Genomic DNA, 57671 nt, shown 5'->3' on the forward strand with positions numbered 1-57671 from the left:
CCAGGTTGATAGGTGAGGGGTGTAAGCATGGTAACATGTTCAGCTGACTCATACTAATAAGTCGAGGGCTTGACCTAAAAATAATCACTGTGCAATTTTCAGAGAACAAACTCTTAAAAAGTAAATGTATAAAGTTATTAAAACTAAGTGATTTGGTTATAATAAGTTTAATCTGGTGATGATGGTTCTAAGGGTAACACTCCTTTCCATACCGAACAGGCAAGTTAAGCCTTAGGACGCCGATAGTACTGCATGGGAAGCTGTGTGGGAGGGTAGGTTGTCGCCAGGTAAATGTGGCTCGATAGCTCAGTCGGTAGAGCAGAGGACTGAAAATCCTCGTGTCGCTGGTTCGATTCCTGCTCGAGCCACCAGTTATGGCGCTATGGCCAAGTGGTAAGGCAGAGGCCTGCAAAGCCTTTACCCCCAGTTCAAATCTGGGTGGCGCCTCCAAGAAAAACTAGTAATTTTATTACTAGTTTTTTTGTTTATATGGAATTTTATATTTTTTATAAGAGCATGCAATTATATGCTCTTTATTTGTATTTAGAGTTAAAAAATTGTAATAATATCTATAAAGTTAATTACTTTAAAGATTAACACTTTATTCTAAATTTGTATTTTAATTAAAGAACATTAGAGTTACATTTAATATATAAATAAATTTGATTTTTATTAACAACATAATTAAAAAGAATTTATGCTATGTAAAATATAAGTGGTAGTATAGTTCTAGAAAAATAGTATATAAATTATATTAATTTCAATTAGAAAATAAGCTTATAAAACATAATAAAATAGTTATTGTGTTTTATATATTATTTTGATTAATAAAAAATAATTTCTTAAGAATTATCTAAATTGATAAAAATGATTTATAAAGTTAAAATAAAATATAAAATAGTATCAAAATTTATTTTATTCCATAAAATGATTATGATGATATGGGTATGAAACTATAGCAATTAGGAGATATATTGGGATATAGAACGGTAAATTCAATTAAATTAATAATTTTACATTAAAACAACTTTAAATGCCTTTAAATTGGTTAGCTTATTTATAAAAAGCCTAGTATAATACTTAAGGCGATGAGAAATAAATTAAGGGATATATTTAGGAGGATTTTTGGGATGGGTACTATGTATAAGGAAATTATATGTAGAAAGAAACTTCCAGCGATGCTACTTATTTTTTGCATAATGTTAATTTTTATACTGTTATCAGATTTCATAAATAATTCAATTTCAGGAATTAATGTAATTTGTAACATGTTTTTTCTTGCATTAACAATAATTTGTTGCATAGTGGAAGTGTATAAATGTGGGATAAGATATAAATATTCAATTATAGCTGATCAATTAATAATTCATAAGTTGGTTGGGAAAGCACAAGTTTTAGTTGAAGATATTAGAATAGTTGATATTCATAATATAGGAATATCAGACAAGCAAAATAAGAGTATTAAAATTTTTAATACAAAAAAGTACATTTGTTCAGTACTTGGTTTAACAAATAAGTATTGTTGTGTATATAAAAACAATGGTAAATATTATAGATTCTATTTTGAACCAAGCAAAGAAATGGTAGAAAGAATAAATTCTATTAGACAAAAGAAAGAAGAATTTAATAGTGAGATTTCTAATAAATTTGTGGACAAATTAATTAAGGTAAATTAAAGATTATAGTGAATATAGAAAAGTGCTATAAAAACTTATTTAAATAATAAGTTTTTATAGCACTTTTTATTTATTATAAAAATCTTTTTTTATTTCCATTAGCAAATTTTCTTTTTGTATAATATCTAATGATGTAATGCTTAAAGCTAAAATGGAATTTATAATTGATTTATTAGAAAAATTAGTTTGAGTTATTTTTGAAAAATTTGCTGATGGAAATTTTACTGAATTATCTTCACTTATTGAAATAAATGGAGCAATTGTAGGAATTGTTTCGCTAATATTTCCAGAACATATTAATTGATTAACATATACATTATTAGAAATGTGTATTATTCCACATTCCTTTAAATTGTGAGCAAGCAATCTACAGAGAGTTTTATTAGAAGTAAGCTCATGCAATGGAGTATCTAATATAAATATATCATAATCTTTATTTAATAATTTAATTAATGAATCTTTAATTTTACTTAATAAGGCTATATTTATAGATTTAATCTGGAACTCTACACAGAGATTATTAATAGTGCTTATAGATAAATTACTTGAATAAGTATCACATAATACATCTAGTTTATTTAAAATTGAATTCCAAGCATCTATTGTATGATTAATTGATTTAGAGATTATTCTTAAGGACATAGATGCAAGAGAGGTATAGTCAAGAATAGTATCATTATAAACTTGAGGTACAAATAAAAAATCTATATCTTCTAGTATTGAATTATTACTTAATCGATATTCTAAAGAAGCATCTTCAAAGCCAGGACAACCTAATAATACAATCTCACCATTTAACTTTGATACAACATTAGTTAAGGCTATAGCAGTTCCTATGGCTATAGCAGCATTAGAATTATTACCATATATATGTTGTAGGCTGTTAGATGAGCTGTATTTGCATAATAAGGCTATTTTAGGATATGTAGTTCCATAGTGAGCACAAAAGGCTGTAGGAGTGTCTAAAAAGTTATTATCAACAGTAAAGTTATATTTACGTAATATTTTAGTTATATAATTGAAAGCAATATACTCCTCAAAAGGTCTTTCAGGATTTTCATATAAAAATTTATTAATTGATAATATTTCATCTTGTATTGTTGATATAAAGCTTATTAAAGAATTTTTCACATTAGTCACTCCTTAAAAGATACTTATTAATAGTATTTCCATTATGATAATAAATATAAATAAATCTTAAAATTAAGCTATAAAAGTATAAATCAAAAAAATAGGTTAATAATTATAATGAATTAATATATAATTATTTAGATAGTGTTTAAAATTTATATGTCAATAAATTTTGAACCGTAGGAGTTTATTATGAAATGTATCATATGTAAAAAACAAGTAATAGATAAAAGTATAAATATTTATGGAATAAAAATTTGTAAATGTTGTGAGGGAAGAATTATACATAGCAATATGCAAACTGATTTTTATGAAGTTTATAAAAATAGAATAAAAAAGAGTATTGTAAACACTTTATATAGAGGAGTGAAATTTAGTGACGAATAAGTTGCCATTAATTAATGGAATAAAAAATTACATTGATGAAAATAATATTCCATTTTCTATGCCAGGACATAAATGTGGAAGAGGATTTGAACAAACAGAAGAAGGAAGAAAATTTTTAGAGGATATTATAGATTATGATATTACAGAAGTAGATGGAGTAGATAATTTACATAGTCCAGAAGGAATTATAAAAGAATCATTAGATTTACTAAAAGAATTTTATGGTAGTAAGAAATCATATTATTTAGTAAATGGAAGTACTAGTGGAAACTTAGCAATGATATTTTCTGTATTTAATGAAGGAGATAAGATTATTGTTGAAAGAAATTGTCATAGATCAATTTACAATGCGATAATACTTAGAAAGCTGAAACCAATTTATATAAGCAGCAAAATTAATGATAAATATCAATTACCTATATCAATAGATAATGATATGTTTGATTCTATTTTAGAAGAAAATAAAGATGCAAAAGGTATAGTTATAACATATCCAAATTATTATGGTATATGCTGTGATTTAGAACACATAGTTAAAAGAGCAAGAAAATATAAAATGAAGGTATTGGTAGATTCAGCACATGGGGCCCACTTTAAATGCAATGATAAATTGCCTAAGGATGCTTTAGAAGCAGGTGCAGATATAGTAGTTCAAAGTTCACATAAAACGTTATCTAGCTTTACTCAGACAGCATATTTACATGTTAATCATAATATTAATATAGATAAAGTGGATTTCTATGTTTCAACATTTTTAAGTACAAGCCCATCATATTTACTTATGGCATCAATGGAGTATGGAAGATTTTTAATGGAGGAACAAGGACAAAGAAATTATGATGAATTAATTAGACTATGTAAAGTATATAGAGAGAGAATTAATGAGCTTAGTATATTTCATATAATAGACAAAGAAGATTTGCCCAATAATATAGATTTAGATGAAAGTAGATACATTATAAATGTAAATAAAGGATATAGTGGACACAAGTTATTAGATTACTTAAGAGAAAATAATATACAGTGTGAGATGAGTGATAATAGAAATGTGCTTGCAATATTTTCTGCGTTTAATAAAGAAAAAGATGTGTTAAAATTATATGAAGTATTAAGTAAGTGTAATATAAAATTATTGGAAGATAATATTGATATAAAAATTTTAGAGAATGTAAATCCAACTATGAAGTTATTGCCATATGAAGTAATAAATATGGAATATAAAAGTATTAATTTTAAAAAGGCATTAGGAATGGTATGTTATAAATCAATAGTACCATATCCACCAGGAATTCCGTTATTAATGCCTGGTGAAGTTATAGATGAGAATATAATTAAAAGTCTAGAGTATTATATTGATAATAATGTGACTATATTAGGATTAGAAAATGAAAATATTTATGTTGTTGAACAGTAGGTGGAGGGAATTATGAAAAAGGGAATATTAATAGCTTTAGAAGGTCCAGATGGAAGTGGAAAAAGCACACAAATAAAAATGTTAGCTAAGTATTTAGAGGAGAAAGGCCACAAAGTATTGGTAACAAGAGAGCCAGGTGGTACAAAAATAAGTGAAAAAATAAGAAAGATTATATTAGATAATGATAATAAGGAGATGTGTAGTATATCAGAAGCGCTTTTATATGCAGCATCTAGGGCACAACTTGTTGAGGAAGTATTAAAACCAGCACTTGATAATGGAGAAATAATACTTTGTGATAGATTTGTATATTCTTCAATAGTTTATCAAGGTATAGCTAGGGGGATTGGGGAAGATAAAGTAAAGTATATTAACGATATTGCATTAAATGGAATGAAGCCGGACTTGACAATAATGATTAATATATCTTATGAAGAAGGTTTAAGTAGAAAGATGAATCAAAAGAAACTTGATAGGTTAGAAAATTGCGGGGACGATTTTCATAAAAAAGTATATGATGGTTATCAACACTTAAGTAGAAATACTGAGAATATTGTTATAGTGGATGGAAATCGTGAATTAGAAGTTGTTCATAATGAAATTGTTAATGAAATAGAAAAATTTATTTAACAATATACAAATATATTCTAAATTATTAGACAAATGTGGTAAAATAGAATATAAATATATTATATTAATAAAATTAGTATAAAAAAGAAGGGGAGATTGTTATGAAATTGATAATTGCCATAGTTCAGGATGATGATGCACCGGATTTAATTGATGTTATGAATGAAAAAGGAATAAGAGTAACAAAATTAGCTACAACTGGTGGATTTTTAAAAGCTGGAAACACAACGTTGATGATTGGTATAGAAGATCATAAAGTAGACTTTGTATTATCAATGATAGAAGATGTTTGTAAAGTAAGAAAGCAAATAGTATCTTCACCTTCACCAGTAGCTGGATCAACAGGTGTTTATGTGCCATACCCAATCGAAGTAGATATTGGAGGTGCTACAGTATTTGTAGTAAATGTAGACCAGTTTTTAAGGATATAGAGAATTTAGAAAAATTATTTTTATATTAAATATAACAATTGTTATTATTTGTGCAGTAAATTATTTTACTGCACATTTGATATTTTAGGAGGAACGTGAATTTTGAAAGCTATAATAGGTCATAGTGATATAATAAACAGCTTTTATAAAATAATAGAAGGTGAAAGATTTTCACATGCACATATATTTTATGGTGAGGATGGCATAGGGAAAGGTATAGTTGCAAGAAAGCTTGCAATAAAAATTATAGGTAAGAGTGAATTTAAGGATTATGTGGATATAGTACAATTTAAAATAAAGGAAAGTAAAAATTCAATAGGAGTAAATGATATAAGGGGATTAATAGATGAGATAAATAAAAAGCCATATGAAGCAATGAAAAAGGTTGTTATAATACATAATGGGGATAAAATGACAACACAAGCCCAAAATGCATTATTGAAAACTATAGAAGAGCCGCCAAAGGATATATTTATATTTGTTTTATGCGAAAATATATTAAAAATATTAGATACAATAAAATCAAGATGCCAAATACATAAGTTAAAATCACTTAGTGATGAGGAAATAGTGGAGTATTTTCAGGATAGATATCCTGAAATAGATGATGATTACTTAGAAATTATCACTAAATTCAGTAGAGGCATTCCAGGTGTTGGAGAAAAGCTTATAAATGATGAAACTTTTAAGGAAATAAGAGATAAGAGCATAGAATTATTAGTCACTATAAAAAACATGAATGTTAATGAAATTTTAAAGAAGGATGAGGAATTTTCAAAATACATAAAAGACTTTGATGTGATGATTGATATTATAATTTCTTTTGTAAGAGATACTATTTTATATAAAGAAACAGGTAATATAGGTCTTGTGATAAATAAGGATAGGGTTTCTGATATAAAAGAATGTGCTAATATATTCTCATTCAAACAATTAAATGATATTATTAGTATAATAAATGATGCAAGAGATAACATAACACTTAATGCAAATAGTTCATTAACGTTCAGTGTTATGCTACTAAAGATGCAGGAGGTGTAATAATGGTTACAGTTATAGGAGTTAGGTTTAAAAAAGCTGGGAAGATATATTATTTTAATCCTGGCGATTTAGATATAAAAAGTGATAATTACGTTGTTGTAGAAACAGCTAGAGGTATAGAGTTCGGAAGATGTGTTATAGGTAAAAGGGATATATCAGAAGAAGATATAATTTCGCCACTTAAAGATGTTATAAGAAAAGCAACAGAAGAAGATATCGAAAAGAATAGAGAAAATAAGGCTAAAGAAGAAGAGGCTTTTTCCATATGTCTTGAAAAAATACAAAAACATAATCTAGATATGAAGCTTATAGATGTTGAATATACATTTGATAATAATAAAGTTATTTTTTATTTTACAGCTGATGGAAGAGTAGATTTTAGAGAATTAGTAAAAGATTTAGCATCTGTTTTTAGAACTAGAATAGAATTAAGACAAATAGGAGTTAGGGATGAAGCGAAAATGAAAGGTGGATTAGGACCTTGTGGTAGACCTTTATGTTGTTCTTCATTCTTAGGTGAATTTGCACCAGTATCAATAAAAATGGCTAAAGAACAGAATTTATCATTAAATCCTACTAAAATATCAGGAATATGTGGAAGACTTATGTGTTGTTTAAATTACGAACAAGAAACATATGAGGAAACAAGAAAGAAACTTCCAAAGGTTGGTTCTATAGTAAAAACTGTAGATGGTGAAGGCGAAGTAATATCTAATAGTGTTATAAAAGAAAGTGTAAAAGTTAAAATAAAAGTTAAAGACTCAGAAGATGAATTAAGAGATTATAAAATAGATACAATAACTTTAGTAAGTGGAAGTTATGAAGATATTATAAATGATGTTGACATAAGAGAACTTGAAGCAGAAATTGAAGATCCAGATATAATAAAGGAATTAATAAAGGAAGATTAAATTAGTAATATCATATTAAGAATATAGTTATTATTTAATAGAATTAAAAAACTAGGCATCTACACAAAATGTAGATGCCTAGTTTTATATATTAATTGAATGAAGTATAAAATATACTAAAAACAACAATGATACTAAATACATTGGAATAGATATTTCATTTCTTTTCTTTGAAAATAACTTTACTAAGGGATATGCTATAAATCCAAAAGCTATACCATCTACAATACTATAAGTTAGAGGAATTAAAGTTATGATTAAGAATGCAGGAAACCCTTCACTAAAATCATTAAAATTAATATGCTCTATATTTTTTATCATTAGGGCACCAAGTATTATAAGAATAGGTGCTATAGCAGCATTTGGAATTATCTTTATAAATGGTATAAATAGTAATGATAATAAAAATAGCAATCCTGTTATAAAAGATGAAAGACCTGTTTTACCACCAGCTGCAATACCAGCAATTCCTTCTACTGTAGAAACAGAAGGACTAGTACCTAAAAGACCACAAAATATTGTAGAAAGAGCTGTGGCTTTAAGTGCAGGTTTAAATTTTTCCTCTGCATTAAGCATTCCAACTTGACCATGTATTAGACCTATATTTTCAAATATAAGTACTAATGCTAATGAAAAAGTAGCAATCCAAAATGAAGATGTAGATATTTTGCTAAAACTAACATTTAAAAACAATTCTTTGTAACTTGATAAGTTAGCAGAACCAAATGAAAGTCCAGAAACATCTATAAGTCCAAATCCAAAGCATATAAGAGTACCTACAATGATACTTATAAGAAATGCACCTGGAACATCTTTTACAAAAAGATATAAAGTTATTATAAGTATTATAAAGAATGCTATTATACTTGGAGATGCTAAATTTCCAAGAGAAACTAAAGTTGTTTCACTTGCAACAACAAGTCCGCTTTTTTGAAGACCTATAAAAGTTATAAATAGACCAATTCCAACAGTAATAGCTTCCTTTAAAGATTGTGGTATTGCATCTGAAATTATAGTAGATAGCTTAGTGAAAGCTACTATTGAAAAAATAATACCAGCAATTACCACAGCAGCTAAACCTTCGCTAAAAGATAAGCCCATAGATTTAATTATTGTGTATGTGAATAATGCGTTTATTCCCATACCAGGCATAATTACAAGCGGAGTATTACTCATAAAAGATAAAAGCCATGTACCAATTAAGGAAGATAAAACAGTAGCAACTATTAGTCCTTCCATAGGCATACCAGCATCGCTAAGTATACTTGAGTTAACTATTATTATGTACACAGCAGCAAAGAATGATGTAAGTCCGGCTGTAAGTTCACTTTTAAAAGTGACATTATGCTCTTTCAGTTTAAAGAGTTTATTCATTTGTTACCTCGTATTTTAATATCCCTCTCCCGCCCACATCAAAAGATGCAATAAAATTATACCACAAATAAAAAGAATAGTAACAGTATAAAAGAGGGATAATATAATTTTAAAAATTAGTATATACCAATAAGTAAAAAAATATTACTTGAATATATAAAAGTAAAGTAGAGAATAATAGAAAATATAAATAATATATAAATACATATAGGAGGCAAATCACTTATGAAAAAAGTTGCTGTAGAAAAAGGGTTAAACCCAGTCAAAAGTTTTTTGAATCAACAAGGATATCAAGTTAGAGAATTTGATTGCAATAAAAAATCCAACTCAAATTATTTAAATAATTTTGATGCAATTGTAGTAACAGGTCAAAGTGAAAATATGTTAGGTATGCAAGATGCAACAATTAGTTCATCAATAATAAATGCAGATGGAATGACACCACAAGAAGTGATGCAACAATTAGAACAAAATTAACAAGAGCAAAAAGTAATAGATTTTTTAATCTATTACTTTTTTTTATAAAAAAATAAAAAAAGTGAATAAAATTCTTAAAAATGTTAAGTATTTAAATAGAATTTATAACTTAGAGAGGTGTAAGAAATGAAATTTAAAAAGGAAATCATCGCTATGGCAACTTGTGTAGTTGTTTTAGTAGCTGTTTTATTAACTGTTAATTTTATAGGAAAGAGAAACTCAAATGTTGCAGTTGATAAAAAGAATAATAACATTGTAGAAAATAAACAAGACAAAAAATCTACAAAATCAGAAACTAAGGAAGAAACTAAAAATAAACAAGATGAAAAGAAAACTAGTGCTGACACAGAAAAAAAACAAGATCAAAATAAAGTAACTGATGAAAAAACTAAAAGTGAAGCAAAAGATGTAACAGAAGGAATATACACTGTAAAGAAAAATGATACATTATATAGTATTGCAATGGCATATATGCCAAATATAAATCATGAACAAGTTATAAATAAAATTATAACAAGAAATAATTTAAAAGATGAAAAAAGCATTGTAGAAGGACAAAAGTTAATAATTCCATATGAAGTAGCATTAGAAAATAAAACTAATAAAAATGAAGCAAAAAATGGCAATGGAAAAAATATTGCAGGTAAATATGAAATAAAAACTGGAGATAGTCTATTTAGTATTGCAAAATCAAAAATGCCAAATGTTGCAGTTAATGAAGCTGTTGAAAAAATAAAATCAGCTAACAACATAAAAAATGAAAATTTAATAAAAGTTGGAGATATTATAAACATACCTTCTAAATAAAAAAAATCCTTGCTAGCATTTTACTAGTAAGGATTTTATATTTTTAGAACTTCAATATTACAGCTTTCAGCATATAAAAAATCACTATCTAAAGTTAGTAAATAATTCAAATTGTAACACTCACCAACAGCTAAAATAGTAGCATCATTTACTGAAATTAAATGTTTAATCATAAAGTCTTTTGTTCTTGATATACAATGTTCAGTCAAATCTAGGTAATTAAATTTAATTGTATGTTCTAACTGAGAATGCATGTTAACAGCAGTTTTATAGTACACAGATAATAAATCTTTTTTTAAAACATTTTTAGATAAGTTATCAAAATAACGTTTATAAGGAATTTCTCTAGCTTTATCTGCACGTTTTTCACGTAAAGTTTTTCGATCATATTTATTAAAACTACCAAGCAAAGATTTTATATTATTTCTACTGTTAAAAGGAGTATTTTTATTTATTCTATATTGCATATCTAATATAAATACTTTGTACATAATTTGATTAAGAACTTCACATGAAATAATTGAAGTAACATATAATTTGCATTTGTTTAACATAAGCTTACGAAGTACTTCTATACATTCAGAGTGCTTTATATCATCATCATAAACTAAACTTAATAAATATGATGCATCTAAAAGTATAGAAGTATTTTCAGTAAAGTCTATATTGTTAAATGGGTATAATATCATCTCCATAAAATATACCTTCCCAATACTATAGTATATTTTATTCATATTATAAGTTTTTATAAGTTATTACAGTAACATAGAAAAAAGTTTTACAACTAATGGACTTAATAAAACTGTTATAAGTCCAGCAACACCTATTGATAAGCTACTCATAGCCCCTTCAGTCTCACCAAGTTCTAAAGCTTTAGTAGTACCTAAAGCATGAGAAGAGGTTCCTATAGCAACACCTATAGCTATATTGTGTTCTATTTTGAAAAGCTTGCATATGATAGGAGAGAAGATAGCACCCATAATACCAGTTATAATAATAGCTGAAATAGTTATAGGAGGTAATCCACCTAATTGTTTTGCGACTTCAACACCAATAGGAGTTGTAACTGATTTAGGTATTAATGAAAGTGCTATATTAGAATCAACATTGAAAAGTTTGCATAAAATTAAAATAGAGCACATTCCAACAAAACTACCAACGGTAATACCAATTATTATAGGAATAGCATTTTTCTTTAATAGATCAAACTTTTTATAAAGAGGTAATGCAAGTATTACAGTTGATGGGGTAAGAAAGAACGAAATTAAATAAGTGCCATCATTATATTTATCAAGTGGAATATTAAGTATATTTAAAGATAAAATTATAAATATCATAGATAATAGTAGTGGATTTAACCATACTATTTTTGTTTTTTTATGTATATATTGAGAAAGTAGGTACATCCCTAAAGTTAACAATAAAACAAATAGTGGGGAAGAAAGTAAATCCTTCATACATATCACTCCTAGCTTTGTTTTTTATTCATAAGTTTTGATACAAATTGAACAGTATGTGCGGTAACAACTAAAACTATACAAGTTGAAATAAAGCATATAATAAGCAGTTTAGTTACATTACCTTTTAGAACATCAACACACCCCATTATTCCAATACTAGCAGGAACAAAGAAAAATGCTAAGTTATTAAGTAAATAATTTGAAACTTCTTCTATATGTTCAGGTTTAATTACACGAGTTAATAATGCAATTAAAAGCAATAACATTCCTAAAACGTTACCCGGTATAGGTAAAGATAAAGTTTTAGATATAAGTTCACCTAAAAAGGTGATTATAAGTATAATAAAAATCTGCTTTAATATTTTCAAAAAATAACCTCCCTTAAAAAATATAAAAAAGTATCTCATAAAAAATCAACAATATGTATATTTTATTATAGATTAGGGCAATATACTAATGTGATATTAGAAAAAAATCTGAAAGTATTACAAGTAAAGCTTTGAAATATTAATTTTATACATTAATTTTATGGATATTTAAGATATTTTGAAGCATTACTCCCCCCTACACGATTTTGAACCGAAAGGTTCATTTTTTTTGTATATAAATAAAAATAGTAGATTATTGTAGATTATATGGGTTCAATATATAATAAGTAATAGTTCAAACATTAAATGATAAGAGAGGAAAGTATGGATATTATAAAAGCAAATGAAACATTAGATGATTTACAGCTTAATGGAATACATGTAATTCAGAAAAAAGATGGATTTAGATTTGGTGTAGATGCAGTAATTTTAGCTAATTTTTCTAAGGTTAAAAGAAACTTTAGGGTAATAGATTTATGTAGTGGAACAGGAATAATTCCATTTATATTAGCAGGAAAAACAGAGTGTAAAAGCATTTTAGGTATAGAAATACAAGATGAATTTGTTGAAATGGCTAAACGTTCAGTTAAGTATAATAAACTAGAAAATAGAGTTGAATTTAAGCGTGGGGATTTGACAGATAAAAGCTTTTTAAAGAACATAGAAAGAGCAGATGTAATAACAGTAAATCCACCATATAAGTTATGTAACTCAGGAATAGTAAATCCAAGTGACAAAGTAGCTATAGCAAGACATGAAGTTTGTTGCAATTTAGAAGATGTAATAATAGCATCAAGAATGTTATTAAAGGATAATGGAAGAATGTTTATGGTTCATAGACCAGATAGATTAGTTGATATAATGACTCTTATGAGAAAACATAAAGTTGAGCCTAAAAGAATAAGATTAGTTCATCCTACGCCTAATAAAGCTCCTAACATAGTATTAATTGAAGGTCAAAGAGATGGGGGAAGATTTTTGAAGTGGGAAGATCCATTAGTTATACATAATGAAGATGGAAGTTATTCAAAAGAAATTATAGAAATGTACAATTCAAATGAAATAAAGTAGGAGGGTGATTAAGTGAGTGGAAAATTATATTTAGTTCCTACTCCAATAGGAAACTTAAAGGATATAACACTGAGAGCTTTAGAAGTATTAAAAAGTGTTGATATAATTGCATGTGAAGATACTAGACAAAGTTTAAAACTTTTAAATCATTTTGCAATAAGAAAAACATTGATAAGTTATCATAAGCATAATGAAAATGGTAAAAGTGAAGATATAATAAAGGAATTAAAAGAAGATAAAAATATAGCTATTATAAGTGATGCAGGAACTCCAGGTGTTTCAGACCCAGGAGCAGTTATAGTTAAAAAATGCATTGAAGAAGGTTTATCATTTGAAGTGTTGCCAGGTGCAACAGCAATAACGACTGCACTTGTATATTCTGGACTTGATACAACTAAATTTATATTTAGAGGTTTTTTACCAAGAGAAAACAAAGAAAGAAGACCAGTTATAGAGGAATTATTGGAGAGAAAAGAAAGTTTAATATTTTATGAGGCACCACATAGATTAAAAAATACATTAGAATTTTTATATGAATCGTTTGGAGAGAGAAATATAAGTATATGTAGAGAACTAACAAAATTGCATGAAGAAATAATAAGGTTAAAGTTAAGCGAAGCAATTGAATATTATTCTGAAAATAATCCAAGAGGTGAATATGTTTTAGTATTAGAAGGAAAAAGTGAGGCTGCTATAGAAGAAGAAGAAATGGAAAAGTGGTCTAACTTAACAATAGAAGAACATATAAAAAAATATATAACTGAAGGATTAACAAAAAAAGATGCTATAAAAAAAGTATCAAAGGATAGAAAAATGACAAAATCTGAAATATATAAATATTCAATAGATATATAAAGTAGTAAATAAAGTAAAACAATGTTCCAAAGAAATGTTTAAGAGGTTTATTATACCATATAATTAATGATTTTAGTAAAGTTTTTGTAACAAATTTTAATAAAGCTACTTAGAAATGTTGAGTTAATATATACTTTAGTGGTATAATTAAAAAGAAATTTCGATGGGGAGGGATTAAGTTTGAATAGAAAAATAGTAGCGATAGCTACAGCAATGGTTATTGCAACATCAAGCATGGGCTTTACAGTAAATGCGAGTCCTTATGATGAGCAAATAAATCAAAAGGCAAACGAATATAAAAGTGCTCAAGAAAAATTAGATGCAGTAAATGCTGAAATTCAAAAACTAGATAATGATATATCAACTTTAATGGTAGAAATAGAAGAAACTAATAATAAAATAACAAAAACAGAGGGAGAAATAAAAACTACATCTGAGAATGTTGTTAAAACAGAAAAAGACATGAAGGATGAAGAGGATTTATTTAGACAAAGAATGAGATCTATGTATATGAATGGTATGGACACATATGTAGAAGTTATTCTTAACTCAGATGGATTTTCAGAATTAGTTTCTAGACTTGAGAATATAAAACAAATCATAAGCTATGATAAACAACTTATGACAGAATTGACAACTAAAAAGACATCATTAGAAGAACAAAAGAACAAATTAGAATCTAAAAAGCAAGAGCTTCAAAGTTTAAAATCAGATAATGATTCAAGAATGGCTAAATTAGAAAGTGAAAAAGGAAACTATAAAGCTAAATCTGCAGCAGCAGATAAAGAAAAAGAAAAGTTATCAGCTGAATTAGATGGCTTAAAATCATCTAAGGCTTCATATGAAGCAGAACAAGCAGCAGCTGCAGCAGCACAAGAAAGACCATCAAGAGGCGATGATTATACTAGTGGTAGTGGATCATCTTCATCTAACGGTTCAAGCAATGGCGGTGGATCTAATAATACAATAACACCTCCAGCAGCAAGTGCAACAGGACAAGCAATTGTAGATTATGCTTATCAATTTATAGGAATTCCATATGTTTGGGGTGGAACTACTCCAGCAGGATTTGATTGTTCTGGATTTACACAATACGTTTATAGACAATTTGGATATGATATAACAAGAACAACATACACTCAAATAGGACAAGGTGTACCTGTAAGTAGAGGTCAATTAGCACCAGGAGATTTAGTATTCTTTGGTGGTGGACCTGATCATGTTGGTATATATGTTGGTGGTAACAGCTATATACACTCACCACAATCAGGTGAATCTATAAAAGTATCTCCATTAACTAGATCAGATTTTATAGGTGGAAGAAGAATAATATATTAATTTTTATATTAAATAAGTCATTGATTTCAATGGCTTATTTTATTTTTTAACTACATCTATAGTATATAGTTTACTACATAAAATATGTCAAGAAGGTTAAAAAATTATTACAAATCATGTAACAAAATTGTTAACAAAAAAAAAGCAAACAATTTAAAGATTGTTTGCTTTTTCTTTATATATATTATAATGTTTCCGCTTTTAATGTGTTTAAACAATTTTTACAGATATTTTTTGATTTATAGTTTATAACATCTCTAGCATCGCCACAGAATATGCAAGCAGGCTCATATTTTTTTAATATTATTTGCTCTCCGTCAACATATATTTCTAAAGCGTCTTTTTCACCTATATTTAAAGTTCTTCTTAACTCCACAGGTATAACTATTCTTCCTAATTCATCTACTCTTCTTACTACTCCAGTTGATTTCATATTATATATTCCTCCCACCATAAAATATTCGACAAAAAAACTGATTTTACTTTAATTTTATGTATATTTAGCAAAAATTTATCGACAATATATTATTATTAAGTTACAAAATTTCTACTAACTTCCATCTATAGTTAATATACTACCTTATTGAATAAATGTCAATATAATATTTGAAACTCTAATACATATATTTACAATACTGATAACCCTATATAAATAGCCAGTTATCAATAAAAAAACACTGTTTTACACATGAAATATAATAAAAAAATAGAAAAAAATATAAAAAAAAAATAATTGTAAGTACTTGTATATTATAAAACAAAATGTCGAAAAATAATTTAAAATGAAAATTAAGAAAAATTAGAAAAAAATAATATGGAATTTATTATAAAAAATATAAAGTAATATAATAGACTATGGATAAAATAATGTAATATTACAAAACTATAATAGTATTTAATATATATATGTAAAGAAATGATAAAAAAATATAACTTGAAAAAAATGTAATAAATTGAGATTAGAAAAAATATACAGAATTATTATATTTGACGTATAATCTTTTAATAGTATATATATCAACAAATTTATACAATAATAATTAAAATGAAATTCATTTATTTCCACAAATATATAACAAGTTATCAACAGGCAATATGTGAATAATGTGGATAAGTCTATTTAGTTATCAACATGCAAAATAGCAATATTTCATAAATGGCTTATATAAAAGGAAGTTTATCAACATATTTTGTTAGTAAATTGTTTATTAAAGTGGATAACTTAGTTAAAATAGAATTAGTGATACGTAAAAAAAATTAATATGAAATATTTTATTTCCTAAAATTCTTTTTGTAGTAAATTGTAACAATATAAATGTAAAAAAAGATATTATATTCCATTAAATACATATTATAATGGTTAAAAATAATTTGTAATAAGTTTAATTATAACTTATAATATGATTAATGTGAAAATTATGTACTTAAGAAAAAATAAACACATCCTAATTAAGATAATATGGATATATTCTATAATATAAATTCTAAATTAAGTCATTTTATTATAAGATATGAGGTGATAAATTGAATAAAGAACTAGATAATGAAAAAAGTAAAGCTGAAGTTGATATAAAAATTATAGATGAGGTTTTGAAAAAAATTTCAAAACTTGCAGAAGAAGTATCAGATAAAAATATAATATTATATGAAGAGTTACCACAGTATGATTTATTCTTGTCCCAAGTAAAAGATTATTTAAATGATAAATTTGATGATGACAACTTTACAAATAATATTTTACAAAATTATATTAAGAGTGAAGTAATATCAAAGCCGGAAGATGGAAAAAAAAGAGGCTATACTAAATTGCATATAGTTCAACTAGTTTTATTGAGCTATATGAGACCTATTTTAAGTACAGAAGAAATAAGAAAAGTATTTAGACTTGCATTTAACGAAATTAATAATAGAGAAGATGATATATTATCATGGGAAGATACTTATAAAGTGTTTTCTGATATGCAAAAGGACAGTTTAAGTAACTTATTAATCAATGAAAAAATTGATGATAAAATTAAAATATCATCATACTTTAAAGATCAGGAATTTAAAGAAGACGAATATGAAAGGATAATCATCTTTTTAGTTGTTATGACATTGGTTGCAGAAGCAAGCTCTATAAAAAAATTAATAAGAAGAATAGTAAATGAGTATACAGATTAAAAAGTAAATAAAATTTAGAAGTTAATAAAATTTAGAAGTTAATAAAAAATACACTCTAATTCTTAAATTAGAGTGTATTTGTCATTAACAACTTCCGGTAGGCAATGAGTTTGAGATAACATTAAATGTTTCACCAAAAAATGTTTTTTTATATACTATTTTACAATCATCAAATATATATGATTCATCTTTATTAACTATAAATTTAACACCATTAATATTTTCAGATATATCATCTTCATTTTGTTCATCCAGAACAGCACCAAGTGTAGGGCCGCCTCAACCAAAACCTTTAATCATTAGTCTAAAAGATTTATTATCTTCAATTTTGTTTAATAGAGCATTTTTAGTTTTTTCATCAAATGATATATTCATAAAAAACCTCCTATAAATTTATTCTTTAGTAATTATTTATTTCAATATTAATATATTTAAAATAAATAAAATTTGTATTAATATTATTTCATATAAATTAAAAATAATATTATAAAGTTCTTGGAAATTTGTTTTTTAAAATTATACCATATTATAATCTATATATCCATATATATTAATATAATAATTAACATGAATTTTATGGAAAAAATCTGAAAATGTATTGACAATAAAGGAGACTTTATATAATATAAATATAAGATAAAATTTGATATGTTTTAATTATCCTTTTAAGGTTGATCCAGAGAGGTCAGAAAGGGAAGAATATTAGTATAGGTATATAAGTGTAGCTATAAGTATAGCTATAGTTATATGGTTGTAATTAAAAATGCTTTCCTTTAAGGAAAGCATTTTTTTTATTATCAAATAACCTTTAAATTAACCCCGTGAGGTAAAAAGGAGATGTCGTTTATGTTAAAAGGAAGAAATTTAATAGAACCAATGGATTTTACATTAGAAGAATTAGAAGAAATATTTTTACTAGCAGATAAAATTATAGAAGAACCTTCAAAATACTCAAAAATCTGTGATGGAAAGCTACTAGCAACATTATTTTATGAACCTAGCACAAGAACAAGGTTTAGTTTTGAGGCAGCTATGTTAAGACTTGGTGGAAATATAATAGGATTTTCAGAAGCCAACTCAAGTTCAGTTGCAAAAGGTGAAAGTCTATCAGATACAATAAGAACAGTTTCATGTTATGCAGATATAGCTGTAATTAGACATCCTAAAGAAGGATCAGCATTAGTTGCTAAAGAAAGTACAGATATGCCTATCGTAAATGCAGGTGACGGAGGTCATCAGCATCCAACACAAACACTTACAGATCTTTTAACTATAAGAAGAACAAAGGAGAAATTATCTAACATGACAATAGGTTGTTGTGGAGATTTAAAGTTTGGAAGAACTGTACACTCACTTATAAAAGCATTATCAAGATATGAAGGAAATAAATTCATATTAATATCACCAGAAGAATTAAAGGTACCAGAATATATTATAAGAATGTTAAAAGAAAAGAACATAGAGTTTAAACAAGTAGAAAGAATGGAAGAAGTTATAGGAGAGTTAGATATTCTTTATATGACAAGAGTTCAAAAAGAAAGATTCTTTAATGAAGAAGATTATATAAGATTAAAAGACTCTTATATATTAGATAACGAAAAAATGAGCAAAGGTAGAAAAGATATGATTGTTCTTCACCCACTACCAAGAGTTAATGAAATTGCATATGAAGTAGATAGTGATGAAAGAGCTATATATTTTAAACAAGCTAAGTATGGCATGTTTGTTAGAATGGCTCTTATATGTAAACTTTTAGGATTAGCTTAGTTAAAGGAGTGGTTTAAATGTTAACTATAAATAGTATAAAAGAAGGATTAGTTATAGATCATATCAAAGCAGGAAAAGGAATAAAAATATTTAATTATCTAGGTCTTGATAAAGCAGAGTATAGAGTTGCATTAATAATGAATGCTGATAGTAAAAAACTTGGGAAGAAAGATATTATAAAAATAGAAAATGTAATAGAACTTGATTATGCAGTTTTAGGTCTTATAGATAGGGATATTACAATAGATATAATTAAGGAAGAAAAAATATCAGAGAAGATAGATTTACAGTTGCCTGAAAAGGTTGAAAATGTTATTAAGTGCAAAAATCCAAGGTGTATAACATCTGTAGAAAAGGATTTAAAACATGTCCACTATTTAGTTGATGAAAAAACAGAAGAATATAGATGTAAATACTGTGACGAAATAGTAGAAGTTAAGGATATAACTTCACTATAGAGGGGGTGTAAGTTTATGGAATTATTAATAAAGAGTGCAAATGTAGTGGATTGGTGTGGAAGTTACTTTGGAGATGTTTATATAAATGATGGGATTATATCAGAAGTTGGAAAAAATCTAAACAAAGATTGCAAAACAATAGATGCTAAGGGGTTAACCCTTATGCCATCTTTTGTAGATTTACATGTTCATTTTAGAGATCCTGGATTCACCTATAAAGAAGATATAGAATCAGGTTCTAAGGCAGCCGTAAGGGGTGGATTCACAATGGTAAACCTTATGGCTAATACAAATCCTGTATGTAGCTCAATGGATGTTGTAAATTATGTAAGAGAAAAGGCTAGTAAAGTGGGATTAGTAGATGTTCATCAGGTTTTATCTATAACAAGAAATTTTGATGGAAAAGAGATAAGTCATTTAGAGGATATAGATAATTCCATAAAAATTATATCAGAAGACGGAAAAGATGTAATGGATGGAAATGCAATGTTAGAGGCAATGAAATTATCAAAACAGAAAGATTTAATTGTTATGTGTCACTGTGAGGAACATAGTTTATCTAAATATGATATGAGAATAGCAGAAAATATAATGACACTTAGGAATCTAGAATTTGCTAAGATCACAGGTTGTAAAATTCATATAGCACATGTAAGTACAATTGAAGCTATGAGATATATAATTAGATATAAAAATGAGGGTGTTAAGGTTACCTGTGAAGTTGCACCACATCATTTATTTTTAAATGATAGTGTAAAATACAGAGTTAATCCACCTATAAGAAAAGAAGAAGATGTACTATTTTTAATAGAAGCAATAAAAAAAGGATATGTTGATGTAATTGCTACAGATCATGCTCCCCACACAGAAGAGGATAAAGAAAATGGTGCACCAGGAATATCAGGAATAGAAACTGCATTTAGTCTTTGTTACACCAAATTAGTAAAGGAAAATGGACTAAGTTTAAGTAAACTTAGTGAAATTATGAGTAAAAATCCTAGTGAAATATTAGATGTAAAAAAAGGAACTATAGAAATTGGATATGATGGAGATTTAGTATTAGTAGATTTAAATAAAAAGTATGAAATAAATGTAGATGAATTTAAATCTAAAGGTAAAAATACACCTTTAAATGGACAACATGTTTATGGAAAGGTTGTAAAAACTATAAAGGGTGGAAAAGAAGTATATTCAAGTTCAAAATATAATATTTAATGCAAATGAGAGGGAAAAATTATGATTATAGATAAATTATTTAAAATTGTAGAAGAAAAAGGACATGTATGTGTAGGATTAGATACAGATTTAAGATATATACCACAAAGTTTTTTAAATAAATATTCATCACTTTCAGAGGGAATATTTGAATTTAATAAGGAAATAATAGATGCTACTTTTGATGTAGCAGCATGTTATAAACCACAGATAGCATATTATGAAGCTTTTGGTGTAATAGGACTTATTGCATACAAAAACACTATAGAATACATAAGAAAAAAAGGCGGTATAGTTATAGGGGATATAAAAAGAGGAGATATTTCAAAAACAGCAGAAATGTATGCAATGGCACATTTAGAAGGTGAATTTGAAGTAGACTTTGTAACACTTAACCCATATATGGGACTTGATAGTATAAAGCCATATCTACCATATATAAAAAATAAAGAAAAGGGAGCTTTTGTACTTGTAAGAACATCTAATGAAGGGGCAAAAGACATACAGTATATAGAAACTAATGAAAATGAAAAAGTTTATATGAAGGTAGGAAAAATGATTCAAGAGTTGGGAGAAGAATGCATTGGTGCATGTGGATATAGTTCTATAGGTGGAGTTGTTGGATGCACTCACGTAGAAGAAGGAATTGAACTTAGAAAAAGCTTAAATAAAACATTCTTTTTAATACCAGGATATGGCGCACAAGGGGGTACTGCAAAGGATGTTGCATTATATTTAACTAATGGAAATGGCGGAGTGGTAAATTCATCTAGGGGAATAATGCTTGCATATAAAAAGTTTGAAGATGGAGAAGAAAACTTTAGTAAATATGCTAGACAGGAAACTATAAGAATGAGGGATGAAATATTAAATGCTATTAAAGAATTAGAAAAGTAATTAAAAAGGCAAATATTCTAGCATAGAAAAGGGTTGGTAAAGATGAGTACTAAAAAGGAATACACTATAAATAAAGTTTTAAGCAACAAAAAGATTTGTGAGGGAATATATAAGTTAGAAGTAGAAGGAAATTTTAGCGCAAATCCAGGACAATTTTATATGTTAAGGTCCTGGACAAATGAACCAATACTAGGTAGACCCATAAGTATACACAATATTAATGAAGAAGGAACAATAATAGAATTTTTATATGCAGTAGTAGGACAAGGAACAGAGCTATTAAAAAATATTAAAGAAAATGATGAGATAAATCTTATGGGACCATTAGGAAATGGATTTGATATAAGCGAAGCAAATAAAGGAAAAGTTGCAATATTAGCTGGTGGTATAGGAATTGCACCAATGAATTACCTAGCAAAATCTTTAGATAATGAAAATATAGATATATTTGTAGGATTTAGAGACGAAATTTATGGATTAAAAGATTTAGATAAAGAAGTAAAAAGTATTAATATAGCCACAGAAAGTGGAAGTGTAGGACATAAAGGATATATTACTGATATATTTAATCCTAAAGATTATGACTTAGTTTTATGTTGTGGACCAGAAGTTATGATGCATAAAGCTATAAAAATGTGTAGAGATTCTAACACAAAAATTTATGTGTCTGAAGAGAAAAAAATGGCTTGTGGAATAGGAGCATGTTTAGTGTGTACATGTAAAACAAAAAAAGGTAATAAAAGAACATGTAAAGATGGGCCAGTATTTTTAGGTGATGACATAGAACTTTAGAAAAAGCACTTAAATTGATAATCAAGGAGTTGAAAATATGCTAGGTGTTAATATATGTGGAGTAGAACTTAAAAATCCAGTAATAGCAGCGTCAGGTACGTTTGGATTTGGACAAGAATATAGGGAATTATGGGATGTTTCCAAACTAGGAGGAATTAGTTCTAAGGGGCTAACTATAAATCCTAAGGATGGAAATGATGGAATTAGAATGATAGAAACAGCATCTGGAATGTTAAATAGTGTTGGTCTTCAAAATCCAGGTGTTGATAATTTTATAAATATAGAATTAAAAAAAATGAAGGAATTGAATACCACAATTATTGCAAACTTGGGTGGAGCAACTATAGAGGACTATATTAAAGGAATAGAGAAATTAAACAATACAGATGTTGATTTAATAGAACTTAACATATCTTGTCCTAATGTAAAACAAGGTGGAATGGCATTAGGAATAAAATCTGAGGTTGCCTATGATGCAGTTAGGAAGGTTAAGAGTGTATGCAAAAAACCACTTATAGTAAAGCTATCACCAAATGCAGAGGATATAAAAGATATGGCAATTAAGTGTGTAGAAGCAGGTGCAGATGCATTGTCACTTGTAAACACTTTTAAGGGAATGGCTATTGATATATATAATATGAAACCTGTGTTTAATAATGTATACGCAGGATTATCAGGACCAGCAATAAAACCTATAGCGTTAAGAATGGTTAATGAAGTTAGTAAAGTTACTGATGTACCAATAATAGGACTTGGTGGCATAAGAACTTGGCAAGATGCAATTGAATTTATAATGGCTGGTGCAACAGCAATTCAAATTGGAACAGCAAATTTTATAAAACCAGATATCTGTTTAGACATAATAAATGGAATAGAAAAATTTTTAGAAGATAGAAATATAAAAAATATAAAAGATATAACAGGAATCATATAGCATTTAAAAATAAATTATTATAAAAGTTTTAGTTAAAATTTAATAATAGAACGTAGGAAGGCGGAGAATTTAATATGGAAAACATGGTTATAAATACATTAAAAGAGGTAGGCGCACTTTTAGAAGGTCATTTTTTATTATCATCAGGAAGACATAGCAATAGATATTGTCAATGTGCAAGATTGCTTCAACATCCGGATAAAGCAGAAAAAGTTTTAAGTGTAGTAGTGGATAAAATAAAGGATTTAGATTTTGATATAGTAGTTGGACCTGCAATGGGAGGCGTTATTGTTGCATATGAGGTAGCAAGACAACTTGGAAAACCAGGAATATTTACAGAAAGAAAAGATGGAGAGATGACTTTATCTAGATTCGAAATAGAAAAAGGAACTAAGGTTATAATATCAGAAGATGTTGTAACTACAGGAAAATCAACAATGGAAGTTTGTAGATTGTTAGAGACATTAGGTGCAGAAGTTGTTGGGGTGTGCTGTATAGTAGATAGAAGAGGCGAAGTATCTGAATTAACATTGCCTTTATATAGTGCTATAAAATTAGAAGTAGAGAGCTATGATACAGAAGAATGTCCACTATGCAAAGAAAATATACCATATGTTAAGCCGGGAAGCAGAAATATAAAATAAGGTTAATAAGTTTAAAAATGGTAAACATAAAAAACAAGCTTTTAAACAAGGGCTTGTTTTTTTACTTTTAAATTTATATATCAAATTTAAGAAATATATTATAGACTAATAAAACAATTGTTATGAAATTATTGTTTAAAATAAAAATAATTATAATATTTTAAAAATATTATAATTATTTTTAACTTTATAACTTTTTAATTTAAAAAAATTTTTTATATGCTAAAATTATAATAAGAATAAAAAACTAAGTTATAAATGAAAATTAAATATTAATATGTATATTTATAATTATATTAAACGATTTTAAAAAGGAAAAATTATAGAGGGTGAAAGCAGAAGATGGAATTTTTAAGTGGAAGTGAAAAAATTGTTCAATTAAGAAAAAAGTATATGATTAGACAACAAAATTTAGCAACTAAAAATTTAACTAGAGGATATATAGGACTTTTAGAAAATGGTAAGAGACATATTACTGAAGAAGCAGCAAAAATTTTAACAGAACAGTTTAAAAATATTCTAAGTCAAAGAGGTTATGAATTAGAAATAGATGATGGATATTTTTTACGATCAAAAGAAGAGGAAGCTGAAAAGTACTGTAAAGCCAAATTAGAAGAAAGACTTAGCTATAAGGAGTTAGAACAATTATTAGAAATATCCAACCAATATAGGTTGAATAATATAAAATTAAATGTATATATGAGAATAGGAGATAAAAATTATGAAGAAAGTGATTATATAGGTGCTTTTGAAAATTACTTTTATTCATTTGATATTTTAAGAAATTTTGTTTTTAAAAAAGATAATCTTTATATTTATAAAAAACTAGGGTTATGTAAGTATAATTTATTTAATTATAGTGAGGCAATAGTATATTTTAATAAGGCAAAGATTGCAGCAGAAGAATTTAATGATAAGAATGAAGTAAAGGAAAATATATTAAATTTGGCTTTATGCTATGAAAAAAATTCAAATATGGAAAAAGCTTTAGAATTAATCAAAAAATTTGGGGATATGGCTTTTGAGGAAGAAAAGAGAGAAGAATATGTTTATGCTAAACAATTTGAGGCTAAATGTTATAAAAAGATAGGAAAAGTATGTGAAGCAGTAGAAATATACAATTCTATGGAATCCTTAGAAATGAGTTATGAGGTAAGAGCGGAAATATATAATGATTTAGCTGATATATATATTGTCAGTGGGGATATTAAAGAAGCATTAGATTTTTATAATAAATCACAGCATATAAGAATGAGTCATGATAGAAAAAACTTATCGCATACACTAATTGAAAAAGCTTCAATATATGTGCTTAAAGAACTTTATGATGAAGCATTAATGATTATAGAACTAGGAATTGAAAAAGCAAAAGAAAATAATGATTATAGCTTTATATTAAAAGGATATAAAAGAGAAAAAGAAATTTATGAAAAAATGAAAATGCCTGAAAAAGTAGAAAAGAAATTAATTGAAATAATTAAATTAACAAACAGTAATGAATATAAGGATGAACAAATTAAAGCATATATAGAATTGGCTGATTTATATTTAAAAGAAAAGAGATATACTGAATTAGTGCATTGTCATGAAAATATTAAAAATATATTATAAGAATTAAAGGGAAATTTAATACATAAATAATCATAAACTTAGTTAAAACTTAATATTATATATCATCTACAAGGATAAAAGAATTTTAAGCGTAAAGGGAGAGAAGACGATGTTAAATACAGATATTCCAAAGGTGATATATGATAATCAAGGTAATGAATTAAAAGTTGCAAAGTATTCAAAAATATTTTTTAAAAATAAAAATGAATATGGATATGTTTTTCACGTAGAAAAAGCAGAAAAAATAACTACAGTAAGTGAATTTGAGCTTAAATTTAAAAATGGAAAATACTTTATCAATAGAGATATTTTTTTAGAAGTAACCGTTGTTTTATAAAATTTTCACTCTTACTTTTTAACTGGGTTCAACATGATAATAGAATAAAATATGAGTTTAATAATATCACTTGATAAAAATGCTATTTAAGCTTTGAACTTGTATTCCTATAGTAAAGGCAAATTAGAAGATACTAGTATTATTCTAATTTGCTATTTTTTATGTTAAATAAAATTAGAAAAAGTGTATAGACTATATGATAGTACAGAAATTAAGGAGGTTTTAAATATGAAAAGAAAAAGCCAAAAATTTTTAGCAGGAATATTAGCAGCAACATTATTAACAATGCCATTAGTTGGTTGTGGAGGTAACAATACAAACGATAATACAAAAAACAACACAACAAACAATACAACAAATAATAGTAAAAACAATGCAAATAATAGTGCAACAAACAATACACCAGGTGAAGCTCAAAAAGGTGATGAATTAGAAAGATCTAAATCATTAGCAGATAAATTAGCTAAAGTAGATGGTATAAAAGAAGTTTCAGTAGTAGTTCATGATAATACTGCAGTAGTTGGGGTTAAATACAATGATGGTGCAGATAAAGCAAAAGTAAAATCTGATATAGATAAAATGGTAAAGGATACAGATAGTAAAGTAACTACAGTTAAGATATCAGATGATGAAACCATAACAGGAAAAATTAAAAAAATGTATGATGATTTAGTAAGTGGAGAAACCTGGGAAAATTTAAAAGAAGGATATGATAATTTCTTAAATGATATAAAAATGTAATACATATAAAAACTCTACAATTTTTTTATTGTAGAGTTTTTTATTTTTAAATTAATATAGTTGTATAAATTTAACTTATTAAAGCAGTTCCAATAAATAATAAAGAGGAATATATAGATAGTAAGTAGTATTTTAAGGAGGAAAATGTATGGATGCTTTAATAAGGACTATAATAATATTAGCTATTGTTGTTGCATTGGGAATAATATTAGCTATTTTAGAGAAAAAGAAAATTACTAGTAGTGACAAAGTATTAAGTTATAGCTATAAAATATTGGAGATGCTAGAAAACTCAGGAGTAGCAGATGAAAAAACAAAAGAAATATTAAGAATGATTATGAATTGTGTTAAATATGTAGAAGATAATTTTAAAGCAATTCCTAACACAGTAAAAGAAGATACTGCATTAAATTTAGTAAATGAAAAAATGGAAAATATGAATTTGAGGGAAAAGCTAACTGACGAGGAAATTAGAACATTAGTTAGATTATCTGCAGTAATGCTTGGAAACACAGAAAGAAAAGAAGAAATTAATGAAGAAAAACAACAATGAAAATAGCAAAAGAACACTTTTAAAGTGTTCTTTTATTATTTTAGTATTATTTTTTTGAAACAAGAAGACAAATGCTTTGAGATGAAATGCCTTCACCGTTTCCAGTAAATCCAAGACCTTCTTCAGTAGTTGCCTTAATATTTATTTGGCTTTTATTAATATTAAGTGCTTTGCATATATTTGTTATCATGTCATTAATATAAGGTGCCATTTTAGGTTTTTGAGCTATTATTGTAGCATCTATATTACCAATAGCATAATTATTTAAATCTAATAAAGTCTTAACATGTTCTAATAGTTTTATGCTAGAAATACCTTTGTATTTATCATCTGTATCAGGAAAATGCTTTCCTATATCACCTAATGCAGCAGCTCCAATTAAACTATCCATTATAGCATGAATAAGGACATCAGCATCAGAATGACCTAAAAGCCCTCTTTCATAAGGAATATGTACTCCTCCTAAAATTAAATCTCTATTTTCAACTAATTTATGGACATCATAACCTAATCCAACTCTCATTTTTTCCTCCTAAAGTTAAATATTTTAATAATACATAATTACTTAGTATTTTAATATTAAGTAAATTTATACTTAACGTTTTTTATATAAATTTTTACTAAAAAAAAGTACACATAAGTGTACTATAAAGGATGTCTATAATTATATGCTTCAATTTTAACTTTTTCAACAATATCAGTGTCAGTACGTGTATTCTCTTTAAAAGATGATTTTATTTTATGGAAAAATACTATTAGTTTATTTCTTTTCTTTATTCTTTTTTTTGATTTAAAATTAACATAAATTACATTACTAGTCATAAAATCGCCCCCAATGCTTTTAGATTTATGTTAGCAAAGTACTGTAGCGTGTATACTTGTAAAGAAAGTATAGCATAAGAAAAATAAAAAGTGAATATTCAAAAAATTTAATTATTTATAAATATTATTATGTAATTGTTAAGTTTCTATACAATAAAATTAAAAAAGTTATCAACAATTTATCAACATAACTGTTAATAATGTTAATAACTCAATAAAAAACATTAAATAAATGTTTTTTTTAGCAAAATAATTAATAAATTCAGTAGATATAAACAAAATAACAACATATTCTATGTGTATAATGTTGATAATGGCTAATTTAAAATTTAAAAAATTATAAATTAATAGGAGAATATATAAGTATAAAATATGAATTATAAACAAAAAGTTAAAAAACAGAAAGATTAAAAAACAATCTCTCTGTTTTCAACATCAAATTAACAAGTTATAAACAAGCTATATGTTGATAATGTGGATAACTTTACTTTATTATAGAGGCCTCCTCTGTTTTTACTGAACTTTCTACTAAAGAGTTTATTTCATATATCTCTTTTTCAGTTAAATATCTCCATTTACCTAAAGGCAAATTCTCAAGTGTAACATTCATAATCCTTATTCGTTCTAACTTTTTAACTTCATAATCAAAAAATTGACACATACGTCTAATTTGTCTGTTTAAACCTTGGGTTAAAATTATTCTAAAAACAAACTTGCTTTCTTTTTTCACAAAACATTTTTTAGTTACTGTATCTAGAATTGGAACTCCATTTGACATTTTAGAGATAAATTCATTAGTTATTGGTTTATCAACAGTAACTAGATATTCTTTTTCATGATTATTTCCAGCCCTAAGAATTTTATTTACTATATCACCATCATTAGTTAGAAATATTAAACCCTGTGATGGTTTATCAAGTCTTCCGATATGAAAAATTCTTTCAGGATAATTTATAAAATCAACAATATTACCTTTTATACTTTGATCAGTAGTACAGGTTATTCCAACGGGTTTATTTAATGCGATATAAACTTTGTTAGATTTAGGTTTTACAATGTTATTTTTTACTTTTACGATATCATTTACTGCAACTTTTGATCCAACCTCAGCTTTAACCCCGTTTACAAAAACAAGTCCTTGGTCAATTAATCGATCAGCCTCTCTTCTTGAGCAAAATCCACTTTCACTTATATATTTGTTTAATCTTAATGTTTTAAATGAATTGTTTTCCATAAGCACCTTCCTTAAAATATTTTATTCACTGTCAATTTAAAAATCTATATTAAAACTTATCATGAAAGTTTTTCATTAAAACATGAATAACTTAAAATTTAGACATAAAATCCTATATATATTATATACAAAACATTACATTTAAAAATATAAAATGAAAATAATAAATTAATATATAAAATAATTATATATTAATGTATAATTTATAGATAAATAAGTATATGGATTTTGCTATTATATTCGATTATTTTAATGAAGGTAAAAATCATATAGAAATATTTTAAGAGTCAAAATAGGACAAGCACATTAAAATATAAAATAATAATAATTAGATTTATTTGGGAGGGGAAATATGAATAAACGTAAAAAGTCATATACACTACTTTTTTGCATGATAATTATGTTTACTGGATTTATATTCACATCAAGAGTTAGTGCTGCTACAGATCCAAAGGTATTTGAACATAAAGAAAATATACCATTAAATAAAGTTTGGAGCATATATCTTAATGATTCACTAAATCAAACAACAATAAATAACTTAAGCAACTATGTTAAAGTAACAAATGCTAGAGCGCAAGTTCAAGCAGTTAATGTTAATTATGATGCTACCAATAAAGTTATAAACGTGAATCCACCACAAGAAGGGTACAAGCCTAATACAATTTATAGTTTGGTTGTAAGTAAATCAATAAGTAATTCTATTCAAAGCAATCTTGACAATAATTATGTTATAGATTTTACTACAGCTAAAACAAGTACAAGTATTAATGTACCATCTGGAAGTAACGTAAAATATAGAGATTACAATTTTACATTAGAACAATTTGTACAAACACAAAGTGAAAGAAAGCCAATGTTTAATAGATTAAATCCATTTACATCAAGTGCAAGTCTTGCTAATGTTAAAGCCTTTGCCGATGCAGAGTCATTATCTTATGATAGCACTCAGATATATCAATTTTTAAGTTTAAAGTATATTGATGGAATTTCAGTTGATGCTTTAAATAGACATATAAATTACAAAGGAATTATAAAAGATAAAGGTAATGTGTTTATAGAAGCAGGTAAGAAATATAATATAAATCCAATATACTTAAATGCACATTGTGCATTAGAAACTGGATATGGAACATCTCAATTAGCCAATGGTGTAGATTATAAAACACCAGATGGAAAGATTGTTAAGGTGTACAATATGTATGGAATTGGTGCAATTGATAGTGATCCATTAAATGGAGGGGCAAAGTATGCCTATGAACAAGGATGGACAACTCCTGATAAAGCTATTATAGGTGGAGCTGAATGGATAGGAAAAGGATATATTCATGCATCTAAAGATGGTAAGTTTGAAGATAAAGATACACTATATAAAATGAGATGGGCAATTAATGAATACCCTAATGGATGGAAGCAATATGCAACAGATATAGCATGGGCATATAAACAAGCATTTAATTTTAAAACTATAATTGATGAATCACCAAATGCAAAATTAATTTTTGAGATTCCTAGATTCATAAAATAATAAAGAGAATGACAAATGTCATTCTCTTTATTATTTTAAAACTCACCCGTATTTTTATTTATTTGAACAATAAATTTATTTTTTTCACTATGTTCTATAAATTCATTAAGATTTACATCATCATTAAATTTATTATTTGATATGAATATATTTATTTGACCAAAATTATGTCCATCGGGAATAGATAATTTTTTTTCATATATTGCATTATCAAATAAAATTATAAGACCATCATTTAAATAATTTCCTACTACATTTGTTGTATCTATAATTTCAAGTCCAGTAGTATTTCTAGATGATACATTTATTATTTTATTATTCTTATTTATTTCAAATTTTATTTTTCCATTAAAATCTGTCATTTCTGCTATTATTGTTGCTTGAGGAGAAAAACTTTGAAAAAGTGTATATGCAGAGAATAATATTAAAATAGAAATAGCAAAAATAATATATTTAAGAGTAGAGGATACAGGATTTTTTGCTTGGCCGGTATAAATTTGACCAACTATAGGTTCAATTTTATTTTTTTTAACTGTCAGAAATTCTTTATCTTTTGTTACTATAAAAACTTTATTTTTATCTATATTTATAACTTTACCAGTATGTTTCACATTTAATCACTCATTTCTTAAAAAATAATTAAATATATAATATCATATAATTGAAAAAAAAGGAAAGGAAGAGTATAATTAAAATTAAATATACAGAATTTTAAGAAAATTATTAAATGATTAGTATTTTAAATTTAAATTACAAAAGATGCGATATAGAAGTTTTATATATACAGTGGGTTAACAATATATACAAAACTATTACTATTTTTATTAACAATAAGTTAAGAATAAAAATTATTTAAATCAGAAATATAAAAAAAATTGAAATTTAAATTGTGATATGAGAAAGATGGTGATTTATAAGTAATAATTAAATCAAGGGGGAAGAAAATGAAAAGTAAAAAATCAATATATATAAGTTTATTAGCGATAGTAGCAATCTTTTTATGCATAGTATGTTTTAACTATAAGCAAAACAAAAAGATATATAATCAACCACCGTCAAACAAGTGGAGTAAGGAGATTATTGTAGGAAATGGCAAAATAAATAATGCTCCTAAAGTTATAAAAGAAGAAAATAGAATTATCATAGGTTATGATAATGTAAATAAGTTTAAAATTTCGGTAACTGATAATTTAGGAAAAAAAATATTAGAAAAGGTTTATCAATTTAATGAAGAATTTATATTAAATACAGCGTTAACTAAGACATCTAATGGATATTTATTTTTATATAATTCCACCAAAAGCGGTCAACCATATATGGGAAAGATATACTTAGATAAAAATTTTGAAAAAATAGAAGAAAAAATTGAAGATGGTGTAACAAATATAGTTCAATTAGATGATAATCTAGTTATACTATCAAATGAAGACAAATTAACCATTAGAAATACGGAAAAAGAAAATGATATAAATGCAGAAAAAATGAATGCTAAAAATGCATCTAATATTGTTTCATGTAAACTAAAGGACAAATATATGATAGCATTCATTGAGAATAAGTGTAACTTTAAAAGTATCTTTGTTGAAAATGGAAAATTTAAAGACGGTAAGGATGTATTTAAGACATCTAATATATTAACAGTTAATTATGAAAATTTGGCATGTTCTAGTGATGGGGAATATGGATATGTTATGATTGAGGAAAACATTAAAGGGCAATATACAGGAACAAAGATGATAAAATTTAAATTAAATGGTAATGAAGAAACTAAAGTCTCTACGCTTCAGGTAAATGAATATAAAGAAGTGCATAATAATATTGGTGCATACTCTGAAGAGGGAGCAAGATTTATAGGAACGATACCTATAGAAAAGAAAGACGGATATAGACAGGAAACAATAGTTGATTATATCATTAAAAATGGTGAAGTTAAATCATTTGAGAATGTAAGTAGATTAAGAGAAATGTGTATTTTCCCATATATAAATGATGATACTATAGTGTATGCAAGTTTTGATAAAAACTATAATTATAATATAAATCTAGCACGTGACAATGATGAGTTTAAAGAGAAAAACAATCAACCAATGAAATTTGAGTCAAAGTTAGCATTCAATCATACTATAGAGCAGTTAGCATATTCACTATCATATATATTAATAATTGCTACAAAATGGGTTATACCTGCATTATTTCTAGGAGCAGTAATTTCCTTTTTTGATTATAAATTTAGATTAAAAGGGAAAATTATATTATTTATGGGATCTGGAGTTATTGCCGCTGTTCTAAAAACAATAGAAATATATAAGTTGATATATAAAAAAGGGATAATATTGCCTAACTTAATAGCAATACCTAGTTTAGGTATATTAGTATGTATAGTAATATCTCTAATAAGTTATTTAATAGGTATAAATAGATATAGATATGATGAGGATAGTTCGTTTATAGTGAATTTTGGTATTGGATTAATGATTGATACTATTCTTACACTTGTAATGTTCACTCCATATATATATGCATAATAGAAAGGACGCACTATATAGTGTGTCCTTTCTATTATAATACTGGTGATAACAACCGTGAAATAGCTTCTTTCATTTTTATAACAAATGGTCTTTGTTTACGATGTTCCTCTGTAAGGAAAGTGCTTTCTTTTATATCATCTAAAAAAATATTTTCCAATTTCTCAGTAGTTTCTTTATCGTAAATCATTGCATTAACTTCAAAGTTAAGTTTAAAACTTCTCATATCTAAGTTAGCAGTACCAACAGAACATACAGTTCCATCTATAGCAAGGATTTTGCTGTGTATAAAGCCATTATTGTAAGTATAACACTTCACGCCAGCCTCCATGAGTTCCCATGCATAAGATTTTGTAGCCCAATACACAAACATATGATCTGGCTTACAAGGTATGATTATTCTTACATCAATTCCTGATAAAGATGCAAGTTTAAGTGCAGTCATAATACTATCATCAGGGATCAAATAAGGGGTTTCAATATAAATACTTTTTTCAGCCTTATTAATCATTTTTAAATAACAGTTTCTAATAGCAGACCATTGCGAATCAGGACCGCTAGAAACTATTTGAATAGGTTTTTTACCTACATTATCTTTAGGGGGAAAGTATTTTGGAAGCATTCCTAAATCTTCTTTAGATGCAAATCTCCAATCTAATAAAAATCTAGTTTCTAAAGAATTAACAGCATCACCTAGCACTAGCAAATGTATATCACGCCAAAATCCAAAATTTTTATCTTTTCCTAAATATTCATCACCAATATTTAATCCACCAATAAAACCATAGATTCCATCAACAACACATATTTTCCTATGGTTTCTATAATTAACTCTAAGATTAATATAGGGTACAAAGGGTGGGAAAAAACACACTACTTTTCCACCAACATCTTGAAGTGGTTTAAAAAAGGTTTTAGGGAGTCTTAAACATCCCATTCCATCATATAGAAGTTTTACCTCTACACCAGATTTAGCTTTATCTATTAATATATTTAAAATTTCATTTCCAATGTCATCATCTCTAAAAATATAATATTGAATGTGAATAAATTTAGTAGCACTTTTTAATGTTTTAACAAGCTTTGGAAACTTTTGAGAACCATTATTGAGTATTTCTACATCATTATTATGTGTGAATAATGAATTAGCAGTTGCTAAGTTTAGGTGAATAAAATCTCTATACTCATATAAAAATTCATTATTTTGTACTAAGTACTCATTAGTTAAAATATTGTGCTGTGCTTGAACAGAAGATAAAAAGTCCTCTTCTTCTTCCTTTTTAAAGTAAAAAAACTTTTGTTTTCGTAAATCTTGACCAATAAATAAATATAGAATAAACCCTAAAATAGGAACAAAGAACATAATCATTAACCATGTCCAAGTACTGGTAGGATCCCTTTTTTCAAATAAAATTACAATTACTGCTAAAAATATATTAATTAAAAATATGAAAGTAATTATATTTTTAAAAATAGATATAAACTCCATAATAAACTCCTTAATTTAAATTTACTTATTATGTATACATTATAACGTTAATAAATAAAAAATAGTACTTTATAATAAAAAACTTACATAAATTTTCTATATAAAAATAATACATAATTTTATATTAAAAAACTAAGCAAATCAATAATTAATAAAAATAGCAAAATAGAGTTAAATGTTAAAAATATAAAAAAATATGGGATAACAATAAAAAATAAATTTATGTAATTAATAATGAACTATCCTTCATTATAGAGTGAAAATTTTTAGAAAAACCTCATTGAATTTAGTAGAATAAGAGGGAACAGGCAAGATATATGAATAATATTGAGTATTAAATGAAATATTAAACTAACGGCAATTCATTAAAAAAATTATGCAAACGAGTTGAAAGATTTAGAATATTTCCAAACAAAATAAAGTTCAATGTCAATGTTTACAATGGTTATCAAATATGTTATAACATATGAGGGCTTTAGAGGTTTAAGCAATAAAATCCCTTAAAATACAAGGATTTAAATAATAAATAAACTTATAGTTAATATATAAACTAATATAACTAATAAGTTAATATAATGAGAAATAATATGTAAATTTTATTACAAAAGGATGAGTATAAGGAGGAAGTAGTTATGGGAAAAGATTCAAAAAAACACGTAGTCCTAAGTTATTTACAAATAATGTTAGGGACAACACTATTAGCAGCAGCATTAAATATGTTTTTCAAGCCTAATAGCTTAGTTATTGGGGGGATATCAGGATTAGGAATAGTAATAGATTATTTATTCCACATACCAATGTCAGTTACAAACATAATAGTTAATATACCACTATTCATATTAGCTATAAAATTAAAAGGAAAGTCATTTGCAGGTAAATCGCTTTTTGCAACATTATATTTATCAGTTGCACTTTGGTATACTGAATTCTTACCTAAATTTGATAATGTTGAAATGATATTAGTAAGTATATTTGGAGCAGTGATTTTAGGATCAGGAATAGGTATAGTGTTAAGAGTACCAGCAAGTACTGGAGGTACAGATTTAGCAGCTATAATAATTAGACATTTTAACGAAAAATTACCATTAGCAAAGGTTATGGCTACATTAGACACATGTATAATCATATGTGGTATTATGATATTTGGTATAGAAAAAGGATTATATGCAATTATATCTGTATTTATAATTTCAACAGTTGTAGATAGAATAGTAAGTGGTGGTAATGCATCAAAATCAGTACATATTATATCTGATAAAGCAGAAGAAATTTCATTAGAATTAATGAAAGTTTTAAATAGAGGAGTTACAGGCTTAAATGGTACAGGAATGTACACAAAAGTATCAAAACAAATATTATTTATAGTTTGTGATCAAAAAGAACTTATAATACTTCAAAACGTTGTTAAAGAAATTGATGATAAAGCATTCTTAACAATAACAGATACTAAAGAAGTTTTTGGAAGAGGATTTACTCAACCTAAATTTGATGCTAGTGAAGTTAATTAATTAAAAATAATAGAGGTCTATGGAATATTTCTATAGACCTCTTTTTACATATTATAAATTAAAGATTTAATTTAAGTAAAAAGTGATATAATGTAATGAAAATAAAATTAGATATAGGAGAGTATATTTGCATGAGAAATTTAAAATTAGTTATAGAGTATGATGGAAGTAGATATAAGGGTTGGCAAAAACTTGGTGATAATGAATGGACTATTCAAGGAAAATTAGAAGGTGTTCTATCTAAAATGTGTGGTGAAAAAATAGATGTAATTGGATGTGGAAGAACAGATGCAGGTGTTCATGCTGAAAACTATGTAGCTAATTTTCATACAACATCAATGTTTAGTGAAGACATGATTATGAATTATCTATATGAATTTTTACCGGAGGATATTGTAGTTAAATCAGTAGAAGAAGTTGATGAAAGATTTCATTCTAGATATAATGCTAAAAGTAAAACTTATGTGTATAAGATAAATAATAATAGAGTAAGAAATGTATTTAATAGAAAATATGTTTATCAAATAGAAGAAAAATTAGATATAGATAAGATGAAACAAGCATCTAAATGTTTTATAGGAACACATGATTTTCAAAGCTTTACTACATTAAAATCAAAAAAGAAATCTACAGTAAGAACAATTAATTATATAAATTTTATAGAAAATAATGATTATATAGAGATAGAAATCAATGGAGACGGATTTTTATGGAACATGGTTAGAATTATTGTTGGAACATTAATTGAAGTTGGAACTAAAAATTTAAAATCAGAAAATGTTAATAAAATATTGGATAAGAAAAAGAGAGAAGAAGCAGGTCCAATTGCTAAGGCAAAGGGGTTAGCATTAAGAAATGTAGAATATGTATAAAAAATAGGCTTTATTAAAATAAAGCCTATTTTTTATTATTTTATATTCATAAATTAAATGAAAATTTTTATAAGACTTTAAATTAGTCCTTCTTCTTTTAATAAACTTTCTATGTCTTGAAGTTTTTTAGATAATTCTACAAAATTCTTTTTTACAAAGTCTTCAGAAATAGCATTTTGTCTAATTCCTTGTTCTAATTTTTCAATAGTAGATAATGCAGCATCAATGTCTTTTTGAGCAAGTTCTAAATTATTTTCTTTCATAAAAAATCTCCTTTAAAAGCTAGTTTAATTTAATTAAACTAAATAAATTTAAGTCTTAATGCATTTAAAAAAAAGATAATATATAAGTTTTTAATAGTATCTTTTTTATATGCTTATTAAAATGTTAGCATTGAGTTTATATAATTTCAAGTTAAAATAATTCTAAAATGAAATTTTATAAGAAATATTACATATATATTTAATGTGGCAAAGAAATTAGAATTTATACTTTAAATAAATGGAAACTATGAGAGGAGAAAATAAAAAATGATAAATATAGTATGGTTTTTAATTTTAGCTATTGGCATTATATTTGGACTTTTTAATGGTAGTGGAGAAATAATATCAAATGCAATAATTTCTACAACAACATCAACAGTAGAACTTATTATAGGGCTTGTTGGAATGATGTGCTTGTGGTGTGGGGTTATGAAAATAGCTGAGAAGAGTGGTTTGACAGGGAAATTATCAAAATTACTTATGCCTATATTAAAAAGAATTTTTAAGGAAGCAGGAAAAGATGAGAAGGCTATGGGAGCAATTGTTATGAATATAACAGCTAATATGTTTGGGCTTGGAAATGCTGCTACACCTTTTGGGATAAAAGCAATGGAAGAAATGGACAGGCTCAATAATGAAAAAGGTACTGCTACTAATGATATGATACTATTTTTAATTTTAAATGCAGCATGTGTTCAATTAGTACCAAGTACGGTTATATCAATTAGGGCGGCGGCAGGTTCCTCAAACCCTGGACTCATAATAATTCCAGCTATAATAACAACATTTATAGCATCTATTATAGGAATTATATTGTGTAAAATATTGCAAAGGTATTTTTAAGGTGGTGATATTATGTTTGAATATATAATAAAAGCAATAATACCGATAATAATAATTTTAATTGTAACTTATGGTGTCGTGAAAAATGTAAAAGTATATGAATGTTTTATAGAGGGAGCAAAAGAAGGTCTTGGAATATGCCTTAGAATTTTTCCGTACCTCTTAGCAATGCTTATAGCAATAAATGTTTTTAGGGCTTCTGGAGCAATGGATTTTTTAATATCTATAATAAAGCCAGGGGTAGATAAAGTTGGAGTGCCACCAGAAGTTGTACCATTAGTTATGATGAAACCTTTATCAGGAAGTGGAGCAGTTGGAGTATTTACTGATGTAGTGAAACAATATGGACCAGATACATTTGTTGGAATATGTGCATCAATAATAATGGGATCAACGGAAACAATATTTTATACATTAGCAGTTTATTTTGGCGCTGTAAAAATAAAAAAGATAAGACATACTTTATGGGTAGCATTACTTGTTGATATGTGTGCAGTACTTATTGCAGTTAATGTAGCAAGGTTCTTAATTTAATTGAAAGTTCAGTGTAGGTATTGAAATTAGGAGTTAGATTTTAAAATGGAAAAATCTTTTTTCATCAATAAGCAAGAATTATTGAAATAATTCTTGCTTATTGATATAGGAATACAAGTTTAAACTTTAAGTTATTCATGTTTCAGTTGAGAATTCTAATTAATTTAATTGAAAATTGAAAATTGGAAGTTGAAAATGAATGTAAAAATTGGATTTCCAATTTTAAAGAATGATTTTTTATCAAATTTGCAGAGCAAATTAGTTGAAAACAACATAAAAACGTAGTTTTTAAGCATTTCCATTTTTAGATATTAGGAACGAAGTGAGTAATATCAACTATAACTTTTCACTTTTCACTCTTAACTCTTACTTGGTTCCAAATATAAAAATAAACTGTAAGCTTAATAATATCATTTGAGAAAGACATTACTTTAAATTTGAACTTGGAACTCTATATAATATTATTTTAAGGATTTTTACACCTGCTTTTAGGAAGTGTGTTAAATCTACGTTTATATGCTATAAATATAAGAAGAGCATCAATTATCCATTGAATTACACAAATCCACCAAAAATATAAAACAGACACTTTTTTTATATATATAAAATAAAATGTTAATGGTAAACGGATGCACCATCCAGTAAATAAAGAAACTTTAAATGGGGTCTTTGTATCACCGATACCTTTTAAAGCACCACCATAAATCATTGAAATTGCCATGCCAGGTTGTTGAAGTGAGGCAACCATTAAACATTTAGCACCTAAGTTTATAACTTCAGTTTCGGAAGGAGATATAAAAAGCATAATTAATAATTTAGGTATTAAAACAAATAATGATGCTACTGAAATCATTGAAATAAGTCCTAAGATATTACAATTATAAGCATATTTTTTTGCCTCATCATAATCTTCAGCACCAAATCTATTTCCAACCATAGAAGTACAGGCAACAGCAAATCCATATCCAGGCATATAAGAAAGAGATTCTAAACTACCAGTAATAGTATTAGCAGAGAAAGCAAGCGTTCCAAGTCTCATAATCATAAAAGAAGTGCAAAGTCTGCTTATGCTAAAAGCACCTTCTTGAAGTGAAGCAGGAATTGATAGTCTTAAAATTTCTTTAAATTTATGACCAGTAAAATTTTTAAAGTATTTAACTCTAATTTTGATTTTTGATTTTTTTATACTATAAGTTAATGCAAATAAAAAGCCACAAAATTGTGCTATGATAGTTGCTATTGCAGCACCTATGACACCTAATTCAGGTAATCCAAACTTACCAAAAATTAAACTATAATCTAAAGTAAAGTTCAATATAATAATAATGACATATGTAATTAATGGAACTTTAGTATTTCCATAGGCTCTTTGAATTGCAGAAAAAATGTTAGTAAACATATTAAAAGTTAGACCTAAACATACTATTCTTATAAATTTTTTTGCAGTTAGCAAAACTTTAGTATCACATCCAGCCAGTGATAATAAATTTCCTGCAAATAAAAATATAAATATTATTGTAGTAAAAATTATTATTGCACCTATGCCAAATCCAATGGTTGCGTATTCTTCAGCTAAATCAATTTTATTTGCACCATATAGTCTTGAAACTATGGAAGTGATAGCAACACAGATACCCATTATAACAAGAATATTGGCAAATGCATTTAATATTTCCCATGAGATTCCCACAGTACTGACAGATAGTTGACCACCATATCTACCAATCATTAATGTGTCTAAAACTCCAATCATAGTGCATAAGACCATTTCTCCAACAGCTGGTAATGCAATTTTCAAAACGTTTTTTGCTTCAATTTTATTTAACATAAAAGCCCCCTTTTTATTATAAAAGTTATATCGGTATACATATTAATGATAATCACAACAAACAAAGAATATATATACAAAAATGTAAAATAATAATAATATTAATTATAACAAAAAAATATAGTATAAAAAATCAAATTAACAAAAGGTTTTATATAAATGTTTTTATACAATTGATTGAATGAGTTGACAATAAAAATAAATATAATATTTAGTTAAAAAAATGTTAATATTTAAAAATTGGTAATTAATAAAAAAAAAGGGTATATTTAGTATAATGAAATATAGATAATCTTTATATGTATGCAATCTATATTGTTAGAGTTTAGGGGTAGTAAAAATATGAAAAGGGGGATATGATGATTGAAATTAAATCAAATAAGTTTAAGTTTGTAAATACAAATAATGAATATATTGAAGAAGTTGCTTATTATAATCCTAATATAAAAAAAAGAATTTTAAATAATAAGAAGTTCAAAATAGGTTTTATAATGCTAATAATAATTATTATGGCAATAGCTATTTGTCCTAATTTTTCGAAATGGGAAATAACAGATGCATTTAAAAGAAGTGATAATATGTTTCCAAGTAAAGAGCATTGGTTTGGAATTAGTCAAACTTACAATGATTTATATATTATGTTATGGGTTGCAGCAAAAAATACATTTAGAATTTGTTTAAAAGTTATATTTTTTGATATTAGTATAGGATTCATATTTGGAGGTATTTGCAGCTATTATGGGGGGTTAGTAGATTGTATAATCATGAGAATAGTAGAAATTATGATCAGCATACATGTTTTAGTTTGGATAGTATTATTGTATATAGTGTTAGGACAAAATGAGGAATCATTAATTATGGCATTAGCTATAAATGGGTGTTGTAATATAATAACATCTACTAGAGGGCAATTGTTGGAAATTAGGGAGCAAGAGTATATATTAGCAGCAAAGTCTTTAGGGGCAAGTGTTTCTAGAATAGTAACAAGACATTTTTTTAGAAATATGATTAGTACAATAATAGTAATCTTAACACTAGAAATACCAAATACAATTTTAATAGAATCAAGTTTTAGCTTTATGGGTTTAGGTGTTAATTTAACACTAGGAAAATTAATGGCACTGAATAGAGGTCTAGCTATATTTTATCCATATACGATTTTAATACCAATGGCTGTGTTAATTCTAATTTCATTATCATTCAATCTTATGGGTGATGGATTGAACAATTCAATCAGTGCTAATGAATTAGAATGGTATAAGAGGAGAAAGATATGAAAAAAAAGAGAATATTATTAGTTGCATCATTATTAGTTTTAGTAATCTTTACATTTCATTATAAAATAGAATTAAAAGCCATGGGATTAAATAATAGTAAAGAGTGGAGCAATGCTATTCAACTAAAAATTGCTAATATTACTGTAGGACCAGATATTATTAAAAGCAATGATGAAGTTATAATTGCATATCAGGATGGCAAGATTTTAAATTTAATTAGAACTGATTTTAAAGGAAATATAAAAAAAGATATAGAGATAGCTAAATTAAATCAAGAACCAATGAATATTAATTTATTTGAAAATGGAAAAAATATTTTTGTAAGTTATAGTATATCAAATGAAAATGGTAAAATTGTAAATATATTAAAGTTTGATGAAGAGTTTAATATAATATCAAATAGCAAAGTTGAAAATGTTAAAGATCTTGTTAAAATATCAGAAAATTCATATGGTTTATTTTTTGACAACTATATTGAGGTAAGGGACTTAAAATCAGGTAAGAATAGTACAATAAAAACAGATATTAAGTGTAGTTATCAATGTGTTTCAAAGTATAAAGATTCATTTATTCTAGGATATCAAAAAAAAGATGGAAAATTTCAATATGCTATCTTAAAAAACGGTGAAATTACGTATTTATCAAATGAGATACAAAGAACTTCTGATGATTTTTGCCAAATTGTAAATCCATTTATACTTGTAAAAGATGAGAATCTATATTCAATGTGTAGATATGTTTTTAAAAATGGTCAAATGGAGGATGAATGTTTAGAAATTCCAATAGGAAAAAACATAGAAATTAATCAAATTAAAAAAGGAGAATTTTTAACAATAATTAAACCTAAAACTGGAAATTTAGAAAATGAATATGACATAAATATAGATGAAATGGAAGATATAAAATTAATTCAAAATATAGATAATAACATGATAATTTCAGATGCAAATATAACAAATTATAAAGGGAAAACACAAAATCAAATTATAGTGAGTCAGTTTGACAATATGGTTAAATTAGGAGATAAGACGGGACTAATAACTGTAAAGGATGTTATTACTAATACAAGAAACATATCAGTATATCCAGCTAGTTCAGATGATTATTGTGTCTTTGTTGATTCATATAATAAAAGTGAATCAGGATTGAAATTGATTTCTAAAGATAATGAATTTATTAAGAAAAATTCTGGATATACAAATGAAAATAGGAAAGATGCTAGTATAACTGCTATAGAAAAAATATTAACATCTATATTTTTTATAATGCTAACAGGATTAAAGTGGATGTTAATTCCACTTGCAATAGTTTCTATTTTTTCCATTCTTGAGTTTAAATTTAGTGATAGGTTTAAGAAAATATTGTATGTATTTTCGTATATAATTATGTTTGTTATTAGGGCTATTGAGATAAAAGGTACATTTTATAATGATATAATAGGTAAAGATATAACAAAATATATATCAATGAAAAATGGACTTTTAATGCTAGGAATAATATCTATAATAATAGCTATCTATTCATATAGATATTATTCTAAAGATATAGATAGCAATATAATGGCACTTAGCATAGCTCCAGCTATTGGTATTGATATAATAGTAAGTTTGATGATTTATATTCCATTGATGTATTAAATTAGGAATCAAACTAAATCTATATGATTTAGTTTGATTCATTTACTTTTTTTAAGTAAATGTTAAATTATTTTTACATAACTTAAACATAGATTAAACATTAACTTAATCTACCTTTAACATTGATGAATTAAAATTAAATTAAAGAGAGAAAATAATATTAAATATATAATCGTGTGGAGGTAGTTTAAATGAAAAAAAAATTACTAGGAATTGTAACAGCAATGTTAATATCATCATTAACTTTAGTAGGATGTGGGTCATCAAATAATTCTGATAGTACAAGTGGAAGTGGAAAAGATGTATCAATAAAAATATCCGGCTCTACATCAATATCACCTTTAATGGAAAAAGAAGCAGAAACTTATAAAAGCAAAAATGAGGGAGTTAACATAGAAATACAAGCAGTAGGATCATCATCAGGAATACAAAATGCAATAAATGGAATAACAGAGATAGGGATGTCTTCTCGTGATTTGAAATCAGAAGAAAAAAGTGCAAATCTTAAAGAACAAACAATTGCTTATGATGGAATTGCAGTTATAACAAATAAAAACAATAAAGTAAAGGAACTTACATCAGCTCAAATAAAAGATATATATACAGGAAAAATAAAAAATTGGAAAGAAGTCGGTGGGGAAGATAAAACTATAGTAGTTGTATCAAGAGAAGATGGTTCAGGAACTAGAGATGCATTCCAAGAAATCTTAGGATTTAAATCAGAAGAATTAATTCAAGATGCAACAATAGCAGATGGAAGTGGAAATATTAAAACAACAGTTCAAAATAATGATAATGCAATTGGATATGTTTCTTTTGAACAATTAGATGATTTAATTACAGTACAAAAAGTTGATGGTGCGGAGGCTACACCTGAGAAAGTAAAATCAAAAGAATATAAATTATCAAGACCATTTTTACTTGTTTATAATGAGGGGAAAATATCAGAACAAGGAAAAAAATTCATAGATTTTATACTAAGTGAAGAAGGTCAAAACATAGTAGATAAAAATGGATCAATAAAAGTAGATTAAGGTATATACAATAATTTTAAATAGATCTCCCTTAAAGTAGATAAGAGAAGAAGTAAAACATCTTCTCTTATTTTTGTGTTAATTATTCTTAACATAAAGTGAACAATAGTTTAACTTGGACTAAATATAAGCTTAACAGTAAATTTATATAATAGAGATATGAAGTAAGGGATATACTAAATAAGACTTATATTAAAAGAGGTGAAAAATTTGAATTTAAAAATAGAGAATAATAGTAACAAAAGAAAATATTTTATAGAGAGTTTGACACAAAAAATATTTTTTACATGTGCATTAGTTGCAGTTATAAGTTTACTTTTAATAATAGGATTTATATTTTATAAGGGTCTACAGCCATTTATATCTAAAGGATATTCATTTAAGGATTTTATTTTAGGGACAGTATGGGTTCCAAGTAGCAATAAATATGGAATATTCCCTATGATTTTAGCATCAATATATGGAACGATAGGAGCTTTAATAATAGGTGCACCAATAGGCATTTTTACAGCTTTATTTATATCAGAAATAGCATCAAAAAAAATAGGAGCTATTATATCAACAGCAGTTCAACTTTTAGCTGGAATTCCATCAGTACTTTATGGAATATTTGGATTAGCAGTTTTAGTACCAGGCATACAAAAGTTATTTAATCTACCAAAAGGCCAAACATTGTTGGCTGTGATAATAGTTTTAGCAGTAATGATGTTACCAACTATAGTGACTGTTGCAGAAACATCAATAAGAGCAGTTCCTAAAAGTTATAAAGAAGCTTCTTTAGCATTAGGTGCATCAAAAATTGAAACTATATTTAAAATTGTACTACCATCAGCAAAATCAGGAATCCTAGCAGCCATAGCATTGGGTGTTGGAAGAGCTATTGGAGAAACAATGGCAGTAATTTTAGTAGCAGGAAATAGTGTAATGATTCCTAAAGCATTAACAGATAGTGTAAGACCACTAACTACTAATATAGCATTGGAAATGGGATATGCATTTGGAGTACATCAAGAAATGTTGTTTGCTACAGGAATAGTATTATTTATATTTATTATGATTATAAATCTTATAATTTTAAAATTATCTTCAAAGGTAGGTAAATAAGTATGAGAAAAGTGAAGGGAATATTGCTAAATGCTTTATTGTGGGTTTCTGCAGCCATAACATTACTAATTTTAGTTATAATACTTGGATTTATTTTAATAAAAGGTATGAAAGTTATAAGTTTTGACTTCTTATTTGGAGGTTACTCAGCAACTGGAACAAGTGGAATATTACCAATGACAATTACGACATTATACACAGTTCTATTAGCATTGATTATAGGAACACCTATAGGAATTTTAGCTGCAATTTATTTGCAAGAATATGCAAAACAAGGTTCAATAGTTAAATTTATAAGATTTTCTACTGAAATATTAGCAGGAATTCCATCAATTATATATGGATTATTTGGCTCTATATTCTTTGTAATTATGTTAAAAATGGGATATTCAATTTTGGCGGCTAGTTTAACACTTGCCATTATGATATTACCAGTAATAATTAGAACAACAGAAGAAGCATTAAAAACAGTGCCAGAAAGTTATAAAGAAGCATCTTTAGCATTGGGTGGAACTAGGTTTCAGACACTTTATAAAGTTATAATTCCAAGTGCAATGCCAGGAATATTATCAGGTGTAATATTGTCAATCGGTAGAATAATAGGAGAGTCAGCAGCAATACTTTTAACAGCAGGAACAGCAGTTGCACTTCCTAAAAGTGTTATGAATAGTGCTAGAACATTAACTGTTCATGCATACTTAGTAACTAAAGAACAAGGAAACATAGAATTAGCAGCAGGAATAGGTATAGTTCTAATAGTTATAATATTGATATTAAATTTACTTTCAAGATTTATAGGAAGAAAATTTACTAAGGGAAATTACTAGGAGAAGGTGATGAAATGGAAAATAAAAAAATTTCAGTAAAAAATTTAAATTTATTTTATGGTGAAAAGCAAGCATTGTTTAATATAGATATGGATATTAAAGAAAATGAAGTAACTGCATTAATAGGACCTTCTGGATGTGGTAAATCAACATTTCTAAGAACTTTAAATAGAATGAATGATTTAATAGATGGAGTTAAGATAACAGGTGAAATTTTTATTGATGACAATGATATAAATAAAGATGATGATGTAATAAAACTAAGAACTAAAGTTGGAATGGTATTTCAAAAACCTAATCCATTTCCAATGAGTATATATGATAATGTTGCATATGGACCTAAAATACATGGTTTAAAGGATAGAAAAAAGTTAGATAAAATAGTAGAAGAAAGTTTAAAAGCTGCAGCACTTTGGGATGAAGTAAAGGATAGATTAAAATCTCCAGCAGCAGGAATGTCTGGAGGACAACAACAAAGACTATGTATTGCAAGAACAATAGCTATGAAACCAGAAGTAATACTTATGGATGAACCAACATCAGCATTAGACCCAATATCAACAATGAAGATTGAAGAATTAATACTATCATTAAAGGAAAATTATACTATAGTAATAGTAACTCATAATATGCAACAAGCAGCTCGTATATCAGATAAAACTGCATTCTTTCTAAATGGAAAAGTAGTTGAATTTGATAAAACAGACATTATATTTTCTAACCCACAAGACATGAGAACAGAAGATTATATAACAGGAAGATTCGGCTAAAAGTAAAGTTTAAAGGGAGGATAAATTTATGAATGCTAGTTTAAGAAAAAATTTTGAAAATGAATTAAAAGAATTGGAAGAAAAGCTAGATTTAATGTGTGATAAAACTATAAATATGTATAGTAATGTTATAAAATCATTAGAAAATAATGATAAAGAATTAGCATTAGATACAATAAAAAAAGATCATGAAATAAATGAATTAAATGACGAAATAAACAATGAAGCAGTAATAATAATAGCAAAACAGGGTCCTGTGGCAATAGATTTAAGAACTATTATTACTATTATAAAAATTTCTACAGAAGTAGAAAGAATTGCAGATTACACTAAAAATATTTCTAATTATGTTTTAGCATTTAGTGAAAATCAAACTGAAGAACTTAAAATTTTAAATAAATCATTTATAAAAGCAATTGAAATATTAAAAAGCATGCTAGCTAAAATTATGAATGCATACAAAAATGATAGTTTAGAGGAAGCTAAGGTTGTTGCTAATTTAGATGATGAAATAGATGATATATATAGAAGAAATTTAGAGCTATTTATAGGATATATACAAAAAACAGAGGATAAGGAAAAAATAAATAAATATCTTCAAGGAATACTGGTTAATAAGCACTTAGAAAGAGCTGGAGACCATATAACAAACATAGTAGAAGAAGTAATGTATTATATTAAAGGGAAAAGATATAGATTATAGAAGTGTTACAATTAAATGTATATTTTATGAAAAGGTGAGGTTGAATTATTTTATAAGTTTAATCTTGCTTTTATTTTGTGGTAAATAATTAACAATATGTAAATAATTACAAAAGAATATTGAAAAAGTAAAATATTGGATTAAAATTATAATAAATATTACAATTAACTTTGGGGGGCTAAGTTATGAAGTTATTGGATAAAATAAAAAAGCTTATAATTTTACTTGGTATTAATATAGCTCTTATATTAGTCATAGCACTGATAAAAAGCAGATTTACAGATATTATGTTTATTAAAACTTGCATGCTATATTTAGCAACTGTAAACTTTTTATTAGGATTAGTAATAAAATCATCAGGTCAAAAGAGGATTGTAAGTGATAGAATGACTAGAAAATATTTTAATATAGGTTCTAGAAAATATGAAGAAGATAAACTGAATGAGGAAGCAAAATATTTTTATAAAAATGACTCTATTACATCATATTTTATTGGTTCTGGAGCAATTTTAATTATTTTAGCAATTATTTAAATTGATTTAAAATTAGTTTTATATTGACAGAATATTTTATTTAACATATGATAATAATAAATAATAAATGAAATGCTGTGAAAAGAAGAGTAATAGTGAAGGAGTATCTAAAAGAGAGCTAGGTTAGGTGAAAGCTAGTGGTATAAATCATTATGAAGATGGTCTTGGAGCATATTTTCTGAGCTATGTATTAGTTAGGAAGATACGGGAGCAACCGATATATTGCAAGGTGATAAATACTTTAAAAGTTGAGTCACTTATTAAGGTACTTGTTGTGAAACAAGTATAAATTAGAGTGGTAACACGTATAATACGTCTCTATACAAAGTAAACTTTGTATAGAGACTTTTTTATTTAAAGAATTTACTTAATAAAAAGTGTAATAATTAAAATAACATTAAAGTTTGGAGGAAGTAAAAATGACAAAAAAACCATTTTATATAACAACACCTATATACTATCCATCTGCGAAACTTCATATAGGAAATACATATACTACAGTTGCAGCAGATGCAATAGCAAGATTTAAAAGATTAACAGGACATGATGTAATGTTCTTAACAGGAACAGATGAACATGGTCAAAAGCTTCAAAGAATAGCAGAAGAAAAGGGTATACAACCAATAGAATACATAGATGAAGTTGTTGCAGGAATAAAGGAACTTTGGAGTTTAATGGATATTAAATACGATAAATTCATAAGAACAACTGAAGATTATCATAAAAGTGCAGTGCAAAAAATATTTAAAAAATTATATGATCAAGGTGATATATACAAAAGTTCATATGAAGGATTATATTGTACTCCATGTGAATCATTCTGGACAGAAACTCAATTAGTTGATGGAAAATGTCCTGATTGTGGAAGACCAGTTGAGAAAGCTAAAGAAGAAGCATATTTCTTTAAAATGTCTAACTATGCAGACAGATTAATAGAATATATTGAAAAACACCCTGATTTTATTCAACCAGAATCAAGAAAAAATGAAATGCTTAATAACTTCTTAAGACCAGGTCTTCAGGACCTATGTATATCAAGAACATCATTTACATGGGGAATTCCTGTAGAGTTTGATCCAGGTCATGTTATATATGTTTGGATAGACGCACTTTCAAATTATATAACTGCACTAGGATATAACAGTGATAACACAGAGCTTTTAGAAAAATATTGGCCAGCAGATGTACATTTAATTGGAAAAGATATATTAAGATTCCACACAATTTATTGGCCTATAATGTTAATGGCATTAGATTTACCACTTCCTAAACAAGTATTTGGACATGGATGGCTACTTGTTGATGGTGGTAAAATGTCTAAATCAAAAGGAAATGTTGTAGATCCAGTAGTTCTAGTTAATCACTTTGGTGTTGATGCAGTAAGATATTACTTATTACATGAAATACCATTTGGTTCAGATGGATTATTTAATAATGAAATATTTATAAAGAAAACAAATTCAGACCTTGCAAATGATCTTGGAAATTTACTTTCAAGAACAGTTACAATGATAGAAAAATATTTTGATGGAGTTATACCAGCACCACAAGTTAAAGAAGCTATAGATGATGAATTAATAAGTTTAGCACTTAAAACACCTAAACTTGTAGAGGAAGCTATAGATAAGTTTAATGCACCAGCAGCATTAGATAATATATGGACATTAATAAGAAGAACAAATAAATATATAGATGAAACAACACCTTGGGTACTTGGAAAAGAGGAAGATAAGAAGCCAAGACTTGCTACAGTTTTATATAACTTAGCAGAATCTTTAAGAATAGTATCTGTTTTAGTTTCAGCATTCTTGCCAACTACAAGTGAAAAAATAAATGCACAATTAAATGATAAAAATATAACTTGGGAAAGTTTAAGCGAGTTCAATGGAACTGAACCAGGAACTAAAGTGTGCAAAGGTGATGTTATATTCCCAAGAATAGATGTTGAAGCAAAGATAGCTGAGCTTGAAAAAATAGCAGAAGAAGCTAAAAAAGCAGCAAATCCAGTTAAAATGGAACCTATTAAAGAAGAAATAACAATTGATGACTTTGACAAGGTTGATTTAAGAGTTGTTAAAGTATTAGAATGCGAACCAATAAAAAAAGCTAAAAAACTTTTAAAACTAAAAGTAGATTTAGGTGGAGAAATTCGTCAGGTTGTTTCTGGAATAGCAATGCATTATAAACCAGAAGAATTAGTTGGAAAAAATGTTGTTTTAGTTGCCAATTTAAAACCTGTAACATTAAGAGGAGAACTTTCTCAAGGTATGATTTTATGTGCAGCTAATGATGATGATAGCAAATTATATACTGTAAATCCAGGTGAATTACCAAGTGGAAGTATAGTTAAATAGATTAAACTTATTTAAGTAAGATAAATTCTATGTGAGTTTATCTTACTTTTTTCATTTATTAGAATTTATATTATAGTTTTAGGAATACTAAATTTTAAAGAGAAATTTTTTATTAAAATATATTTAGAAGGAGATTTAGTTTATGAAAAGTTTGAAGGGAAGTAAAACAGAAACAAATTTAATGAGAGCTTTTGCTGGGGAATCTCAAGCAAGGAATAGATATACTTTTTATGCAGATGTAGCAAAACAGGAAAAATACGAGTACATAGAACATATTTTTACTGAAACAGCTCAAAATGAAAAAGCTCATGCTAAAGTCTTTTTTGATTTGTTAAATAATGGATTAGGTGAAGATGCACAAGTTGATGTTGATGGAAAATATCCAGTAGCTATAGGAAAAACTATGGATAACTTAAAATATGCAGCAGCAGGAGAACATGATGAGTGGACTCATGCTTACCCAGAATTTGAAAGAATAGCTACAGAGGAAGGTTACCCAGAGGTAGCGGCAGCATTTAAAAAAATAATTGAGGTTGAGAAAAAACATGATGAAAGATATACAAACCTATACGATTTAATGAAATCAGGAAAATTATATAAAAGAGATGAAAAAGAGGTTTGGAGATGTAGAAATTGTGGATATATTTATGAGGGAGAAGAAGCACCAAAAGTATGCCCACTTTGTCATTATCCACAAGGATATTATGAAAAATATTATGGAATTGAACAATAATATTATAAATAAAAAATACAATATCTATAATTATAGATATTGTATTTTTCTATTTTTAAAATAAACAGGTTTTAAATTCAATGCATTACAAAAATCTGATGCAATGTCAAAGTTACTTCCAATAGAATCAATGTTATGACTATCAGAACCAATTGTAACAAAAGTTCCACCAACTTCTTTATATAATTTATAAATGTTTTTTAGGTTTGGTAAACAACTTTTATTATTAAATCTTCGAGTATTTACTTCTATAGCTATATCATTTTCAATACAGAAATTAAATATTTCTTTTAAATAATCATAATACTCATTAACATATATTTCTTTATCATCATAAGGATTATATCTGCAAATATAATCAATATGAGCTAACGTGTTTATATAGTTATGTGTATGTACAGATTTTAGTATATCCTTAAAGTAATCAGTGAAGACCTCATCTTTAGTTTTATTATTATATAAAGAACCTTCATATATATCTAAGCCGTTTACAGAGTGTTGGGAGCCTATTATCATATCAAAGTCATAGTTATTGTAAATTTCAGCATTCTTTTTTTCATAATTGAAGTCCATGCCTAATTCTATGCCTAATAAAAAATTATTGCTTATGTATTTAGAATAAGATTTAAAGTAATCATCAATATCAAATCTAAATTTAGTTTTATCATAATAATTTAAATCTATATGATCAGTAATTATTAATCCTATATTTAAATCTTTTGATTTTCTTATAGCATCATTAATACCCATTTGAGAATCAGTAGAAAATGTTGTATGAATATGTGTATCAAACATAATTTAACCACCTTTATAAAAATATTTATATAAATAATATACCATAATTTTTTATTATTTATTAAATTGTAAATGGAAAATGTTTATTTATTTTAGATTGGAAAATAAATAAACAAATACAGTGCATGAATAAAAATGCAATATTAAATTATAAAACATTCAAAAAATGAATAAATTTTAATTTGCATGAATAAAAAAATAAGGTTACGTAAGGTTATGTAACTTAAATATAGAGTTTTGAGGATGAAAAAGTAAAAAAATATATATTCAAAAAAAGAAAAAATGGTAATAAAAATATTAAAAAATAGAAAATTGATTATTTTCTGATAATAATATATACTTAAAATGCAAGTTCGGAAATGGCTATATAGTAACCTTTTCAGCTTAATTAATTTGATAAATATACAATTTTTTATTTTAAAGGGGGTTTTTTTATGGAGAAAGTTAATAACGAACTACAATTAAAAGATAAAGTTAAAGATTTTATAATAATGACTATAGGAATGTTTATGGTTGCTGGTGGAATGTATTTTTTCTTTATGCCCAATAAATTAGCAATTGGGGGTGCTAATGGACTTGGAATTGTTATAAATAAGTTTTTTCCTATGCTTTCAGTAGGAACGCTTATGATTATTATTAATGTAGTTTTATTTATACTTGCATTTATAATTGTAGGAAATGGATTTGGAGCAAAAACTATTTATGTTAGTTTAGGAATATCAGGAATAATATCTTTACTTGAAAGATTTTTGCCAATGTCACATCCATTTACTGATGAAGTATTTTTAGAAATGATAGTAGGAATATTAATTTCAGGAGCTGGAATGGGAGTTGTGTTTAATCATAATGCATCTACTGGGGGAACTGATATATTAGCTAAAATTTTAAATAAGTTTTTTCATATAGATTTAGGAAAAGGCGTATTAATGTGTGACTTGAGTGTAACTATAATGGCCGGATTTGCATTTGAAACTAAACTTGCTTTATTTGCTATGGTTGGTGTTATAATGAATGGTTTTGTTATAGATGCTATAATAGATGGAATAAATATGTGTAAGGAAGTTACTATAATAAGTGATAAATATGATGAAATAAAAGAATACATTTTAAAGGATTTAGCTAAGGGAACAACTATTTACAATGCCAAAGGTGGATTTTCTAATGAGGAAAAAAATGTATTAGTAGTTGTTGTAAGTAGAAGAGACTTTGCTAAATTGCGAAAACGTATATATGAAGTTGACAAAAATGCATTCATAACTGTTAATAATATTTGTGAAATCTTTGGGGAAGGATTTAATGCATTGTTAAATTAGAAAAAGAGACTGAACTTAGTTCAGTCTCTTTAAATTTTATATAAGATGCATAAGTGAAAGTACACTAACAAAACCACCTATTATTAAGGAGTTAAGAATGTCAACAAAGAATGCACCAACAACAGGAAGTACAAAGAATGCTTTTGGAGAAGCTCCAAATTTTGTTGTTATAGCGTCCATGTTAGCCATTCCGTTAGGGGTAGCACCCATTCCGAATCCGCAATGTCCTGAAGATATAACAGCAGCATCATAATCTTTTCCCATTAATCTAAATGTAATAAAGTAAGAGAAGAATGCCATTAACACAGCTTGTACAAATAATAAAATTAATAATGGTCCTGCAGTTTCTTTTAGTTGCCATAACTGAAGGTTAACTAATGCCATGGATAAAAATACGTTTAATCCAATGTTTCCAAGAATATCAGTACAAGTAGTATTTATTTTAAATGTTTTTGTTTTCTCACCAAAGTTTATAACTATTGCTGCAACTACCATAGGATATATGTATTGTGGCAATGTTGCACCTAATTTGCTAAAGTAATATTCTAAAACTGTTCCAATTCCCATGCAAATAAATATAATTGAAAGGGTATCGAATAAAGATTTAAAATTTACAGCTTCTTCTTTTACAGTAGTAGATGCTACATATTCATAAGCCTCTGGTGTTAAGTTATTTTTCTTAATTAGTCTTTTACCAATCGGTCCGCCTAGTAAACTACCACAAACTAAACCAAAAGTTGCAGCAGCCATAGCTGTTGCACTAGCACCAGTTAGACCGTAAGCATTTTCGAAAGTAGCTCCCCAAGTAGCACCAGTAGCGTGACCACCTGTCATTGTAACTGAGCCAGAGATAATACCAAGTAATGGATTAGCACCTATAGCTTTAGCAACAAGTACTCCAAAGATATCTTGAAAAACTACAAGTGAAATAGCAGCAATTGAGAAAAAGAATACACCTTTTCCACCTTGTTTAATCATTTTAAAGCTGGCCCCTAATCCTATAGTTGTGAAGAACACAAGCATAAATGGACTTTGTAAAGTTACATCAAGAGTTAACTCTACTGTGCCAGTTAGCCTCAAAATTAAATTAACAATTGCAAAGATAAGACCGCCAATTACTGGAGCTGGTATACAGAATTTATCTAAAACAGATATCTTCTTTTTTAAGTATGAGCCCAAATAAAATACGGCTATTGATAGTGCCAAGGTTTGAATCATATTAAGTTCTAATTTCATAAAAATTCCCCCTAAATGTAAAATAGTTTGCATATTACTACTAAATTGTACAACAAAATATAAAATTCAGTCAAATCCAAATAATTTTAAAATAAAAAATTTATTGTTATTTTAATTTATGGTAATAAAATAGAATTTAAATAAAAATTTTGTGGATAATAAAATTATAATAAAATAATTCAAAAATATTTTCTAGATTAAAATTATTTTTAAGTAAATATAAAACTTATATTTAAAAATAAAATGTATTAAAATTTTTATTAATAAATAAATGGAAAATATTTTACTTATTGTAGTAAAATATCATTAGCAAGTATAATAAATAAGAAAAATATACATATTTATAGGGAGATAAGCCGAAAATTTAATTAAAAAAGCTTATATACTTGTATTTTAAATTTTGGAGGTTTTAGAAATGAAATATTTAATTGGTATCATTATAGGTGCTATTATAGGATATTTAACCAACTGGTTAGCAATAAAAATGTTATTTAGACCATATAATGAAGTTAAATTTTTAGGTGTTAAAATTCCATTTACACCTGGTTTAATACCAAAGGAAAAGAAGAGAATAGCAAAAAGTGTAGGAAGTGCTGTTGGAGAACATTTATTAGACACAAATACTATAATGGAATCCTTATGTAATGAGAGTGTAAACAATTCTATTAAAAATTACACATTTGATAAAATTGAAAAATTAATGACTTCAAATAAAAAAGTGAAAGATGTATTAGAAAATACATTTGGCAATGAATATGAAAATTTTATAAATAATATTAAAGAAAAATCAACAAATTTAGTAGTGAAAAATGTATTCTCAGAGGAATTCAAATGCAATTTTTCTAACATGGTTTATAGAAATTGTAAAGAATCATGTAATCTGAAAACTAGTGCAATTGCAAATTCAGATTTATATAGTAATATAAAAGATAGCTTGAAGACTTATGGAAAAGATTATTTAAAAAGTGATGATATTAAATTAAAAATAAAAGGCTTTATAACAAATAAAATAGAGTCAGTTGCAAGTAGTGATAAAAAACTATTTGAAGTAGTTCCGGATAATGTTACAAAGGCTATAAAGACATATGTATGTCAAAATAAATATGAAATATCAGAGTATTTAAATTCTGTGTTAAAAAGTGAAAAAGCAGAGATAAAGATAAAAGAAATAACAAATGAGACTATAGCTGGATTAAGTCCTATGATTGCAATGTTTATTAAGGGAGATCTTATATATAATAAAATAGTGTCAAAGGCTGATGAATTATTAACTAAGGAAGAGAATGTTGATGAAATAGTTGTTTTAGTCAATGAAGCAATAGACAATTTTATGAATAGAAATGTTAAAGAAATTTTAGAAAACATAGCATTAGATACAAGAGAAGAATGTATTGAAAGTTTAGTGAATTTAATAGTATTACAAGTATCACCAAATGAAATTGAAAATCTAATGGAAAGTACTTTAGAAGGAGAGTTACTAAAATCTAAGGATTTATTTGAATTATTTAATAAATTTAATATAGATTATGAAAGTCTATTAATGAGTGTAATCAATAAAGTGGTAAATAAAGTTTCAGAAAGTGAAAAAACAACACAAGTTATAAATGAAGTTATAAATGATACCATAGAAAAAATAATAGATAAGGAAGTAGCATCTTTATTAGTTAATACTACTGATAATAGAATAGAAAAAATATCAAATTTAGTAATAGAATTTTATAATAAGTTTATGAAGAATAATGGAAAAGAAATTATTGACAAATTTAAAGTTGATAAAATAATTGAAGATAAAATCAATAGTTTTGATGTTCAATTTGCAGAAAAACTGATACTTGAAATAGCGAGTAAAGAATTAAGGGCAATAACATGGCTTGGGGCATTATTGGGTGGTTTAATGGGGATATTGTCACCAATTTTGGGATCACTTTAATATAAAAGTATAAATTTAAAATTTATTTGTTTTTAGCAGTAAAATAACAAATAAATGTAGCAGTTAAATTATAAATTAATAATAGATTACAAACTAAAGGATTATATTGGAAATTGATATAGTTGGAGGGGAATTTTATGATATTTGATTCACATGCACATTATGATGATGAGAGTTTTAATGAAGATAGAGAAGTTATTTTGAAAAATATACAAGAAAATGGAGTTATAGGGGTACTGAATTGTGGTGCAGATTTAGATGGAGTAAAAGATTCAATAAATCTTGCAAATAAATATGATTTCATATATGCTGCAATTGGTATACATCCATCAGATTGTGAAATTGTAAACAAAGAGCTTATGGATGAATTCAAAAAATATTATAATGAGAATAATAAAATAAAAGCAATAGGTGAAATTGGATTAGATTATTATTGGGATGAAAATCCTAGTAAAGAAATTCAAAAAGAGGCTTTTAGAATGCAAATGAATTTAGC

58 protein-coding genes, 2 tRNA genes, 2 rRNA genes and 1 other annotated feature (1 of these 63 running past the window's edge) are annotated in these 57671 nt (G+C 26.3%); of the genes, 47 read left to right on the forward strand and 15 right to left on the reverse strand.

All coding sequences use genetic code 11. The features are described from left to right. From AC07E4_RS00070 to AC07E4_RS00090, 5 genes are all read left to right on the forward strand, one after another. Positions 1-77: ribosomal RNA gene (locus AC07E4_RS00070) — 23S ribosomal RNA — on the forward strand; the annotation flags it as partial. Between the two features lie 94 nt (positions 78-171). Beyond that, positions 172-289, forward strand: a 5S ribosomal RNA gene (gene rrf / locus AC07E4_RS00075). Positions 290-295: 6 nt separating this feature from the next. Continuing rightward, a tRNA-Phe gene (locus AC07E4_RS00080) sits at positions 296-371 on the forward strand. A gap of 5 nt (positions 372-376) precedes the next feature. Next, positions 377-450, forward strand: a tRNA-Cys gene (locus AC07E4_RS00085). Between the two features lie 680 nt (positions 451-1130). Beyond that, on the forward strand, positions 1131-1676 hold the full coding sequence (locus tag AC07E4_RS00090; protein ID WP_034438450.1) for a hypothetical protein: 546 nt from the start codon (positions 1131-1133) through the stop codon (positions 1674-1676). 66 nt (positions 1677-1742) lie between these two features. On the opposite strand, the gene AC07E4_RS00095 is transcribed toward AC07E4_RS00090, so the two are convergent. After that, on the reverse strand, positions 1743-2807 hold the full coding sequence (locus AC07E4_RS00095; RefSeq protein WP_034438447.1) for a zinc-binding metallopeptidase family protein: 1065 nt from the start codon (positions 2805-2807) through the stop codon (positions 1743-1745). A gap of 192 nt (positions 2808-2999) precedes the next feature. Here AC07E4_RS00095 and AC07E4_RS00100 point away from each other — a divergent pair, with 192 nt between their 5' ends. From AC07E4_RS00100 to AC07E4_RS00125, 6 genes are all read left to right on the forward strand, one after another. After that, positions 3000-3194: a sigma factor G inhibitor Gin gene (locus AC07E4_RS00100; protein WP_034438444.1), complete on the forward strand. Its 195-nt coding sequence runs from the start codon at positions 3000-3002 to the stop codon at positions 3192-3194. After that, positions 3184-4608 carry an aminotransferase class I/II-fold pyridoxal phosphate-dependent enzyme gene (locus tag AC07E4_RS00105; RefSeq protein WP_034438441.1) on the forward strand — a complete coding sequence of 475 codons (1425 nt, stop codon included), beginning with the start codon at positions 3184-3186 and terminating at the stop codon, positions 4606-4608. Before AC07E4_RS00100 ends, AC07E4_RS00105 begins: the two co-directional genes overlap by 11 nt. A gap of 12 nt (positions 4609-4620) precedes the next feature. Next, complete coding sequence (tmk, locus tag AC07E4_RS00110) at positions 4621-5238, forward strand: dTMP kinase (RefSeq protein ID WP_187372117.1); 618 nt, start codon at positions 4621-4623, stop codon at positions 5236-5238. Between the two features lie 101 nt (positions 5239-5339). Then, on the forward strand, positions 5340-5669 hold the full coding sequence (locus tag AC07E4_RS00115; protein WP_034438434.1) for a cyclic-di-AMP receptor: 330 nt from the start codon (positions 5340-5342) through the stop codon (positions 5667-5669). 102 nt (positions 5670-5771) lie between these two features. Further along, positions 5772-6710 carry a DNA polymerase III subunit delta' gene (locus AC07E4_RS00120; RefSeq protein WP_478215455.1) on the forward strand — a complete coding sequence of 313 codons (939 nt, stop codon included), beginning with the start codon at positions 5772-5774 and terminating at the stop codon, positions 6708-6710. A 2-nt stretch (positions 6711-6712) separates the two neighbouring features. Beyond that, positions 6713-7621, forward strand: a complete 909-nt coding sequence (locus AC07E4_RS00125; RefSeq protein ID WP_034438429.1) for a PSP1 domain-containing protein — start codon at positions 6713-6715, stop codon at positions 7619-7621. An 84-nt stretch (positions 7622-7705) separates the two neighbouring features. Here the strand turns inward: AC07E4_RS00125 and AC07E4_RS00130 are convergent, their stop codons facing one another. Then, positions 7706-8995, reverse strand: a complete 1290-nt coding sequence (locus AC07E4_RS00130; RefSeq protein WP_034438427.1) for an NCS2 family permease — start codon at positions 8993-8995, stop codon at positions 7706-7708. Between the two features lie 225 nt (positions 8996-9220). Between AC07E4_RS00130 and AC07E4_RS00135 the strand changes: the two genes are divergently transcribed. Both AC07E4_RS00135 and AC07E4_RS00140 read left to right on the forward strand, forming a co-directional pair. Further along, positions 9221-9472: a YkuS family protein gene (locus AC07E4_RS00135; protein WP_034438425.1), complete on the forward strand. Its 252-nt coding sequence runs from the start codon at positions 9221-9223 to the stop codon at positions 9470-9472. Between the two features lie 126 nt (positions 9473-9598). Beyond that, entirely contained in the window at positions 9599-10279 is a 681-nt protein-coding gene (locus AC07E4_RS00140) for a LysM peptidoglycan-binding domain-containing protein (RefSeq protein WP_034438421.1), read from the forward strand. 35 nt (positions 10280-10314) lie between these two features. Here AC07E4_RS00140 and AC07E4_RS00145 read toward each other — a convergent pair whose 3' ends face one another. The 3 genes from AC07E4_RS00145 to AC07E4_RS00155 are packed head-to-tail and all read right to left on the reverse strand — an operon-like array spanning position 10315 to position 12107. Further along, positions 10315-10974, reverse strand: a complete 660-nt coding sequence (locus AC07E4_RS00145; RefSeq protein WP_034438418.1) for a PIN domain-containing protein — start codon at positions 10972-10974, stop codon at positions 10315-10317. 60 nt (positions 10975-11034) lie between these two features. Then, positions 11035-11736 carry an LrgB family protein gene (locus AC07E4_RS00150; RefSeq protein WP_034438414.1) on the reverse strand — a complete coding sequence of 234 codons (702 nt, stop codon included), beginning with the start codon at positions 11734-11736 and terminating at the stop codon, positions 11035-11037. Between the two features lie 11 nt (positions 11737-11747). Continuing rightward, positions 11748-12107 (reverse strand): CidA/LrgA family protein, encoded by a 360-nt coding sequence (locus AC07E4_RS00155; RefSeq protein WP_034438411.1) that lies wholly within the window; start codon positions 12105-12107, stop codon positions 11748-11750. A 324-nt stretch (positions 12108-12431) separates the two neighbouring features. Here AC07E4_RS00155 and AC07E4_RS00160 point away from each other — a divergent pair, with 324 nt between their 5' ends. From AC07E4_RS00160 to AC07E4_RS00170, 3 genes are all read left to right on the forward strand, one after another. Beyond that, positions 12432-13178, forward strand: coding sequence for a tRNA1(Val) (adenine(37)-N6)-methyltransferase (locus AC07E4_RS00160; RefSeq protein ID WP_478215456.1), 747 nt, complete (start codon positions 12432-12434; stop codon positions 13176-13178). 12 nt (positions 13179-13190) lie between these two features. Next, positions 13191-14033 carry a 16S rRNA (cytidine(1402)-2'-O)-methyltransferase gene (gene rsmI / locus AC07E4_RS00165; RefSeq protein ID WP_034438404.1) on the forward strand — a complete coding sequence of 281 codons (843 nt, stop codon included), beginning with the start codon at positions 13191-13193 and terminating at the stop codon, positions 14031-14033. Positions 14034-14213: 180 nt separating this feature from the next. Further along, a complete protein-coding gene (locus AC07E4_RS00170; protein ID WP_478215457.1) occupies positions 14214-15371 on the forward strand; it encodes a C40 family peptidase in 1158 nt (385 codons plus the stop codon). Between the two features lie 184 nt (positions 15372-15555). Here the strand turns inward: AC07E4_RS00170 and AC07E4_RS00175 are convergent, their stop codons facing one another. Continuing rightward, positions 15556-15804 carry an AbrB/MazE/SpoVT family DNA-binding domain-containing protein gene (locus AC07E4_RS00175; protein ID WP_034438399.1) on the reverse strand — a complete coding sequence of 83 codons (249 nt, stop codon included), beginning with the start codon at positions 15802-15804 and terminating at the stop codon, positions 15556-15558. A gap of 1136 nt (positions 15805-16940) precedes the next feature. Here AC07E4_RS00175 and AC07E4_RS00180 point away from each other — a divergent pair. The 12 genes from AC07E4_RS00180 (at position 16941) to AC07E4_RS00235 (ending at position 27483) form a co-directional block, all read left to right on the forward strand. Further along, positions 16941-17534 carry a DUF1836 domain-containing protein gene (locus tag AC07E4_RS00180; protein ID WP_034438472.1) on the forward strand — a complete coding sequence of 198 codons (594 nt, stop codon included), beginning with the start codon at positions 16941-16943 and terminating at the stop codon, positions 17532-17534. 846 nt (positions 17535-18380) lie between these two features. Then, positions 18381-19301 carry an aspartate carbamoyltransferase gene (pyrB, locus tag AC07E4_RS00185; RefSeq protein WP_034438397.1) on the forward strand — a complete coding sequence of 307 codons (921 nt, stop codon included), beginning with the start codon at positions 18381-18383 and terminating at the stop codon, positions 19299-19301. Between the two features lie 17 nt (positions 19302-19318). Then, positions 19319-19759 (forward strand): aspartate carbamoyltransferase regulatory subunit, encoded by a 441-nt coding sequence (locus tag AC07E4_RS00190; RefSeq protein WP_478215458.1) that lies wholly within the window; start codon positions 19319-19321, stop codon positions 19757-19759. A 15-nt stretch (positions 19760-19774) separates the two neighbouring features. Beyond that, positions 19775-20974, forward strand: coding sequence for a dihydroorotase (locus AC07E4_RS00195; RefSeq protein WP_478215459.1), 1200 nt, complete (start codon positions 19775-19777; stop codon positions 20972-20974). Between the two features lie 21 nt (positions 20975-20995). Continuing rightward, the gene (gene pyrF, locus AC07E4_RS00200; RefSeq protein WP_430830529.1) at positions 20996-21871 is read left to right on the forward strand and encodes an orotidine-5'-phosphate decarboxylase; all 876 of its coding nucleotides are present in this window, start codon (positions 20996-20998) and stop codon (positions 21869-21871) included. A gap of 42 nt (positions 21872-21913) precedes the next feature. Next, the gene (locus tag AC07E4_RS00205; RefSeq protein ID WP_478215460.1) at positions 21914-22663 is read left to right on the forward strand and encodes a dihydroorotate dehydrogenase electron transfer subunit; all 750 of its coding nucleotides are present in this window, start codon (positions 21914-21916) and stop codon (positions 22661-22663) included. A 37-nt stretch (positions 22664-22700) separates the two neighbouring features. Continuing rightward, on the forward strand, positions 22701-23597 hold the full coding sequence (locus tag AC07E4_RS00210; RefSeq protein WP_478215461.1) for a dihydroorotate dehydrogenase: 897 nt from the start codon (positions 22701-22703) through the stop codon (positions 23595-23597). Between the two features lie 74 nt (positions 23598-23671). Continuing rightward, positions 23672-24241, forward strand: a complete 570-nt coding sequence (gene pyrE / locus AC07E4_RS00215) for an orotate phosphoribosyltransferase (protein WP_478215462.1) — start codon at positions 23672-23674, stop codon at positions 24239-24241. A gap of 342 nt (positions 24242-24583) precedes the next feature. After that, complete coding sequence (locus AC07E4_RS00220) at positions 24584-25852, forward strand: hypothetical protein (RefSeq protein WP_478215463.1); 1269 nt, start codon at positions 24584-24586, stop codon at positions 25850-25852. Positions 25853-25961: 109 nt separating this feature from the next. Continuing rightward, positions 25962-26189: a hypothetical protein gene (locus AC07E4_RS00225; RefSeq protein ID WP_034438377.1), complete on the forward strand. Its 228-nt coding sequence runs from the start codon at positions 25962-25964 to the stop codon at positions 26187-26189. Positions 26190-26417: 228 nt separating this feature from the next. After that, entirely contained in the window at positions 26418-26930 is a 513-nt protein-coding gene (locus AC07E4_RS00230; protein WP_034438375.1) for a YhcN/YlaJ family sporulation lipoprotein, read from the forward strand. Between the two features lie 148 nt (positions 26931-27078). Beyond that, the gene (locus AC07E4_RS00235; protein ID WP_034438374.1) at positions 27079-27483 is read left to right on the forward strand and encodes a protein-tyrosine phosphatase family protein; all 405 of its coding nucleotides are present in this window, start codon (positions 27079-27081) and stop codon (positions 27481-27483) included. A gap of 46 nt (positions 27484-27529) precedes the next feature. Here AC07E4_RS00235 and ispF read toward each other — a convergent pair whose 3' ends face one another. The 3 genes from ispF to rluF form a co-directional block, all read right to left on the reverse strand. Beyond that, positions 27530-28006 (reverse strand): 2-C-methyl-D-erythritol 2,4-cyclodiphosphate synthase, encoded by a 477-nt coding sequence (ispF, locus tag AC07E4_RS00240; protein ID WP_430830536.1) that lies wholly within the window; start codon positions 28004-28006, stop codon positions 27530-27532. A gap of 122 nt (positions 28007-28128) precedes the next feature. Beyond that, positions 28129-28305 carry a hypothetical protein gene (locus AC07E4_RS00245; protein WP_430830537.1) on the reverse strand — a complete coding sequence of 59 codons (177 nt, stop codon included), beginning with the start codon at positions 28303-28305 and terminating at the stop codon, positions 28129-28131. A 484-nt stretch (positions 28306-28789) separates the two neighbouring features. Continuing rightward, positions 28790-29539 (reverse strand): 23S rRNA pseudouridine(2604) synthase RluF, encoded by a 750-nt coding sequence (gene rluF, locus AC07E4_RS00250; RefSeq protein ID WP_430830538.1) that lies wholly within the window; start codon positions 29537-29539, stop codon positions 28790-28792. A gap of 352 nt (positions 29540-29891) precedes the next feature. Here rluF and AC07E4_RS00255 point away from each other — a divergent pair, with 352 nt between their 5' ends. Next, the gene (locus AC07E4_RS00255; RefSeq protein WP_478215464.1) at positions 29892-31067 is read left to right on the forward strand and encodes an N-acetylglucosaminidase; all 1176 of its coding nucleotides are present in this window, start codon (positions 29892-29894) and stop codon (positions 31065-31067) included. A 35-nt stretch (positions 31068-31102) separates the two neighbouring features. On the opposite strand, the gene AC07E4_RS00260 is transcribed toward AC07E4_RS00255, so the two are convergent. After that, on the reverse strand, positions 31103-31678 hold the full coding sequence (locus AC07E4_RS00260) for a hypothetical protein (protein WP_430830540.1): 576 nt from the start codon (positions 31676-31678) through the stop codon (positions 31103-31105). A gap of 333 nt (positions 31679-32011) precedes the next feature. Between AC07E4_RS00260 and AC07E4_RS00265 the strand changes: the two genes are divergently transcribed. Further along, a complete protein-coding gene (locus tag AC07E4_RS00265) occupies positions 32012-33592 on the forward strand; it encodes a hypothetical protein (RefSeq protein WP_430830541.1) in 1581 nt (526 codons plus the stop codon). 34 nt (positions 33593-33626) lie between these two features. On the opposite strand, the gene cls is transcribed toward AC07E4_RS00265, so the two are convergent. Further along, entirely contained in the window at positions 33627-35081 is a 1455-nt protein-coding gene (gene cls / locus AC07E4_RS00270; protein WP_034438362.1) for a cardiolipin synthase, read from the reverse strand. A 632-nt stretch (positions 35082-35713) separates the two neighbouring features. Here cls and AC07E4_RS00275 point away from each other — a divergent pair. Then, on the forward strand, positions 35714-36589 hold the full coding sequence (locus tag AC07E4_RS00275; protein WP_034438359.1) for a YitT family protein: 876 nt from the start codon (positions 35714-35716) through the stop codon (positions 36587-36589). A 131-nt stretch (positions 36590-36720) separates the two neighbouring features. Continuing rightward, positions 36721-37461, forward strand: coding sequence for a tRNA pseudouridine(38-40) synthase TruA (truA, locus tag AC07E4_RS00280; RefSeq protein WP_478215465.1), 741 nt, complete (start codon positions 36721-36723; stop codon positions 37459-37461). 77 nt (positions 37462-37538) lie between these two features. Here truA and AC07E4_RS00285 read toward each other — a convergent pair whose 3' ends face one another. Beyond that, on the reverse strand, positions 37539-37724 hold the full coding sequence (locus AC07E4_RS00285; RefSeq protein WP_034438357.1) for a hypothetical protein: 186 nt from the start codon (positions 37722-37724) through the stop codon (positions 37539-37541). A 267-nt stretch (positions 37725-37991) separates the two neighbouring features. Between AC07E4_RS00285 and AC07E4_RS00290 the strand changes: the two genes are divergently transcribed. Beyond that, positions 37992-38567 carry a nucleoside recognition domain-containing protein gene (locus tag AC07E4_RS00290; RefSeq protein WP_034438355.1) on the forward strand — a complete coding sequence of 192 codons (576 nt, stop codon included), beginning with the start codon at positions 37992-37994 and terminating at the stop codon, positions 38565-38567. Positions 38568-38579: 12 nt separating this feature from the next. Next, on the forward strand, positions 38580-39101 hold the full coding sequence (locus tag AC07E4_RS00295) for a spore maturation protein (RefSeq protein WP_034438353.1): 522 nt from the start codon (positions 38580-38582) through the stop codon (positions 39099-39101). 466 nt (positions 39102-39567) lie between these two features. Here AC07E4_RS00295 and AC07E4_RS00300 read toward each other — a convergent pair whose 3' ends face one another. Continuing rightward, positions 39568-40929, reverse strand: coding sequence for an MATE family efflux transporter (locus AC07E4_RS00300; protein ID WP_034438352.1), 1362 nt, complete (start codon positions 40927-40929; stop codon positions 39568-39570). Positions 40930-41288: 359 nt separating this feature from the next. Between AC07E4_RS00300 and AC07E4_RS00305 the strand changes: the two genes are divergently transcribed. The 10 genes from AC07E4_RS00305 to rbr all read left to right on the forward strand — a co-directional run bounded on the left by AC07E4_RS00305 (position 41289) and on the right by rbr (position 51901). Next, positions 41289-42206 carry an ABC transporter permease gene (locus tag AC07E4_RS00305; protein WP_478215466.1) on the forward strand — a complete coding sequence of 306 codons (918 nt, stop codon included), beginning with the start codon at positions 41289-41291 and terminating at the stop codon, positions 42204-42206. Beyond that, positions 42203-43843, forward strand: coding sequence for a hypothetical protein (locus AC07E4_RS00310; RefSeq protein ID WP_034438350.1), 1641 nt, complete (start codon positions 42203-42205; stop codon positions 43841-43843). Before AC07E4_RS00305 ends, AC07E4_RS00310 begins: the two co-directional genes overlap by 4 nt. Positions 43844-44034: 191 nt before the next feature. Continuing rightward, the gene (locus AC07E4_RS00315) at positions 44035-44877 is read left to right on the forward strand and encodes a phosphate ABC transporter substrate-binding protein (RefSeq protein WP_034438349.1); all 843 of its coding nucleotides are present in this window, start codon (positions 44035-44037) and stop codon (positions 44875-44877) included. A gap of 210 nt (positions 44878-45087) precedes the next feature. Further along, on the forward strand, positions 45088-45981 hold the full coding sequence (pstC, locus tag AC07E4_RS00320) for a phosphate ABC transporter permease subunit PstC (RefSeq protein WP_203226286.1): 894 nt from the start codon (positions 45088-45090) through the stop codon (positions 45979-45981). A 2-nt stretch (positions 45982-45983) separates the two neighbouring features. Then, positions 45984-46808 carry a phosphate ABC transporter permease PstA gene (gene pstA / locus AC07E4_RS00325; RefSeq protein ID WP_034438346.1) on the forward strand — a complete coding sequence of 275 codons (825 nt, stop codon included), beginning with the start codon at positions 45984-45986 and terminating at the stop codon, positions 46806-46808. 14 nt (positions 46809-46822) lie between these two features. Further along, positions 46823-47578 carry a phosphate ABC transporter ATP-binding protein PstB gene (gene pstB, locus AC07E4_RS00330; RefSeq protein WP_034438345.1) on the forward strand — a complete coding sequence of 252 codons (756 nt, stop codon included), beginning with the start codon at positions 46823-46825 and terminating at the stop codon, positions 47576-47578. Between the two features lie 28 nt (positions 47579-47606). Continuing rightward, positions 47607-48281, forward strand: coding sequence for a phosphate signaling complex protein PhoU (gene phoU / locus AC07E4_RS00335; RefSeq protein WP_430830547.1), 675 nt, complete (start codon positions 47607-47609; stop codon positions 48279-48281). Positions 48282-48466: 185 nt separating this feature from the next. Next, complete coding sequence (locus AC07E4_RS00340; protein ID WP_034438340.1) at positions 48467-48814, forward strand: hypothetical protein; 348 nt, start codon at positions 48467-48469, stop codon at positions 48812-48814. Between the two features lie 68 nt (positions 48815-48882). Further along, positions 48883-49137: a binding site (T-box leader), on the forward strand. Positions 49138-49233: 96 nt separating this feature from the next. Continuing rightward, positions 49234-51168 carry a methionine--tRNA ligase gene (gene metG, locus AC07E4_RS00345; RefSeq protein ID WP_034438337.1) on the forward strand — a complete coding sequence of 645 codons (1935 nt, stop codon included), beginning with the start codon at positions 49234-49236 and terminating at the stop codon, positions 51166-51168. 142 nt (positions 51169-51310) lie between these two features. Continuing rightward, positions 51311-51901, forward strand: a complete 591-nt coding sequence (gene rbr, locus AC07E4_RS00350; RefSeq protein ID WP_034438336.1) for a rubrerythrin — start codon at positions 51311-51313, stop codon at positions 51899-51901. A 30-nt stretch (positions 51902-51931) separates the two neighbouring features. On the opposite strand, the gene AC07E4_RS00355 is transcribed toward rbr, so the two are convergent. Continuing rightward, positions 51932-52699 carry a histidinol phosphate phosphatase gene (locus AC07E4_RS00355; protein ID WP_051539826.1) on the reverse strand — a complete coding sequence of 256 codons (768 nt, stop codon included), beginning with the start codon at positions 52697-52699 and terminating at the stop codon, positions 51932-51934. A 431-nt stretch (positions 52700-53130) separates the two neighbouring features. Between AC07E4_RS00355 and AC07E4_RS00360 the strand changes: the two genes are divergently transcribed. Continuing rightward, positions 53131-54009 carry a YitT family protein gene (locus tag AC07E4_RS00360; RefSeq protein WP_034438331.1) on the forward strand — a complete coding sequence of 293 codons (879 nt, stop codon included), beginning with the start codon at positions 53131-53133 and terminating at the stop codon, positions 54007-54009. Between the two features lie 36 nt (positions 54010-54045). Here the strand turns inward: AC07E4_RS00360 and gltS are convergent, their stop codons facing one another. After that, the gene (gltS, locus tag AC07E4_RS00365) at positions 54046-55245 is read right to left on the reverse strand and encodes a sodium/glutamate symporter (RefSeq protein WP_034438329.1); all 1200 of its coding nucleotides are present in this window, start codon (positions 55243-55245) and stop codon (positions 54046-54048) included. 415 nt (positions 55246-55660) lie between these two features. On the opposite strand from gltS, the gene AC07E4_RS00370 reads away from it, so the two are divergent. Together AC07E4_RS00370 and AC07E4_RS00375 are read left to right on the forward strand one after the other, a co-directional pair. Further along, positions 55661-57175 (forward strand): DUF445 family protein, encoded by a 1515-nt coding sequence (locus AC07E4_RS00370; RefSeq protein ID WP_478215467.1) that lies wholly within the window; start codon positions 55661-55663, stop codon positions 57173-57175. A 137-nt stretch (positions 57176-57312) separates the two neighbouring features. Beyond that, positions 57313-57671, forward strand: partial view of a TatD family hydrolase gene (locus AC07E4_RS00375; RefSeq protein ID WP_478215468.1) — the beginning only. 406 nt of this gene lie beyond the right edge of the window; only the first 359 of its 765 coding nucleotides appear in the window; it begins with the start codon at positions 57313-57315; the stop codon falls past the right edge of the window.

This window comes from Clostridium amazonense (genome assembly GCF_056431285.1).

Excerpts from the sequence above, each read along its gene's own strand:
- AC07E4_RS00255 (WP_478215464.1), top strand. The coding sequence starts at position 29,892 with ATGAATAAACGTAAAAAGTCATATACACTACTTTTTTGCATGATAATT.
- gltS (WP_034438329.1), bottom strand. The coding sequence starts at position 55,245 with ATGAAATTAGAACTTAATATGATTCAAACCTTGGCACTATCAATAGCC.
- AC07E4_RS00370 (WP_478215467.1), top strand. The coding sequence starts at position 55,661 with ATGAAATATTTAATTGGTATCATTATAGGTGCTATTATAGGATATTTA.
- AC07E4_RS00100 (WP_034438444.1), top strand. The coding sequence starts at position 3,000 with ATGAAATGTATCATATGTAAAAAACAAGTAATAGATAAAAGTATAAAT.
- AC07E4_RS00205 (WP_478215460.1), top strand. The coding sequence starts at position 21,914 with ATGAGTACTAAAAAGGAATACACTATAAATAAAGTTTTAAGCAACAAA.
- cls (WP_034438362.1), bottom strand. The coding sequence starts at position 35,081 with ATGGAGTTTATATCTATTTTTAAAAATATAATTACTTTCATATTTTTA.
- AC07E4_RS00305 (WP_478215466.1), top strand. The coding sequence starts at position 41,289 with ATGATTGAAATTAAATCAAATAAGTTTAAGTTTGTAAATACAAATAAT.
- pstB (WP_034438345.1), top strand. The coding sequence starts at position 46,823 with ATGGAAAATAAAAAAATTTCAGTAAAAAATTTAAATTTATTTTATGGT.
- tmk (WP_187372117.1), top strand. The coding sequence starts at position 4,621 with ATGAAAAAGGGAATATTAATAGCTTTAGAAGGTCCAGATGGAAGTGGA.
- rbr (WP_034438336.1), top strand. The coding sequence starts at position 51,311 with ATGAAAAGTTTGAAGGGAAGTAAAACAGAAACAAATTTAATGAGAGCT.
- ispF (WP_430830536.1), bottom strand. The coding sequence starts at position 28,006 with ATGAGAGTTGGATTAGGTTATGATGTCCATAAATTAGTTGAAAATAGA.
- AC07E4_RS00245 (WP_430830537.1), bottom strand. The coding sequence starts at position 28,305 with ATGACTAGTAATGTAATTTATGTTAATTTTAAATCAAAAAAAAGAATA.
- metG (WP_034438337.1), top strand. The coding sequence starts at position 49,234 with ATGACAAAAAAACCATTTTATATAACAACACCTATATACTATCCATCT.
- truA (WP_478215465.1), top strand. The coding sequence starts at position 36,721 with ATGAGAAATTTAAAATTAGTTATAGAGTATGATGGAAGTAGATATAAG.
- AC07E4_RS00285 (WP_034438357.1), bottom strand. The coding sequence starts at position 37,724 with ATGAAAGAAAATAATTTAGAACTTGCTCAAAAAGACATTGATGCTGCA.
- AC07E4_RS00265 (WP_430830541.1), top strand. The coding sequence starts at position 32,012 with ATGAAAAGTAAAAAATCAATATATATAAGTTTATTAGCGATAGTAGCA.
- AC07E4_RS00310 (WP_034438350.1), top strand. The coding sequence starts at position 42,203 with ATGAAAAAAAAGAGAATATTATTAGTTGCATCATTATTAGTTTTAGTA.
- AC07E4_RS00145 (WP_034438418.1), bottom strand. The coding sequence starts at position 10,974 with ATGGAGATGATATTATACCCATTTAACAATATAGACTTTACTGAAAAT.
- AC07E4_RS00290 (WP_034438355.1), top strand. The coding sequence starts at position 37,992 with ATGATAAATATAGTATGGTTTTTAATTTTAGCTATTGGCATTATATTT.
- AC07E4_RS00195 (WP_478215459.1), top strand. The coding sequence starts at position 19,775 with ATGGAATTATTAATAAAGAGTGCAAATGTAGTGGATTGGTGTGGAAGT.
- phoU (WP_430830547.1), top strand. The coding sequence starts at position 47,607 with ATGAATGCTAGTTTAAGAAAAAATTTTGAAAATGAATTAAAAGAATTG.
- AC07E4_RS00340 (WP_034438340.1), top strand. The coding sequence starts at position 48,467 with ATGAAGTTATTGGATAAAATAAAAAAGCTTATAATTTTACTTGGTATT.
- AC07E4_RS00135 (WP_034438425.1), top strand. The coding sequence starts at position 9,221 with ATGAAAAAAGTTGCTGTAGAAAAAGGGTTAAACCCAGTCAAAAGTTTT.
- rluF (WP_430830538.1), bottom strand. The coding sequence starts at position 29,539 with ATGGAAAACAATTCATTTAAAACATTAAGATTAAACAAATATATAAGT.
- AC07E4_RS00160 (WP_478215456.1), top strand. The coding sequence starts at position 12,432 with ATGGATATTATAAAAGCAAATGAAACATTAGATGATTTACAGCTTAAT.
- AC07E4_RS00150 (WP_034438414.1), bottom strand. The coding sequence starts at position 11,736 with ATGAAGGATTTACTTTCTTCCCCACTATTTGTTTTATTGTTAACTTTA.
- AC07E4_RS00295 (WP_034438353.1), top strand. The coding sequence starts at position 38,580 with ATGTTTGAATATATAATAAAAGCAATAATACCGATAATAATAATTTTA.
- AC07E4_RS00090 (WP_034438450.1), top strand. The coding sequence starts at position 1,131 with ATGGGTACTATGTATAAGGAAATTATATGTAGAAAGAAACTTCCAGCG.
- AC07E4_RS00230 (WP_034438375.1), top strand. The coding sequence starts at position 26,418 with ATGAAAAGAAAAAGCCAAAAATTTTTAGCAGGAATATTAGCAGCAACA.
- AC07E4_RS00115 (WP_034438434.1), top strand. The coding sequence starts at position 5,340 with ATGAAATTGATAATTGCCATAGTTCAGGATGATGATGCACCGGATTTA.
- AC07E4_RS00175 (WP_034438399.1), bottom strand. The coding sequence starts at position 15,804 with ATGAAATCAACTGGAGTAGTAAGAAGAGTAGATGAATTAGGAAGAATA.
- AC07E4_RS00360 (WP_034438331.1), top strand. The coding sequence starts at position 53,131 with ATGGAGAAAGTTAATAACGAACTACAATTAAAAGATAAAGTTAAAGAT.
- AC07E4_RS00190 (WP_478215458.1), top strand. The coding sequence starts at position 19,319 with ATGTTAACTATAAATAGTATAAAAGAAGGATTAGTTATAGATCATATC.
- pyrE (WP_478215462.1), top strand. The coding sequence starts at position 23,672 with ATGGAAAACATGGTTATAAATACATTAAAAGAGGTAGGCGCACTTTTA.
- AC07E4_RS00275 (WP_034438359.1), top strand. The coding sequence starts at position 35,714 with ATGGGAAAAGATTCAAAAAAACACGTAGTCCTAAGTTATTTACAAATA.
- AC07E4_RS00140 (WP_034438421.1), top strand. The coding sequence starts at position 9,599 with ATGAAATTTAAAAAGGAAATCATCGCTATGGCAACTTGTGTAGTTGTT.
- AC07E4_RS00220 (WP_478215463.1), top strand. The coding sequence starts at position 24,584 with ATGGAATTTTTAAGTGGAAGTGAAAAAATTGTTCAATTAAGAAAAAAG.
- AC07E4_RS00235 (WP_034438374.1), top strand. The coding sequence starts at position 27,079 with ATGGATGCTTTAATAAGGACTATAATAATATTAGCTATTGTTGTTGCA.
- AC07E4_RS00315 (WP_034438349.1), top strand. The coding sequence starts at position 44,035 with ATGAAAAAAAAATTACTAGGAATTGTAACAGCAATGTTAATATCATCA.
- AC07E4_RS00300 (WP_034438352.1), bottom strand. The coding sequence starts at position 40,929 with ATGTTAAATAAAATTGAAGCAAAAAACGTTTTGAAAATTGCATTACCA.
- AC07E4_RS00210 (WP_478215461.1), top strand. The coding sequence starts at position 22,701 with ATGCTAGGTGTTAATATATGTGGAGTAGAACTTAAAAATCCAGTAATA.
- pyrF (WP_430830529.1), top strand. The coding sequence starts at position 20,996 with ATGATTATAGATAAATTATTTAAAATTGTAGAAGAAAAAGGACATGTA.
- AC07E4_RS00130 (WP_034438427.1), bottom strand. The coding sequence starts at position 8,995 with ATGAATAAACTCTTTAAACTGAAAGAGCATAATGTCACTTTTAAAAGT.
- AC07E4_RS00225 (WP_034438377.1), top strand. The coding sequence starts at position 25,962 with ATGTTAAATACAGATATTCCAAAGGTGATATATGATAATCAAGGTAAT.
- pyrB (WP_034438397.1), top strand. The coding sequence starts at position 18,381 with ATGTTAAAAGGAAGAAATTTAATAGAACCAATGGATTTTACATTAGAA.
- AC07E4_RS00125 (WP_034438429.1), top strand. The coding sequence starts at position 6,713 with ATGGTTACAGTTATAGGAGTTAGGTTTAAAAAAGCTGGGAAGATATAT.
- pstA (WP_034438346.1), top strand. The coding sequence starts at position 45,984 with ATGAGAAAAGTGAAGGGAATATTGCTAAATGCTTTATTGTGGGTTTCT.